The organism is Streptomyces virginiae (assembly GCF_040638905.1).
GTDB classification, from domain to species: Bacteria; Actinomycetota; Actinomycetes; order Streptomycetales; family Streptomycetaceae; genus Streptomyces; species Streptomyces virginiae_B.
The window spans coordinates 81,517-136,420 of record NZ_JBEZYV010000011.1 but is presented as its reverse complement, the minus strand read 5'-3'; the positions used below and the strand labels follow the sequence as shown (position 1 = coordinate 136,420).

Annotated in this window: 56 protein-coding genes, 3 tRNA genes and 3 pseudogenes (2 of these 62 running past the window's edge); 32 read left to right on the top strand and 30 right to left on the bottom strand. The window is 71.1% G+C overall.

Annotation, left to right across the window (positions count from 1 at the left end):
• A protein-coding gene (locus AB0F82_RS18135; protein WP_362628601.1) for a PP2C family protein-serine/threonine phosphatase crosses the window boundary here: on the bottom strand, positions 1-957 show its 5' portion. The gene continues 597 nt to the left of window position 1, outside the view; only the first 957 of its 1,554 coding nucleotides appear in the window; the start codon lies at positions 955-957; the stop codon falls past the left edge of the window.
• 410 nt (positions 958-1,367) lie between these two features.
• On the opposite strand from AB0F82_RS18135, the gene AB0F82_RS18130 reads away from it, so the two are divergent.
• The gene (locus tag AB0F82_RS18130) at positions 1,368-2,126 is read left to right on the top strand and encodes a bifunctional DNA primase/polymerase (RefSeq protein WP_362628598.1); all 759 of its coding nucleotides are present in this window, start codon (positions 1,368-1,370) and stop codon (positions 2,124-2,126) included.
• 109 nt (positions 2,127-2,235) lie between these two features.
• Entirely contained in the window at positions 2,236-2,808 is a 573-nt protein-coding gene (locus AB0F82_RS18125; RefSeq protein WP_362628595.1) for a hypothetical protein, read from the top strand.
• Between the two features lie 183 nt (positions 2,809-2,991).
• On the opposite strand, the gene AB0F82_RS18120 is transcribed toward AB0F82_RS18125, so the two are convergent.
• The 3 genes and pseudogenes from AB0F82_RS18120 to AB0F82_RS18110 form a co-directional block, all read right to left on the bottom strand.
• Positions 2,992-3,966: a DUF5926 family protein gene (locus tag AB0F82_RS18120; protein WP_356811087.1), complete on the bottom strand. Its 975-nt coding sequence runs from the start codon at positions 3,964-3,966 to the stop codon at positions 2,992-2,994.
• Between the two features lie 218 nt (positions 3,967-4,184).
• Positions 4,185-4,786, bottom strand: a pseudogene (locus AB0F82_RS18115) (ATP-binding protein).
• Positions 4,787-4,871: 85 nt separating this feature from the next.
• Positions 4,872-5,660, bottom strand: coding sequence for a glycerophosphodiester phosphodiesterase (locus AB0F82_RS18110; protein WP_356811105.1), 789 nt, complete (start codon positions 5,658-5,660; stop codon positions 4,872-4,874).
• A 236-nt stretch (positions 5,661-5,896) separates the two neighbouring features.
• Here AB0F82_RS18110 and AB0F82_RS18105 point away from each other — a divergent pair, with 236 nt between their 5' ends.
• From AB0F82_RS18105 to AB0F82_RS18080, 6 genes are all read left to right on the top strand, one after another.
• The gene (locus AB0F82_RS18105) at positions 5,897-7,492 is read left to right on the top strand and encodes a trypsin-like peptidase domain-containing protein (RefSeq protein WP_362628591.1); all 1,596 of its coding nucleotides are present in this window, start codon (positions 5,897-5,899) and stop codon (positions 7,490-7,492) included.
• A gap of 89 nt (positions 7,493-7,581) precedes the next feature.
• Complete coding sequence (locus tag AB0F82_RS18100; RefSeq protein WP_030647232.1) at positions 7,582-8,487, top strand: LysR family transcriptional regulator; 906 nt, start codon at positions 7,582-7,584, stop codon at positions 8,485-8,487.
• 79 nt (positions 8,488-8,566) lie between these two features.
• Positions 8,567-9,115, top strand: a complete 549-nt coding sequence (locus AB0F82_RS18095; protein ID WP_030816928.1) for a cysteine dioxygenase family protein — start codon at positions 8,567-8,569, stop codon at positions 9,113-9,115.
• Entirely contained in the window at positions 9,115-10,161 is a 1,047-nt protein-coding gene (locus tag AB0F82_RS18090) for a YeiH family protein (RefSeq protein ID WP_362628587.1), read from the top strand. Before AB0F82_RS18095 ends, AB0F82_RS18090 begins: the two co-directional genes overlap by 1 nt.
• A 208-nt stretch (positions 10,162-10,369) precedes the next feature.
• Positions 10,370-11,326 (top strand): trypsin-like serine peptidase, encoded by a 957-nt coding sequence (locus AB0F82_RS18085; RefSeq protein WP_356811084.1) that lies wholly within the window; start codon positions 10,370-10,372, stop codon positions 11,324-11,326.
• Positions 11,327-11,375: 49 nt separating this feature from the next.
• Positions 11,376-11,465 (top strand) — tRNA-Ser (locus tag AB0F82_RS18080).
• Positions 11,466-11,597: 132 nt separating this feature from the next.
• Here the strand turns inward: AB0F82_RS18080 and AB0F82_RS18075 are convergent.
• The 19 genes from AB0F82_RS18075 to AB0F82_RS17985 all read right to left on the bottom strand — a co-directional run bounded on the left by AB0F82_RS18075 (position 11,598) and on the right by AB0F82_RS17985 (position 25,985).
• Positions 11,598-13,001: a tyrosine-type recombinase/integrase gene (locus AB0F82_RS18075; RefSeq protein ID WP_362628584.1), complete on the bottom strand. Its 1,404-nt coding sequence runs from the start codon at positions 12,999-13,001 to the stop codon at positions 11,598-11,600.
• A 68-nt stretch (positions 13,002-13,069) separates the two neighbouring features.
• Complete coding sequence (locus AB0F82_RS18070; protein ID WP_362628581.1) at positions 13,070-13,258, bottom strand: helix-turn-helix transcriptional regulator; 189 nt, start codon at positions 13,256-13,258, stop codon at positions 13,070-13,072.
• A gap of 309 nt (positions 13,259-13,567) precedes the next feature.
• Positions 13,568-15,109, bottom strand: a complete 1,542-nt coding sequence (locus AB0F82_RS18065) for a YfjI family protein (RefSeq protein WP_362628579.1) — start codon at positions 15,107-15,109, stop codon at positions 13,568-13,570.
• A gap of 304 nt (positions 15,110-15,413) precedes the next feature.
• On the bottom strand, positions 15,414-16,355 hold the full coding sequence (locus AB0F82_RS18060; RefSeq protein WP_362628576.1) for a bifunctional DNA primase/polymerase: 942 nt from the start codon (positions 16,353-16,355) through the stop codon (positions 15,414-15,416).
• Between the two features lie 87 nt (positions 16,356-16,442).
• Positions 16,443-17,102: a hypothetical protein gene (locus AB0F82_RS18055; RefSeq protein ID WP_362628573.1), complete on the bottom strand. Its 660-nt coding sequence runs from the start codon at positions 17,100-17,102 to the stop codon at positions 16,443-16,445.
• Positions 17,103-17,130: 28 nt separating this feature from the next.
• Positions 17,131-17,271, bottom strand: coding sequence for a hypothetical protein (locus AB0F82_RS18050; RefSeq protein ID WP_362628570.1), 141 nt, complete (start codon positions 17,269-17,271; stop codon positions 17,131-17,133).
• A gap of 10 nt (positions 17,272-17,281) precedes the next feature.
• Positions 17,282-17,452: a hypothetical protein gene (locus tag AB0F82_RS18045; RefSeq protein ID WP_362628567.1), complete on the bottom strand. Its 171-nt coding sequence runs from the start codon at positions 17,450-17,452 to the stop codon at positions 17,282-17,284.
• Positions 17,453-17,553: 101 nt separating this feature from the next.
• On the bottom strand, positions 17,554-17,709 hold the full coding sequence (locus AB0F82_RS18040; protein WP_362628564.1) for a hypothetical protein: 156 nt from the start codon (positions 17,707-17,709) through the stop codon (positions 17,554-17,556).
• Between the two features lie 14 nt (positions 17,710-17,723).
• A complete protein-coding gene (locus AB0F82_RS18035) occupies positions 17,724-18,170 on the bottom strand; it encodes a DUF6197 family protein (RefSeq protein WP_362628561.1) in 447 nt (148 codons plus the stop codon).
• Positions 18,167-20,335, bottom strand: a complete 2,169-nt coding sequence (locus AB0F82_RS18030) for a type IV secretory system conjugative DNA transfer family protein (RefSeq protein ID WP_362628558.1) — start codon at positions 20,333-20,335, stop codon at positions 18,167-18,169. Before AB0F82_RS18030 ends, AB0F82_RS18035 begins: the two co-directional genes overlap by 4 nt.
• 15 nt (positions 20,336-20,350) lie before the next feature.
• Positions 20,351-20,743 (bottom strand): hypothetical protein, encoded by a 393-nt coding sequence (locus tag AB0F82_RS18025; RefSeq protein ID WP_362628555.1) that lies wholly within the window; start codon positions 20,741-20,743, stop codon positions 20,351-20,353.
• Between the two features lie 16 nt (positions 20,744-20,759).
• Positions 20,760-21,230, bottom strand: coding sequence for a hypothetical protein (locus AB0F82_RS18020; RefSeq protein ID WP_362628552.1), 471 nt, complete (start codon positions 21,228-21,230; stop codon positions 20,760-20,762).
• A gap of 673 nt (positions 21,231-21,903) precedes the next feature.
• Entirely contained in the window at positions 21,904-22,125 is a 222-nt protein-coding gene (locus tag AB0F82_RS18015) for a hypothetical protein (RefSeq protein WP_319727020.1), read from the bottom strand.
• The gene (locus AB0F82_RS18010; protein WP_362628549.1) at positions 22,122-22,733 is read right to left on the bottom strand and encodes a hypothetical protein; all 612 of its coding nucleotides are present in this window, start codon (positions 22,731-22,733) and stop codon (positions 22,122-22,124) included. Before AB0F82_RS18010 ends, AB0F82_RS18015 begins: the two co-directional genes overlap by 4 nt.
• Positions 22,734-22,777: 44 nt before the next feature.
• Positions 22,778-23,116, bottom strand: coding sequence for an RRQRL motif-containing zinc-binding protein (locus AB0F82_RS18005; RefSeq protein ID WP_362628546.1), 339 nt, complete (start codon positions 23,114-23,116; stop codon positions 22,778-22,780).
• Positions 23,113-24,129 carry a hypothetical protein gene (locus AB0F82_RS18000; RefSeq protein ID WP_362628544.1) on the bottom strand — a complete coding sequence of 339 codons (1,017 nt, stop codon included), beginning with the start codon at positions 24,127-24,129 and terminating at the stop codon, positions 23,113-23,115. Before AB0F82_RS18000 ends, AB0F82_RS18005 begins: the two co-directional genes overlap by 4 nt.
• Positions 24,130-24,185: 56 nt before the next feature.
• On the bottom strand, positions 24,186-24,455 hold the full coding sequence (locus tag AB0F82_RS17995; RefSeq protein WP_362628541.1) for a hypothetical protein: 270 nt from the start codon (positions 24,453-24,455) through the stop codon (positions 24,186-24,188).
• Entirely contained in the window at positions 24,452-24,721 is a 270-nt protein-coding gene (locus AB0F82_RS17990) for a DUF6284 family protein (protein WP_362628539.1), read from the bottom strand. Before AB0F82_RS17990 ends, AB0F82_RS17995 begins: the two co-directional genes overlap by 4 nt.
• Before the next feature lie 466 nt (positions 24,722-25,187).
• Complete coding sequence (locus tag AB0F82_RS17985) at positions 25,188-25,985, bottom strand: GntR family transcriptional regulator (protein WP_362628536.1); 798 nt, start codon at positions 25,983-25,985, stop codon at positions 25,188-25,190.
• Positions 25,986-26,014: 29 nt separating this feature from the next.
• On the opposite strand from AB0F82_RS17985, the gene AB0F82_RS17980 reads away from it, so the two are divergent.
• Positions 26,015-26,458, top strand: a complete 444-nt coding sequence (locus AB0F82_RS17980; protein ID WP_362628533.1) for an NUDIX domain-containing protein — start codon at positions 26,015-26,017, stop codon at positions 26,456-26,458.
• 297 nt (positions 26,459-26,755) lie between these two features.
• Here AB0F82_RS17980 and AB0F82_RS17975 read toward each other — a convergent pair whose 3' ends face one another.
• Positions 26,756-27,178 carry an SCO4225 family membrane protein gene (locus tag AB0F82_RS17975; RefSeq protein WP_356811083.1) on the bottom strand — a complete coding sequence of 141 codons (423 nt, stop codon included), beginning with the start codon at positions 27,176-27,178 and terminating at the stop codon, positions 26,756-26,758.
• A gap of 820 nt (positions 27,179-27,998) precedes the next feature.
• On the opposite strand from AB0F82_RS17975, the gene AB0F82_RS17970 reads away from it, so the two are divergent.
• The 9 genes from AB0F82_RS17970 (at position 27,999) to AB0F82_RS17930 (ending at position 36,332) form a co-directional block, all read left to right on the top strand.
• The gene (locus AB0F82_RS17970) at positions 27,999-28,412 is read left to right on the top strand and encodes a DUF6344 domain-containing protein (RefSeq protein ID WP_362628530.1); all 414 of its coding nucleotides are present in this window, start codon (positions 27,999-28,001) and stop codon (positions 28,410-28,412) included.
• A 292-nt stretch (positions 28,413-28,704) separates the two neighbouring features.
• Positions 28,705-29,016 (top strand): hypothetical protein, encoded by a 312-nt coding sequence (locus AB0F82_RS17965; RefSeq protein WP_362628838.1) that lies wholly within the window; start codon positions 28,705-28,707, stop codon positions 29,014-29,016.
• Positions 29,017-29,193: 177 nt separating this feature from the next.
• Entirely contained in the window at positions 29,194-30,345 is a 1,152-nt protein-coding gene (locus tag AB0F82_RS17960) for an acyl-CoA dehydrogenase family protein (RefSeq protein ID WP_362628835.1), read from the top strand.
• Positions 30,342-31,289 (top strand): bifunctional MaoC family dehydratase N-terminal/OB-fold nucleic acid binding domain-containing protein, encoded by a 948-nt coding sequence (locus AB0F82_RS17955; RefSeq protein ID WP_356811081.1) that lies wholly within the window; start codon positions 30,342-30,344, stop codon positions 31,287-31,289. The genes AB0F82_RS17960 and AB0F82_RS17955 overlap by 4 nt, the downstream gene beginning before the upstream one ends.
• Complete coding sequence (locus AB0F82_RS17950; RefSeq protein ID WP_362628527.1) at positions 31,289-32,320, top strand: acyl-CoA dehydrogenase family protein; 1,032 nt, start codon at positions 31,289-31,291, stop codon at positions 32,318-32,320. Before AB0F82_RS17955 ends, AB0F82_RS17950 begins: the two co-directional genes overlap by 1 nt.
• Positions 32,317-32,700, top strand: coding sequence for a MaoC family dehydratase (locus AB0F82_RS17945; protein WP_356811079.1), 384 nt, complete (start codon positions 32,317-32,319; stop codon positions 32,698-32,700). Before AB0F82_RS17950 ends, AB0F82_RS17945 begins: the two co-directional genes overlap by 4 nt.
• On the top strand, positions 32,697-33,863 hold the full coding sequence (locus AB0F82_RS17940) for a lipid-transfer protein (RefSeq protein WP_362628525.1): 1,167 nt from the start codon (positions 32,697-32,699) through the stop codon (positions 33,861-33,863). The genes AB0F82_RS17945 and AB0F82_RS17940 overlap by 4 nt, the downstream gene beginning before the upstream one ends.
• Positions 33,864-33,997: 134 nt before the next feature.
• Positions 33,998-34,531, top strand: a complete 534-nt coding sequence (locus AB0F82_RS17935; RefSeq protein ID WP_356811077.1) for a SigE family RNA polymerase sigma factor — start codon at positions 33,998-34,000, stop codon at positions 34,529-34,531.
• 151 nt (positions 34,532-34,682) lie between these two features.
• A complete protein-coding gene (locus AB0F82_RS17930; protein WP_362628522.1) occupies positions 34,683-36,332 on the top strand; it encodes a long-chain fatty acid--CoA ligase in 1,650 nt (549 codons plus the stop codon).
• A 21-nt stretch (positions 36,333-36,353) separates the two neighbouring features.
• On the opposite strand, the gene AB0F82_RS17925 is transcribed toward AB0F82_RS17930, so the two are convergent.
• The 3 genes from AB0F82_RS17925 to AB0F82_RS17915 all read right to left on the bottom strand — a co-directional run bounded on the left by AB0F82_RS17925 (position 36,354) and on the right by AB0F82_RS17915 (position 40,842).
• On the bottom strand, positions 36,354-36,929 hold the full coding sequence (locus tag AB0F82_RS17925) for an antibiotic biosynthesis monooxygenase (protein WP_356811075.1): 576 nt from the start codon (positions 36,927-36,929) through the stop codon (positions 36,354-36,356).
• Between the two features lie 13 nt (positions 36,930-36,942).
• On the bottom strand, positions 36,943-40,296 hold the full coding sequence (locus tag AB0F82_RS17920; protein WP_362628519.1) for a response regulator: 3,354 nt from the start codon (positions 40,294-40,296) through the stop codon (positions 36,943-36,945).
• A gap of 120 nt (positions 40,297-40,416) precedes the next feature.
• On the bottom strand, positions 40,417-40,842 hold the full coding sequence (locus AB0F82_RS17915; RefSeq protein ID WP_362628516.1) for an SSI family serine proteinase inhibitor: 426 nt from the start codon (positions 40,840-40,842) through the stop codon (positions 40,417-40,419).
• 185 nt (positions 40,843-41,027) lie between these two features.
• On the opposite strand from AB0F82_RS17915, the gene AB0F82_RS17910 reads away from it, so the two are divergent.
• The 3 genes from AB0F82_RS17910 to AB0F82_RS17900 all read left to right on the top strand — a co-directional run bounded on the left by AB0F82_RS17910 (position 41,028) and on the right by AB0F82_RS17900 (position 42,019).
• Positions 41,028-41,118: transfer RNA gene (locus AB0F82_RS17910), tRNA-Ser, on the top strand.
• Positions 41,119-41,381: 263 nt separating this feature from the next.
• Positions 41,382-41,454: transfer RNA gene (locus AB0F82_RS17905), tRNA-Arg, on the top strand.
• 199 nt (positions 41,455-41,653) lie between these two features.
• Entirely contained in the window at positions 41,654-42,019 is a 366-nt protein-coding gene (locus AB0F82_RS17900) for a PH domain-containing protein (protein ID WP_030647142.1), read from the top strand.
• 18 nt (positions 42,020-42,037) lie between these two features.
• Here AB0F82_RS17900 and AB0F82_RS17895 read toward each other — a convergent pair whose 3' ends face one another.
• Positions 42,038-42,949 (bottom strand): SMP-30/gluconolactonase/LRE family protein, encoded by a 912-nt coding sequence (locus tag AB0F82_RS17895; protein WP_362628514.1) that lies wholly within the window; start codon positions 42,947-42,949, stop codon positions 42,038-42,040.
• A gap of 107 nt (positions 42,950-43,056) precedes the next feature.
• Between AB0F82_RS17895 and AB0F82_RS17890 the strand changes: the two genes are divergently transcribed.
• From AB0F82_RS17890 to AB0F82_RS38705, 10 genes and pseudogenes are all read left to right on the top strand, one after another.
• Positions 43,057-43,491 (top strand): Lrp/AsnC family transcriptional regulator, encoded by a 435-nt coding sequence (locus tag AB0F82_RS17890; protein WP_362628511.1) that lies wholly within the window; start codon positions 43,057-43,059, stop codon positions 43,489-43,491.
• Positions 43,488-44,384, top strand: coding sequence for a DUF2797 domain-containing protein (locus tag AB0F82_RS17885; protein WP_356811056.1), 897 nt, complete (start codon positions 43,488-43,490; stop codon positions 44,382-44,384). Before AB0F82_RS17890 ends, AB0F82_RS17885 begins: the two co-directional genes overlap by 4 nt.
• Before the next feature lie 148 nt (positions 44,385-44,532).
• Entirely contained in the window at positions 44,533-44,871 is a 339-nt protein-coding gene (locus AB0F82_RS17880) for an antibiotic biosynthesis monooxygenase family protein (protein ID WP_362628508.1), read from the top strand.
• On the top strand, positions 44,855-45,736 hold the full coding sequence (locus tag AB0F82_RS17875; RefSeq protein ID WP_362628505.1) for an amidohydrolase family protein: 882 nt from the start codon (positions 44,855-44,857) through the stop codon (positions 45,734-45,736). The genes AB0F82_RS17880 and AB0F82_RS17875 overlap by 17 nt, the downstream gene beginning before the upstream one ends.
• Positions 45,737-45,806: 70 nt before the next feature.
• Positions 45,807-46,574, top strand: a complete 768-nt coding sequence (locus AB0F82_RS17870; protein WP_356811053.1) for a response regulator transcription factor — start codon at positions 45,807-45,809, stop codon at positions 46,572-46,574.
• Positions 46,574-48,121: a sensor histidine kinase gene (locus AB0F82_RS17865; protein ID WP_362628501.1), complete on the top strand. Its 1,548-nt coding sequence runs from the start codon at positions 46,574-46,576 to the stop codon at positions 48,119-48,121. Before AB0F82_RS17870 ends, AB0F82_RS17865 begins: the two co-directional genes overlap by 1 nt.
• A gap of 30 nt (positions 48,122-48,151) precedes the next feature.
• Positions 48,152-49,404 (top strand): annotated as a pseudogene (locus AB0F82_RS17860) (glycosyltransferase); the annotation flags it as partial.
• A gap of 23 nt (positions 49,405-49,427) precedes the next feature.
• Complete coding sequence (locus tag AB0F82_RS17855) at positions 49,428-51,578, top strand: ArnT family glycosyltransferase (protein ID WP_362628498.1); 2,151 nt, start codon at positions 49,428-49,430, stop codon at positions 51,576-51,578.
• A 261-nt stretch (positions 51,579-51,839) separates the two neighbouring features.
• Positions 51,840-52,028, top strand: a pseudogene (locus AB0F82_RS38710) (TetR/AcrR family transcriptional regulator); the annotation flags it as partial.
• Positions 52,029-52,197: 169 nt separating this feature from the next.
• On the top strand, positions 52,198-52,458 hold the full coding sequence (locus tag AB0F82_RS38705; protein WP_436842104.1) for a hypothetical protein: 261 nt from the start codon (positions 52,198-52,200) through the stop codon (positions 52,456-52,458).
• A 72-nt stretch (positions 52,459-52,530) separates the two neighbouring features.
• Here AB0F82_RS38705 and AB0F82_RS17845 read toward each other — a convergent pair whose 3' ends face one another.
• Positions 52,531-54,153, bottom strand: coding sequence for an MDR family MFS transporter (locus AB0F82_RS17845; protein ID WP_362628495.1), 1,623 nt, complete (start codon positions 54,151-54,153; stop codon positions 52,531-52,533).
• 13 nt (positions 54,154-54,166) lie between these two features.
• The gene (locus tag AB0F82_RS17840; RefSeq protein WP_356811047.1) at positions 54,167-54,598 is read right to left on the bottom strand and encodes a MarR family winged helix-turn-helix transcriptional regulator; all 432 of its coding nucleotides are present in this window, start codon (positions 54,596-54,598) and stop codon (positions 54,167-54,169) included.
• A gap of 115 nt (positions 54,599-54,713) precedes the next feature.
• On the opposite strand from AB0F82_RS17840, the gene AB0F82_RS17835 reads away from it, so the two are divergent.
• Positions 54,714-54,904, top strand: partial view of a hypothetical protein gene (locus AB0F82_RS17835; protein ID WP_362628492.1) — the 5' portion only. Its footprint extends 49 nt past the window's final position; 191 of the gene's 240 nt are visible here — the first part of the coding sequence; the start codon lies at positions 54,714-54,716; the stop codon falls past the right edge of the window.

Below are 54,904 nucleotides of genomic sequence, written 5' to 3'. Positions count from 1 at the left end.
GGCGCCTTCGGGCAGCGGCAGCGCGTCGTACCAGTCGCCTCCGCCGCGCGGTCCCGTGTGGTGGCGGGCCGCGAGCTGCACCCCGGGGATCCGGGGGAGCCTGCTGGGCAGCAGTTCCTCCGCGACGGTGGCCAGGTGGGTGCGGGATCGTTCCACCTCCAGCATCCGGGCCAGGTGTTCGGCGGCGTGCCGCACGTACAGCCCGGCCAGGTCGCGCTGGCGGTCGTTCGGCTCGGCCTGCTCGTCGTAGAGCCATACTGCGGCGCCGAGCCGGCCGGTGGCCTCGGCGGTCAGCGGGAGCGCGTAGCTGGCGGCGTAGCCGAGGCGGGCGGCGACCTCGCGGTGGCGGGGGTCCACCGGGGCGGCGAACCCGCCGGTGCCGGGGGGCGCGTCCGGTTCGGGGAGGAACTCGGAGCCGCCCTGTGCGTCGGGCAGTCCGTCGAGGATCCGCCCGTAGGAGGTCGCGCTGCGCGGCACGGTCTCGATGTGGCCCAGTTCGGCGTGGCCGAGGCCGAGGCCGATCGTGGTGGTGGGGCCGAGCCCGTCGGAGGGCTCCAGGACGATCAGGCCGCGGCGGGCGCCGACGAGTGCGGCTCCGGCGCGCAGGAACTCGTGGAGGGAGGTGTCGAGGTCGCCTGCGCGGGCGAGGCGTTCGGTGAGCTCGTGCAGGGTGGTGAGGTCCGAGACCATGCCCGCCAGGCGATCCTGGATGAGGCTGCCCGCGGCCGGCGCGGGGGCCGGTGTGGGGGCGGTCCGGGCGGGCGCGGGTGCCGCAGTGTGCGGTGACGCGGTGACTGCTGGATCGATTCCAGCCACTTTCGGCAGATGCGGGGCGCTCATGGCGTCCGCCTTTCCACCTGGTGCGATTCGCCGAATAGCATCGCAAACCCCCAGATCGTGCTGCGCCGCCATCAAGGAATCCACATCTACACGCACACATGGATGCATGTCCAGCATTGCCCCGGTGGGAATCCTGGTGTCCGAGAGGCGGCAACTCACTGTCGGGCCAAGGCTAGAACTTGGCCGGAAAAAGCTGGAAGCGATCGGTTTTTGAGGTCGACTGGACGAGCTCCGCAGGGGGCTCGGGTACGTACTCGGTGTTGGCCGAGGTCAGTTGGCGTACCGGGAACCGCTCGGTCGCGGGTCGTCGTCCTAAGCGGCGGCAGTCGGTCTCGGCAGCTGGTCTCGGCAGTCGGCGCGGGTCGCGCTCCATCCCCGCCGGACGTTTGATGGACCCGTAAGAAAACTGCACGAACCGCGTGAACCTGCCTCTGGCGGACAGTGACGCGAAACCTGTACGTGTGGTGAGTTTCCGGTTACATGGTGTGATGTGGCCCTCGGCGTTCAACGGAAAGGAACGAGCGCTCATGCGCGAGATCCTCGGAAGGCGTCTCCAGCGGCTCCGCGATCGCTTTCAATCCCTACGCCCCGACCGGGTACAGAGCGGCAGCACTTCCTCTCTCCTCGAAGCGGCGCTCACCTGCGCGACCACGTTCCAGTGGCCCGTCCTGCCCGGGGTAGGCCGGTCCGGTACGGACGGTGCGCGCTGCGCCTGCCCCGACCCCGACTGCGCCGTCCCCGGCGCACATCCCTTCGATCCCGGTCTGCTCGCGGCCTCCACCGACCCCCGGATGGTGGCCTGGTGGTGGACCAACCGGCCCACCGCACCCGTCCTGATGGCGACCGGCGGATCCGCCCCGTGTGCGGTGAGCCTCCCGGCCGGTGCGGCCGCACGGGCCCTCGTACGACTCGACGCGCAGGGCATGCGCCTCGGGCCGGTCGTCGCCACGCCCACCCGCTGGGCGCTGCTCGTGGCGCCGTACTCGCTGGAGCGGCTCGGGGAGCTCCTGTACGCGAAGGACCACGTGCCCTCCTCGCTGCGGTTCCACGGCGAGGGCGGCTACCTGCTGCTGCCGCCGTCCGCCGCTTCCAGCGGCGGCCAAGTGCGCTGGCAGCGCGAACCGCGTCCGGTGCCCCCGCGTCCGGCGGATCCGAAGTCCCCTGGCGCACGGGCGTCGCAGGCCTCGGCGACCGAACTCTGGCTGCCCGACGTCGAGGCGGTCGTGGACGCGTTGGTCGAGGCGAGCAGCGGAGCGCCCGGCGGCGGCAGCCGGCTCGCGTACTGACCTGCGAGGTCCCGCAGGGTCACTCGTACGGGTGTCAGCGGGACGAGTTTCCAAGGGAATTGGGCGCGGGGATCTCCGCGCCCCTTTCCCCCGTCGCTATCTTCGGCGAATGAATCTCCGCCTGATCGGTATCGGCGCCGGTGTGCTGATCATCTTGTCGCTCCCGCTCGCCGGCGCGATCGCCGGGCCTGATTTCGCCGGTCAAGATGACGGAAAGGGCGGCGGCCTGTTCACGACCCTCGGTCTTTCGGAGCCCGCTCGAACCGCCCCCGCGCCGGCTGCCCGCCCGGCGGCGCCCGCCACGGCCGAGCAGTCCGGCGCGGCGGAGCAGCCGCGTACGGATTCCCATTGCGGCCCCGAGCTGTCCTCGCCCCACGGAGTGGAGGCGCAGACGTGCGTGCTGGTGGCCGAAGGCCGGACGTGGGGCAGGAGTTACTACCGGAACACGAGTGGCCGCGCGCTGGATGCCGTGCTGACGGTGATGGGGCCGGCCGGGCGCACGGTACGGATCGCCTGTGCGGTCGGTGCCGGTGACGAACCCGGTCTGTGCGAGACACCCAAGGAGGACTCGGCCGGAGAACCGGAGAGTTACTCCGCAGTTGCGGAGTTTGCAGTTCCGGATGATGAAGGGCAGCTGCTCTTGCGGTCCGGAAGCAACTCACCGGCACCGGGCGACGGTTGAGCACCGCCCTAAATGGAAGGGCCCGGTCGCTGGCGACGGGGGATGCACCAGCGACCGGGCTACAAGAACGGTAACAAGAGATCGCCTGTTCGCAAATTCGATCTCTGATATTCAGACACCGATTTGCAGACGATTAGCGGGAGTTGTGACTCCGGTCACCGGCTCCGCGCATGCGCGTGGGTGTCAGCTGAGGGTCACCTGGCGGTTGGTGAGACCGCCGCGCGCCCGGCGCTCCTCCGGGGTCAGCGGAGCGTCCGCGGCAAGCGCCTTGGCCAGCCGCTCAGCGAACTCCGCAGCCGGCTTCTCGACGTCGTCGGCCGTCACTCCGGTCGGCAGGTCCCAGACCGGGACCACCAGCCCGTGGGCGCGGAAGGACCCGACGAGCTTCGTGCCCTCGCCGAGCGAGGACGTGCCGGCCGCGTGCAGTCGTGCGAGGGCGTCGAGCAGCTTCTCCTCGGGGTGCGGCATGACCCAGCGCAGGTGGTTCTTGTCCGGGGTCTCGCACCAGTAGGCGGCGTCTACGCCGGTCAGCTTGACGGTGGGGATGGCGGCCGCGTTGGCGCGCTCCAGCGAGGCGGCGATCTCCGGGGACGCGTTCGGGCCGCCCTCGGATTCCGGAATCCAGAATTCGAAGCCGGTGTGAACAACCGGCTCGAAACCGCCGTCGGCGTCCAGGAGATCCTGAAGTCGGGGACCCTCGGCGGGGACCCGGCGGGCAGCGACCGGAGTTCCCGGCTCCGCCACGAGCGCCCGCTCCAGGGTGTCGGCCATGTCGCGGCTCAGGTCCCCGGTGGACGTCTCGTTCTGCAGACCGAGCAGGACGGACCCGTCCTCGCGACGCAGCGCCGGCCAGGCCATGGGCAGTACGGTCACCAGCGTGACGGAGGGGACGCCCTCGGGCAGACCGCCCTTCAGCGACAGCGGGATGGTGGCCGCGGGCACCAGCTCGCGCAGCGCGACCCAGTCGCACTCGCCCGGGAGGCCCTCGAAGGGGCGCTGGACGTGCTCGGTGACGGCGTGCGCGGCGGCTGCGCCGTGGCAGGCCTTGTAGCGGCGCCCGGATCCGCAGGGGCAGGGCTCGCGTGCGCCGACAACGGGGATCTCACCGTTGGTGAGCTGCGGCTTTGCAGACTTGGCTGCGGGGCGCTTCTTGGCCATCGTGCGTGTCTCCCGGTTGCGGCGGTACGGCGTCGTGTCTGGGCGCGAGCCTAGCCGTTCGTACCGCCGGAACCGGTGGGGTGCGGCCCGGGAGCACGGTCGGCGTGCGCTCCCGGACGGCCGCCTGTACGGATGACCGGTACTGCTGTGCTGATGTCGAGCTGTTGTGCGGTCAGGGATCCCGGCGCCCGGGTGTCCTGGGCTGCGGATCCACGGGTTCAGACATCGAGATCGTCGAATGCCGTACTGAAGTCGATCGCCGGGGGCGCAACGCGCGTAGCGAAATCGTCGTGCCGGGGCCCACAGGCGACGACCACCCAGACGGTGACCTCACCTGCCGCTCCGTCCCGGACACCCCAGTCCTGGGCAAGGGCGCTGATGATGTTCAGCCCCCGGCCGCCGCGTGCGGTGACCGAGGGCGTGGAAGGAACAGGCCGGGTCGGCCCACCCCCGTCCGTGACCTCGACCGTCAGCCGCCCCGCCCTGTCGATGCGCCATGCGGCGCGTATCTCCCCGTCCCCGACTTCCCGCGCCCCCAGCGGCCTGCCGTGTCGGCAAGCGTTGCTGAGCAGTTCGGAAAGGATCAGTACGGCATCGTCCACGACCGTTTCGGCCACCCCGCTGATACGCAATTGTTCGCGCATCCGGTGCCTGGCCTCACCCACGCCCGCAGGACCATGGCGTACGTCCATGCACGACGACGTGGGCACTTCTTGTGCCACCACCAACGCCACCCCCGGAACCTCCTTAGCCCCACGCATGGTCTGGATGCCCCCTTGGCCTGGACCGGAAACCGCCGAAGCGGGCCGCTCTGACGCATTCGCGCCGGTCGAATGCGGAGCGGATGCGCCGGAGCACACCCTGTGACCGGCGGGGCGGGGGTGACGACTGCGCAAATGGGGACGTCAGCGCCCCAGTTGGGACAGAACTTGGCGGGGTCTGTTCGTGATGATCGCTTCCACGCCCATATCAGCGCAGAGCTGAACATCTTCCGGCTCGTTCACTGTCCATACGTGCACGGGATGACCGGCGCCCTGGAGCTTGCGGATGAAGCCGGGATGGTTGCGGACGATCCGCATCCCGGGGCCGGCGATCGTCACCCCGGCCGGGAGCCGCCCGTCGCGCATCCGTGGCGAGACGAACTGCATCAGGTACACGGTCGGGACCGTCGGCGCGGCGGCCCGCACCCGGTGCAGGGAGCGCGCGGAGAAGCTCATGACCCGGACAGGGTGGGGTCCGCCGGGTGGCGGGGCGTCCAGGCCGAAGCGCTTGAGGAGGAACAGGAGGCGCTCCTCCACCTGTCCGGCCCAGCGGGTCGGGTGCTTCGTCTCGATCGCGAGCTGTACCGGCCGTCCGGTGTCCGCGACCAGCTCCAGAAGGCGTTCCAGGGTGAGGACGGAGGTGCGCTCGGGGTCCGCGTCCCAGTCGGGGGACTCCTCGCGGTCCTTCCAGGAGCCGAAGTCCAGGGCGGCGAGATCGGCCAGCTCCAGGGCGGAGACGGCGCCGCGGCCGTTCGAGGTGCGGTTCACCCGGCGATCGTGGACCAGGACCAGATGACCGTCGGCGGTGAGCCTGACATCGCATTCGAGGGCGTCGGCGCCGTCCTCGATGGCCTTGCGGTAGGCGGCCAGGGTGTGCTCGGGGGCGTCCTCCGAAGCGCCGCGGTGGGCGACGACCTGGATGGTGCGCGGCATTGCGTGGGTCACCGGGTCATGGTGCCACCGTCAGCCCCCCGGCGGTCCAGGTCCGGCCCCGCGAGTGCATCCGAAATGCCGGACATAAAGAATGAGGGGAGATGCACAGGTCCGGCTTACAGTGCTCTGACGGGGCATGGGAAAGGCTTTGCTCTGGAACTTGTACGGCACGTCGAACGTTCAGCCGGATCGATATCGCCAGATTCTGCAGCTGTGTGTGACGAGGAGAGAGAGCTGTGAGCACCGAGAACGAGGGCACCGCGGCCCCCACACCCCCCGCGGCCCCGTCCGTAACCCCTGCTCAGGGCTCCGAGACGGCGGCGGCCCCCGCGCCCGCTCCGCGGCCGGACCACGCCCCGCAGGACGCCGCCCCGACTGCCCCCACCGCCCCGGGTGCCGCCCCGCCAGCGGCACCCGCCGCCGCTCCGGCGCCCGCCGCCGGTGAGCAGGTGACCCAGCAGCTTCCGCCGACGCCCGCGCCGGGCACCGAGCCGACCCAGCAGATCCCGCCCGTGCCCGCGGCCCAGGCGCCCACCTACGGCCAGGACCCCGGGTACGGCCAGCCCTATGCCCAGGCCCCCGCCACGGCCGCGTACGGAGCGGAGGGCTGGCCGCCCCCGCCCCCCACCGTGCCGGCGTACGGCGCAGGCGGTTCGGGCGGCGGCCCCGTCTGGGGCGCCCACCCGACCGCCGACGGCGCCCCCGGGCCCAAGTCCAAGGGCAGGGGCGGCATGATCGCAGCCGTGCTCGTGGCGGCCCTCGTCGCAGGTGGCATCGGCGGAAGCGTCGGCTACTGGGCCGCCGAACGCAGCAGCGACGGCAGCGGCTCGACCACCATCAGCGCGACCAACACCCCGAAGGACCTCAAGCGCGAGGCCGGCTCCATCGCCGGACTCGCCGCAGGCGCCCTGCCCAGCGTGGTCACCATCGAGGCCTCGGCCGGCGACGGCGAGGGCGGCACCGGCACCGGGTTCGTCTACGACCAGCAGGGCCACATCCTCACCAACAACCACGTGGTGGCCTCCGCCGCGAACGGCGGCAAGCTCTTCGCGACCTTCTCCGACGGCAAGCGGTACGACGCCGAGGTGGTGGGCCGCGCCCAGGGCTACGACGTCGCCGTGCTCAAGCTGAAGAACCCGCCGGCCGGCCTCAAGCCGCTGGCGCTCGGCGACTCCGACAAGGTCGCGGTCGGCGACGCCACGATCGCGATCGGCGCACCGTTCGGCCTGTCCAACACGGTCACCACCGGCATCGTCAGCGCCAAGAACCGCCCGGTCGCCTCCGGTGACGGCACCGGCAGCAAGAACTCGTACATGAGCGCGCTGCAGACGGACGCTTCGATCAACCCGGGCAACTCCGGCGGTCCGCTGCTCGACGGCCGCGGCGCGGTCATCGGCATCAACTCCGCGATCCAGTCGGCCGGGAACGGCGGCTTCGGCGGCGGCCAGGCCGGCTCCATCGGCCTCGGCTTCGCCATCCCGATCAACCAGGCCAAGAACGTGGCCGAATCGCTGATCAAGACGGGCAAGCCGGTCTACCCGGTGATCTCGGTCTCCGTGGACCTCCAGGCCAAGGCCGAGGGCGCGAAGATTTCCGACCAGGGCGCGGCCGCCAACGAGCTCGTCGACCCCAACGGTCCGGCCGGCAAGGCGGGCCTCAAGCCGGGCGACATCATCACGGACTTCGGCGGCAAGCCGGTGGACAGCGGCCCGACCCTGATCAGCATGATCTGGACGTACAAGCCCGGCGACACGGTGAAGCTGACCTACCTGCGCGACGGCAAGCCGAACACCGTCGACATCACGCTCGGCTCACGGGTCGGCGACAAGTAGCACCACCGGCCACGCCAGTGGCCCGGCGACGAGGGGCCGTGGGCGGGATTCCGCCCACGGCCCCTCCAATGTCCGCTTATGCTTCGCTGGTGTTCGATTCTCGGCACATACGGACGTTCCACACGGTGGTCGCCTCCGGTTCGTACTCGGCGGCCGCCCGCGTGCTGGGCTACACCCAGCCCGCCATCACCCAGCAGATGAAGGCGCTCGAACGCGCCGTCGGCACCCCGTTGTTCACCCGCGTGGGACGCAAGATGCAGCTCACCGAGGCCGGTGAGTCCCTCTCCCGGCACGCCGAGACCATCCTCGGCAACCTCTCCGCCGCCGAGGCCCAGCTGCGGGCGTACGCGCGCCTGCGGACCGGCCGCGTCAGGCTGTGCGGCTTCCCCAGCGCCAACGTCACCCTCGTCCCGGAAGCCCTGAGCGGCCTGGCCAAGGACCATCCCGGCGTACAGGTGGAACTGCTGGAGGGAGAGCCTCCGGAGTCGCTGCGCCGGCTGGAGCGCGGTGAGTGCGACATCACCCTGGCCTTCACCTATCCCGGCCTGCACGAGGAGATACCGGAGGAGGTCGCCGAGGTCAGGCTGCTGGAGGACCAGCTGACGGTGCTGCTGCCGACCGGGCATCCGCTGGCCCGGCGCCGCGCCGTGCACCTGGCCGACCTCGCCGAGGAACGGTGGATCGCGGGCTGCCCGCGCTGCCGGGCGAACCTGCTGCACGAGTGCGCCGAGCTGGGCTTCGTGCCCGACATCCGCTTCGCCACCGACGACAACCTGGTGGTGCAGAGCCTGGTGGCCCAGGGTCTGGGCGTGGCGATGATGCCCGCGCTGGTCCTGCCCTCGCTCTCGCTGAACCGGGTCTGCGGAAGGGCGCTCCAGCCCGCCGCGCGCCGGCACATCGCCGCGTACGTCTACCGGGACCATCTGCGGATCCCAGCGACGGCCGTGGTGCTGAACGCGCTGAAGCAGGTGGCCGCGAACCGGGTCGGCTGCTGAGCAATCCATAAGCGCTGCTTGGGATTTCCGGTCACAACTGTCGTTGGACGCGATGGAACGACGCCCGCACGCTGCCCGTATGACCACCACCACACCGGCCCGTACCACCACGAGGATGGCCGCCCTCGTCAGTGAGATCCGCACGGTTGTGGAGCGGGGGCTGGCTCCCGACCTCACCGCCTACCTGGTGGGCGAACGGCTCGCCCCGCACCTCGGGGCACCCGACCTGCTGACGCCGACGCAGCAGGAGGGCGACCCGGAGCGCTACCGGCAGCACATCCTGCACGCGGAGTCCGACGGCAGCTTCTCCGTGGTGGCACTGGTGTGGCTCCCCGGGCAGGAGACCTGTATCCACGACCACGTGTCGTGGTGCGTGGCCGGGGTGCACCAGGGCGAGGAGAGCGAACGCCGCTTCCGGCTCGCACCCGGTGCCGGCCCCGCCCGCCTGGTGGCGACGGAGGACGTGGTCAACGCCCAGGGTGAGGTATGCGGTTTCGCGCCGCCCGGAGACATCCACAAGGTCCGTAACTCCTGTTCCACCAAGGCGATATCAGTGCACGTGTACGGCGCCGATGTGTCCCGGCTGGGCACCAGCATCCGTCGCGTCTACAAGCTCCCCGTCGACTGATGGCCCTCCTCCACCGCCCCCAGAGCACGGCGGTTCGGCATGTTTCACGTGAAACATCCACTCCCTGGCCCGGGTTGGCGCTGGCGGCGGGCGGAGCCCTGGTCGCCTGGTGCATCCACCGCCTCATGCCGGCCGTACCGATGCTGACCGCGTCGGTGGTGCTGGGCATCGCGGTGGCGCACGTCCCGGGGCCGCGGACCTTCGTACGAGGAGCCGCGCGCGCCGGTCTCTCCCTGGCCGGCCGGCGGCTGATGCGGATCGGCATCGTCCTGCTGGGCCTCGGCCTGGGGCTGGACCAGGTGCTCCGGCTCGGCTGGACCACGGTGGCCATGGTGGTCGGGGTGGTCGCGGCCACCTTCTTCGGCACCCTCTGGCTGGGCCGCCGGCTCGGGCTTCCGGGCGATCAGCCGCTGCTGATCGCCACCGGGTACTCGATCTGCGGGGCCTCGGCGATCGGCGCGGTGAGCGAGGTGTCGGGCAGCGACGAGGAGGACGTGGCAGCCTCCGTGGCACTGGTCACTCTGTGCGGGACCCTCGCCATCGCCGTACTCCCTCTCCTTCAGGGTCCGTTGGCGCTCTCCGACCCGGCCTTCGGGCGGTGGGTCGGCGCCGGTGTCCACGATGTCGGCCAGGTGGTGGCGACAGCGCAGACCGCGGGCCCGGACGCTCTCGGCGAGGCGGTGCTGGTCAAGCTGATGCGGGTGGCCCTGCTCGCTCCGCTGGTGGCGGCGGTCGCCCTCTCGGTACGGGCCCGGCGGCGCGGTGTTCGCACCCCCTCGGGTCGCCGGCCGGCCCCCGTGCCGCTGTTCGTGGCCGGATTCCTGGCCGCGGCCGCGCTGCGCGCCACCGGCGTGCTGCCGGACGTAGCGCTGGAGTGGGCGCACAGCGCGCAGGAGGCCCTGTTGGCGGCGGCCCTGTTCGGCCTGGGGAGCGCGGTCCACCTGCCGACGCTGGCGCGGACCGGAGGGCGGGCGGCGGCGCTGGGGCTCGGCGCGTGGGTGGTCGTCGCCGGTGTCTCGTACGTGGGCGTGATGCTCACCGTATGACGCCGCAACGGCCGGGAGTTGGCCATTTCCTGGCCGGATCCGACCGAACGTTCTGACTGGCCGCTGACTTTGACGCGGGGCCGTGCCACTCTGCCCCGGCAAGCCGCACCACGTACGACGCACCACGCACAGCCGATCCGCACCGACCGCTCTTCACCCCCACCCTGCCCGGCTCCGACCGGTCCGGGCACGGCAGAAGGAGTCATGCGTGAATCGTCATCGCACGGCCTTGTCCGTCCTGCTCTCGGCGGGCGCCCTGGTCGCGGGCGTCCTGACGGCGGCCACCCCCTCGATCGCGGCGGACGCCCCGGCATCCTTCCGGCAGCAGCACACCCAGGGCTTCTGGACCGCCGAGCGGATGCGGGAGGCCACCCCGCTCGACGTGACGGCGGTCCCCGGCGCTGCCCGCACCCCGGTGGCCACGTCCGCCGCACCCACCGCCATCGCCCCGACCGCCGCGGTGTCTGCCGCAGCACCCACGGCGTTTCCGCAAGCGGGCGGGGCCTGGACGGGCGGAGGCGCGGTCGTGAAGACGTCGGGCCGGGTCTTCTTCACGATGGGCGGCCGCACCGCCTCCTGTTCCGGCAACTCGATCACCAGTGCCAACGGCAGCACGGTGATGACGGCCGGCCACTGCGTGAAGTACCAGGGCGCCTGGCACACCAACTGGGTCTTCGTGCCCGCCTACAACAACGGGTCGGCGCCCTACGGCCAGTGGTCGGCCACCAAGACCTTCGCCACCGACCAGTGGGCGGCGAGCGAGGACATGAACATGGACGTCGGCCTTGCCGTCGTCGCCCCGCTGAACGGCCAGACCCTCAGCCAGGCCGTCGGCGCCCAGGGGGTCCTCTTCAACGGCGGCTACAACAAGAAGATGTACTCCTTCGGCTTCCCCGCTGCGGCCCCGTACGACGGCACGAAGCTGGTCTACTGCAGCGGCAACAGCGGCAAGGACTTCCTGCTCACCAAGGACCACGGCCTGGGCTGCAACATGACCGGCGGCTCCAGCGGCGGGCCCTGGTTCCAGGACTTCAACGAGGCCACGGGCCTGGGCACCCAGGTCTCGGTGAACAGCTTCGGCTACACCTTCCTGCCGAACCGGATGTACGGCCCGTACCTCGGCAACGAGGCGAAGGCCGCCTACGACAAGGCCCAGGCCTCCTGACCTCACAGTCGCCCGCCACCCCCGCCCGGCCGGTACTCTGTACCGGCCAGGTGGGTTGCCCGAGCGGCCTAAGGGAACGGTCTTGAAAACCGTCGTGGCAGCGATGTCACCGTGGGTTCAAATCCCACACCCACCGCCAGGTCAGAGAAGTAGCAGGTCAGAGGGCGTGATCCCATTTGGGGGTCACGCCCTCTCTGCTCGCCCTGTCTCACCCTGAATCGCCCCTGTCACGCTGTTGACCAGCGCGTGCGGCCAACTTGTGGCCAGGCTGTCATGCCCCTTCGGGTGTGCTTTCCTCCGCTAGAGCCTGATCGATGAGCTGGTTCGACACCTGCTGCTGGCCGCGCAGGATCTTCGCGTAGAACTTCCACAGGACGGCCACGCTGTGGCCAGCACGACGGGCCACTTCCACTGGGTCGACACCTGCTTTGATCCAGAGCGATACACCAGCGTGCCGAAGCGAGTAAGGGACCTCCGCGAGCGGCGTATCCACATCCGCGGCGGGCAGCGCCTTCTCCCGGGCTTCGTCCCATACGCGGGTGTACTCGTTTGAGCCGACACGGCCACCTTCCACCGCGCGGAACAGCCGACCATCGGCGGCCGCCCCTTCGCGCTCCAGGTGGCTGCGAAGGAGCTGTACGAGCGCCGGCGGCACGGGCACCGAACGACTGGCCTTGCGCGCCCGCCGCTTGAGCCCCCGTTCGTCGTAGGGTGTCCCGCTGTCCGTCCAGCCCGCCCCAACCTCAGGGCGGCTTCGGCGTAGGAGCAGCTCACCCCAGCCCGTCGATGGCAGCTTGCAGTCGGCTTTGGCGAGGGCGGCCACCTCAGACGGGCGCATCGCGGCGTAGTACATGCAGCCGAAGAACGCGTGGAGGTGCTGGCCGCGGCTGCCTTGTGCCTGGACGGCATCCAGGAGCCGACGGGCAAGCTCGGGACCGGGGACGTACTGGAAGTCCACTTCGTCGTCGGTCTGCGGAGGGTTCCAGTCGACCTTGGGCAGCGGATTGGTGGGCAAGGCGTCGCATTCGACGGCGTACCGGAGGGCGTTGCTCAGGACGGCGCGCTTGCGCCTAATCGTGTTGTCCGCCGCGCGCTTGCCGTTGAGACGCCGGGAGATGGCGGCAAGAGCACGGCGCAGGTTCTCCGCCTCTGCCACTTCGGACACGCGGAGGGAATGGCTGGCCATCCACTCCAGCGCCTGGACTGCGGGCGCCGGCGGTGGCTCGGCCTTCATGCGGGGGACAGTGTTCCCCTCAGGGTCCAACGTCATCTGGAAGGCCCATGACCGCAAGGCCAGTCGCAGCACCTTCGGATCAGGGGCCGACTTCCCACCCGAGACGAGAGCCATAGTCACGTTCGTCATCGCCTCCGCAATGCCGACTCGGTGTTTGGCCGCAGCGTCCGGCCACTTCATACAGGCGTATGCCCTGGCGTGTTCGAACCAGGTGGGTGACTTGAGCTGGCGAAGTTCCGACACCGGCAGCCCGGATGTCACATCGAACTGTTCACCCTTACGCACCGCTTCCATGAGCTGAGCGCGTCGACCATCGGCGAGGGTCTTGGTCAGAAAAGGGGCCTGATGCTCTTCTCCCCCCACGATCCACCGGAGCTGGTAAGGGGCGCTCTTGCTCTGGCGGCTCCTGATGCCCCAGATCCGTACGTCGTAGCTGTACAAGTCGACTCCGTTCAAGGAAACAAAACGGGCTCCAGCCGGACTGGCTGGAGCCCGAGATGACGGACGGGTTATGCGGCCGCTGTCTCGCAGGCAGCCAGCCAGTCATCGAGGTCCGCTCGGCGGACGCGGAGCTGCCCGTTGGGGAGCTTGTAGAGGCGCGGTCCCTGGCCGCGGGCGCGCATCCGGTAGAAGGCTGCTCGGCTCATGCCGAGTTCGGTGAGGACGTCGGCGAGCTTGAGCATCTGCGGGCGGGCCATCGGGCTCCTTCAGCTCGGTCCGGGGTGCGAAAACCCCGGAAAGTACTGACAGAACTGACAGAACCTCGCCATCTGGCCTCTGACCTGCGGATTTGGCGGGTTCGGTCCGCGTGACACAACCTCAAAAAACTCTGACAGAACCTCGAAAACCTAGGTTCTGTCAGACCGGACGGCTCGCCCCGCGGCGAGGTTTTTGGAGTTCTGTGTGAGTTTTCGGAGGTTTTGTCACACCTCCGAAAGTGCTCGTTTTTGCAGGTCAGGGGCCTCGTCGGGAGGTTCTGTCAGTTCTGTCAGAGGTTTCGGGGGTTTTCAGGCTGCGGGGGTGAGGCGGGGGTGGGTCTCGTAGCGGGGCGAGGGCGGCCGGCCGCCGCGTGTGGTGCGCGGCCGTGGGGGCTGCTGGCGGATCCAACCGTGCTCCTCCAGGAGGTCCAGGGCGGGGTCGAGGTCACCCATAGCGGAGAACTCGCTGCGGGGCATCGCGCGGAAGAGGTCGCGCTTGGTGAAGGTCGCTGTGCGGGTCTCGGTCAGGTGGGTCAGGACGGTGTGGGCGGCTTCTTGGGCGGGGTCGGCCTTCATGGCGTTGAAGACGTCGAGGGCGTGGGCGGTGAAGTAGTCCCCGAGGCGGGTGGCGGCGGCCATGGTTGCGGCGGCGATCGGCCGCGTCCAGGCGTCCTCGGGGTGGGCGGCGAGGTGGAGGAGGCCTGCGATGCGGGCGACGGCGCCGTCGCGCTTGCTGGCCCAGTTCACGATCGGCGCGAGGCTCCCGTCCTTGCGGAGCCGGGATTCCGTGACGCGCTGGTAAGCCAGCAGGACAGCGTCAGCCTCCGATGTGAGGGTGAGTTCGGCAGATTTGGTCCAGCCCGCGAGAGTCAGGGCCAGACACCCGAGCTTCCGGGCGTAGGTGCCGGCGGTGTCGGGGCTGAGGAGTTCGGGGGTGAGGTTGCGGTAGCCGACGAGGGATTCGGGCTTGGAGTAGAGGAACCGGGCGAGCAGGCCGCGGCCGTCGGCGCCCTTGATCTGGCCGATGGAGTCCAAGACATCCGGCTGCACGGCGAGGCCCATGGTGATGGCGGGGTTCTCGATGTACTGGGCGTCTCGGGCCTGGCGGTTGACGCGGGCCATGTCGCCGGCGTGGCCCTTGAGGAAAATCCCCATGTTCGGGAGGCCGGAGTAGCGTCCGGCGATGATCTCGAAGATCTCTCCCTCCGGGGACAGGATCGCGATCCGTCCGTCCTGCTGGGCGAGGAGGCTGGTCAGGCTCTCGGCCGTGACGTCGTCCGCGATCAGCTGCGGCTCCGCCGGGACGACAGCCCGCTCCGCAGCCTCGGACAGAGAAGCGGCCTGAGCAGTCAGATCGGCCAGCTTCTCGGCATCGGCGTTGGCCGCGAGCTTCTCGGCCTTCTCGGCCGCAGCCTTCGCAATCCGGGCGGAGGCGGCAGCCTCGGCGCGCTGGGGCGCCGTGAGTTCGATGAGGGCCTTCTCGGCGGCGAGGAGAGGCTTGGTCATGAGCCCGAACACTGCGCTCTTTCGGTTGCCGGGTGGCAGCGCGACGGCGGTGTAGAGGTTGACCGGCTCGCTCCACTGCCCCCGCACGGTCACGGTGAGGCGCCCGCCGGCGGCCGTGCCGATGACGGCGAGTGCGAGGCACCCGGCGAGGTCGACGGGCGTCTGCGTCTCCTCCGCAACACCGGCGGTCATGGCGGCGAGCCAGTCAGGCAGAGCGTCCACGGGGAAGGTGGGGAGCTGCCCGCGCGGGTTGAGCGGTACGGGCTCTTCCCATCCGGGCCCGGCAACGTCCTCCGGGGTCATCTCGTCGAATCCGGCCCACAGCTCGGGGTCGTGCGTGGTCATGCGGCTTCCCTTCGCGAGGTGAGGCGGGAGCAAGCTGTGCGGTGCTCTGCGTGGTCGGCGATGAGCGCGAGGGCGCGGGCTCGGCCCGCGGCGAAGACGTCCCGGCCGCAGGAACACCAGGACCGGACGCTCGGGCTCGCGCCGTACGAGGGCGAGGCGACGATGTGGAGCCAGGCCATCGGCCGGCGCCCGTCGTCGGCGAGCGGGTCAGGGCGAACTGATGAAGGGACGCCTTCGGCGACGACTTTCGGCGCGCCACCGGCGTCCGGGGTGGGGGCCGGTTCGGCGGGGCTGGGGCGGGCGGTCATGGCGCCTTCACCAGCACGGCGCCGAACCCGTTGGTAACAGCCCGCTCGGCGTACGCCTCAGGGACGTCCACGGACACGGCCGCGTCGATGATGTGCCGGGCGAGGATCTCCAGGCCGCAGGGGCCGGGGCAGGCGGTGTGCTGGTTGGCGAGGAAGCGGGCGACGCCGTAGGCCTTGGATCCGGCGCCCTCGTCGCGGCAGGCGGTGATCCTGGCGAGCCCACGTTCCAGGCCGGTGCGGACGAAGGTCTCGTTGTGGCGGCAGCCGGTAGCGACCGATCGGTCCCAGGTGGCCCGGGCCGGTGAGGAAGAGTCCACCTCCCCTCCCCGGGAGCGGGTGGAGGTGGACTCTTCCCTGCCGACCAGGGCGAGCACGGTATCGGGCAGAGTGGTCATGGTGCCGGTCCCGGTGTTGATCCAGCGGGCGTAGGACATCAGGGACTTGATGTCCACGCCGGGCCGGACCCCGTTGGCGGACTGCATGGCGCCCCGGTAGACCCAGTGCTCCCCCCGGGTGGTCACCACGGTCTTCGTCGCGGGAAGGGTCTGGTGGGCCCAGGCGACCGCGTCGGCGTTGTCGAGGTCCACGACCGTGAGGTGGGCCCCGCCGGGGTGGTAGGCGACCCCTCCGGCCTGCCGCCACGAGCGGGCCCACGCCGGAGAGGTGAGGACGGCCGGGTCGGTGGTGGCAGCGGCCCAGGCGTGGCACGGGGCCGGGCACTGGCAGGGCCCGGCGAACTTCATGTTCGGCCGGTCCCCGCACCGGCAGGGCCCTGCCCCCTTGCTGCTGGTGCAGGCGGCACAGTTCCCGACGGGGAGCTTGCTCGCGCGCAGGGGCAGGACGGGCAGTCCGATCCCGGCGAGCCAGAGCCCGGTACGCAGGTGAGTGGGTAAGGCCGGTTGGCGGGGGTCTCGCGGGAAGTCGGTGGGGTCAGCCATGCTGGAGTCCTCCACAGGTCTGTTGATGGGTTGTGGACGAGGGCGGCCCCGCTTCATTGGCGTGAGAGGGGGCCGCCCTCGGCGTAGCTAGCGCCGGTGCGGGTGGCGGTGGTCGAGGAGCGCGAAGGTCAGCGCGGACTCGGCGATCCGGCCGAATCCGAAGGCGGCGTCGGGGAAGGCTTCGAGGTTCTCGGTGGAGGCGAGCAGGTCGAAGGTGTCGGGGATGTCGGGCTCGTCGAGACCGTGGACGTAGGCCCACAGGTCTCCCAGCCGCTCCAGCTCGCCCCGGGCCCGCTCGAACCCTGCGTGCCCGCTCCAGCCGTCGAGCCCCTTGAAGGCGGGCGGGTAGGGGAACACCTCGTCGGGGATGACGGTGCGGCCGTCGGACGTGCGGCCCAGGACAACGAGCGGAGGCTCGTGGCCGTCGAGCACGCGCTGGATCGCCCAGGCGGTGCCGTACGCGTAGGCGGCGGCCGCGTCCTCGTACAGGTCGGCCATCCGTCGCTCGTGCTCGCCGTGGGAGCGGCCGATCGTGAACAGCGCGCGGTCGTGCGGCCGGTCCGGCACCCCGGAGGACCGGCCGGGCACGCTGATCGCGCCGTCCAGGAGTCGAAGCCGGTCGAGGTTGTACTGCGCGCCCGCAGCTTCTGCGGCGCGGTGGGCGGTGCGGGCTTCACGGGCGGCAGCGCCCAGAGCGGACACACTGTCGGTCAGGGTCTCGAACCACGGCATCGTGGTGCTGGTCATGGGGTTCTCTCCTCAGTGGCGGGTGTGGTCAGCAGTCGTCGCAGTCGCAGTCCTCGGGGTCCTGCTGGCAGTGCGGGCAGCGGGGGCAGTCGCATCCGCAGGCGTGGCCGGCGCCGGTGCAGTAGCAGAGGCAGTGCCCTTCGCCGCAGGCGAAGTCGTCGTCGGACATGTCGTGCTCCTCAGTGGCGGGTGTGGTCGGTGGCCAGGGCGGTCAACCGCTTGGCCTCGTCGGGGGCGACGTGGCGGTAGCGGACGGAGACCCGGCATCCGGGGTGCAGGCAGCGGACGGTGTGCGTGCCGGTGAGGAGCGCGAGCGCGTCGCCGACGCGCTCGGACAGGGGCTGGTTCACGCGGTGGCCTTTCGGCGGTTGACGAGTGGTGGCGCGGCCGGACATGCGTGAGGGCGGCCCGGACTCTGGCGAGAGGGGCCGCCCTCCTTGTCTGGGGGCGTTCAGTTGTTGATCTGCCTGCGGAGGGCGGCGACGAGGCGGAGGATTTCGTGTGCCATGTCGGCGATCGCCTGCAGTTGCTCCTCCACGTCGGCCGGTTCGGTGAAAGAGAAGGACGGTTCGTTGTTCGGCTTGGGGTCGGTGAAGGAGAACGACACGGGCGGCTCCGGACTCAGATGTTCAGGTGGTGTGCGCGCTGGATGGCGGCCTCCCACACGCCGCGGACCTGGGGGCCGGTGTGGGAGTCGTTCCAGGTGGGGATCGCGTCCCACTGCTTGCCGTGCTGGCGGCGGGCTTCGTCCAGGAGGAGGTTGCCTGCGTCGCGGTAGGCGGTGTTGCGGGTGCCGGCGGCGGCTCGCAGGGCGCCGATGGAGCAGCGGGCGCCCTCGGGGTGGATGAGATGGCGCTTGGCCCAGCCGTGGGTGTCGAGGAACACGAGGGCGTCGGTGAGGGTCTTCTCGACCGGCCCGGGCCGGTGTACGGGCAGGGTCGCGGCGAGGACGGCGGGCGCGGCCGGCGCCGCGGGGACGTCGGGTTCCGGGGCGGGGTCGAGGAGCTGGAACGCTTTCGCGTACAGGTCCGGGTCGATGGGGGTGAAGCGGGTTGTGGTGCGGTTCATGCTGCCCTCCACAGTCCGTTTTCGTTGGTGATCTCGTCGCGCTTCTTCAGTTCGGACAGGCGCGGCTTGATGTTCTTGGCGGTGGTGCCGAGCTTTCGGGCGATGGTCTCGGCGGTCATGGGGATGGCTTCCTCCCTCAGGAGTTCGAGGATTCGCGGCTTGATCAGCTCCTGTCCGTCCGAAGCAGGTGCGGGGCCGGCGGGGCCGGTCTGGGCCCGCTGCTGCGGCAGCGCGGACGCTCCCTGCTGGGCTTTGGTGAGGAGGTCGGCGAGGCTGCCGATCAGGTTCTTGCCGCGCTGGTCGACCATCGGGGTCTGCGCGATCGCCTCCGCGTGCTGCCACGCCTCGCAGTCCTCCACGGCGACGGGCGGCTGGTTTCCGGCGAGGGATGCGGGCGGGACGTCCAGGTAGAGGGAACGGAACTGGACGGCCTGCGATCCGGGGGTCAGGAGGTAGCCCAGGCCGAAGGTGGCGTCCTCGGGCTTGGCGACGGCTGTGGTGTCCAGGCCGGACATGTCGCGGTCGGCTACTTTCTGAGCCTGACCGGGCCACGAGTCGGGGATCAGCGACAGGTCGATCCCCTCCGCCCCCTGGACTGCATTCGCACCGACCAGGGAGCCCTGGCCCTTGGCGCAGCGCAGGAAGACCGCGCCGCCGCCGATCAGGAGCTGGGAGCGGATGATCGAGGAGTTGCCGAGGTCTTCGGCCAGCGGGGTCTGCGTGGCCAGGACCACGCCGATACCCCTCTTCAAGGACCGGCGGGTCATCTGCTCCACGATCGCTTTCGCCTCCGCGTGATAGGGCGAGGAGGTCGCCAGCAGCATGTGTGCCTCGTCGATGACGGCCAGGATCAGCGGGTCGGTGAAGGGGAAGGACGGGGAGCGGTAGCGGCTCTCGCGGTCGAGCATCAGCGCGTAGGCCAGGCGCAGGGCGCCCATCGCCTCGTCCAGGCCGTCCCCGCAGAAGGCAGTCAGCGGGGCTCCGGCGATGGTTCCGGCCTGCGGGGAGGACAGGATCACCGCGATCCGGGAGCGGTGGGCGGAGAGCAGGATCTGTTCCAGCACTCCGGACTTTCCGGAGCGGGATCCGCCGACGAGGTAGAGGTGGCGGGCGCCGGATCCGGGCTGGGCGAGGGGCACGAGGGCGGGCTGGGCGTCGATGTATGTGCCCAGGCGGACGTATCCGCGGGAGTCCATCGCCAGCTCGTTCGCGACGGTGGAGAGCATCGTGCCGTGCATGAGCGTGTGCTCCTTCATCACACGCACGCCCATCTGCGTGGGCTTGTCGGTGGCGGCCAGGGCGACCTGGATGTTCGACAGGTCGAGGTTCCCGGCCAGGTCCTGGATGTTGACCGTTCCGATGGCCTTCCGCTCCCGGGTGGCGATGCCCTCCCAGTCCAGGGGGCCGTCGTAGCGGGTCAGGGTCAGGCGGGTGCCGGGCATCGCGCCGTCGGGGATAGCGACGTGCGCGGCCCACAGCTCCTCGGGCGTCGTCGGGACGCCGGCCGCAATCTCCGGCGCCGCCGTCGCCTTCTTGAGGTGCACGGTGACGGGCAGCGCGTTCGGCGCGTAGTGCTTGGGATCGCCCAGCTCCACCCGGGAGACGGGAATCCCGTAGACGGAGGCGATGTCCGCGGCCTTCACCCTCACCTGCTGGCCCTGGGGGAGCGTGATGACCCCGGTGAAAGACACGTGCTCGTCCCCGACGTCCAGGGCGAGGTGCGCGAGCACGGCCCCGGGCTGGATCAGCTTGCGCCCCTCGGTCTGCGTCGGGCCGGAGATGAACTCCGCCCACCACGCCGTGATCACCTGCACCTGCGAGGACTGCCCCGCCGGAGCCGCGGCCGTCGCGGCGGGCAGGGCTGCGAGTTCGCCGCCGGTGTTGCGGTAGTGGGCCAGGGCTGCGGCTCCGGCTGGGACGGCGAGACCGAGGGCGAACAGCGGGTCCATGCCGCTGGCCAGGATCTGGTGAGCGGCGATGCCGCAACCGCTGGTCGTGATCCCACAGGCGATCAGCGAGCGCAGGACGGGGGCGGAGGCACCGATGGCCCACGCCCCCGCCCCGGCCGCCGCAGCGGCAAGAGCGGACCACGGGCCGACCGTGAGCGCCCCCACGGCGAGGGCGGCGGGCGCGTACTGGATGAACTGTGTGCGGGTCGGCCCCATGGCCCCTGCTCCTTCCTACTGCTGGGTGTAGAAGGCGGCTTCGGCCATTTCGACCGGGGAGGTGTCCACCGCGTCGGCGATGCCACCGTGCTCGGACTCGGTCGTGGTCTTGGCGTCGTCGGCGGCCGCGGCCGCACTGTCCGCCGCCGCGGTGTAGGCGCCGGCCGCTTCCTTGGCGCCCGTCATGGTCAGGGCCGCGTCGGCGAACTCGGCCGTGGTGGCGGCGTCCACGGCCAGCGCCTTCATCGTCTCGGAGGCGTCCTGCATCTGCTCCGCCGTCTCGTCGACGTCGGCGGCAAGCTTGGTGACCGTCTCGGCGTGCGCGTGGACCTGGTGAGTGAGCCAGGCCAGCTTCGTGCGCAGGGCCGCGTACGTGGCGGCGTCCTTCAGGGTTTCGGTGACAGACATCCGGGCTGCTCCTCGTCTATCGGGCGTTGTAGAAGTCGCGTTCGGCGGGCTTGGTCAGCGGGGAGTCGGCGACGGCCCGGAAGATCTGGCCGTGGCGGACCTCGGCGTTTGCGGACGCGGTACGACAGGCCTCCTCGCCGCCCTGGATCTGGTCGTGGAGCTTCTTCGCGGCGGCGGCCTGCAGGTCGAGCTGCTCTTTCAGGTGCTCGCACTTGCCGATCAGGTTCGAGCCGACGCCCTTCTCCGTGATCTCGGCGATGAGGACGTCGCAGTCCGCGGCCAGCTGCGACGACTCGTCCACCAGCTCCATGGCTGTCTCGGAGCTGGACTGGCACAGTGTGGCGGCGCCCTCGGCGAGGTCGATGACCTGCGTCAGGGTGATGACCTCGCCGCCGCTGTAGGTGCGGGACTTCCCCTGGGCGGTGGTGACGTGGATGCCGTTGGCGTCGACGGTCGCGGTGTGCGGGATAGGCGGGTTGGGCTGCATCGCGGGGTCCTTCCTGATCTGCTCGGGGATCGTGACGGCGGGCGGCGCAGGGACCGTGCCGGTTGGCGGGATCGTCGGCCCTGCAGCAGGTGTGGGAGCAGCGGCCGCGGACGGCGGCGGGGTCGGCGGCGTTGGGGGCTTCGGCGGCGGGGCCGTCGGGGGTGTGGCGGGCGCCGGCGGTGTAGTGGGCTTCGGCGGCACCGTGGCCCCGGAGGCAGGCGCAGAGGGCTCCGGAGGAGCCGTGGCGGAAGGCGAACCGGAAGGCGCCTTCCCCGGCTTTTTCAGGTAGGCGGAGCGCCATCCGTCACGCAGTCCCCCGGCCCAGTGGGCACCCGCCAGCAGCCCGTAATGCGCTTTCGCGGCAGCGTTGTAGGGGGCGTTTCGGAAGGTGTCCGGCGCCCGGGTCGGCTGCCATTTCCCTTTCGGCTTGGGTGGGGGTTTCTTGATGCCCGCTTGCTCGTATTTGCCGTGGGTGTTGTCGACGCCGACGAGGTAGGTGATGGCGAGCAGGATGAGGAGTTCCACGAGCCTCCTTCCATGACACTGTGTAGTTGTCGGGGGTTACCGGTTACCGGTTACAGGCCCTGCGTGCCCGGTTCGGGCCGCCCAGAGCGGTCCCGGGGCGGTGCCTGGGGGCTGTAACCGGTAACCAGTAACCGGACGTCGAGCCGACTCAGCGTGACGTGCCGATGTCGCTGACGGTGTCGTTCGCGGTGTTGAAGACGGATTCGAGGGTGCTGCGGATCTCGTCACTGAACGGCGTGTACGGGAGGAAGATTCCGGAGACGATCAGCAGCAGGCAGATCATCTGCTGCTTTCCCTTGGTCTTCTTGAAGGTGAAGAACACCGCCCAGCAGAACAGGGCCAGGGCGAAGAACTGGAGCGTCATTCTCATGCACCCTTCTCGAAGGTGAATCCCTTGTTGTTCGCAGGGGTGACCGCACCGGAACCGGAGGGTGCGGAGAGCTTCTTGTAGGCGACGAGCCCGCCACCGCCCACCAGCGCCACCCACAGCCACGGGCTGGAGGTGATGCCACCGCCGGAACCGTCGGCGGCCTCCTTGGCCTTAGGGGTCGTGCTGCCGAGAGTGGGGGCGGCGCAGGCGGGGATTTTCGCGACCTCGTAGGAGGCGGCCTTGGCCACGGCCGCCGCCCGGACCTTCATGCACTCCAGGTAGACGGCCATCTCCCGCTCGTACAGGGCCTTGGCCGCGGCTTCCTCGGTCTGCGCGCGCTGTTTGTCGGCCTCGACCTCGACCAGGGTGTTCGCGGCCTGTTCCTTGGCCCGCGCGCGGTCCTGGGCGGCCTGCTCGCCCTGCATGCTGGTGACGGCCACGACGGTGCCGCACACGGCGAGGACGGCGATGGTGCCGCACACGGCGAGAGCGGCGGTGTTGCGGCGTACCCCGCTGAACTTGGCGGAGAACTTGGACGACGTGCTGGGCTTTTCCGGGGCTGCGGGGTTCATGCGGGTGAACTCCTTGTCCCAGTCGATGCCGGACATGGCGGCCCCCTCCTTCCGGTGCTCAGGGGTGAAGAGTCGTGTGTTCAGGCGGCGCGCTGTTCAGGGAAGTCGTGGCAGGCCACGCACATGCCGAGCGAGGTCGGGATCACGTACGGGAGGTGATCCCGACAGACCGGGCATCGGCGGCGGGCCGCATCCGCTTTGGCGAGAGCCGCCCACCGGTTGGGGGTCATCGGCCGGACCGGCTTCGCGAGGTCGACCCGGTACAGGTAGGCGACCAGCGGGCCCCGCCGTCGGCGCGGGCGCTCCAGCTGGGCGACGACATCCTGCCCGCCGGGCCGAAGCCCGACGGCGCGGAGCTGACGACGAGTGGCCAGACCCTCAGGTGCGAGGCGCCACCGGTAGACGGGGAGGGTGCTCACCGGGGGCTCTCCTCCTGAGCCATAAGCGTGGTCCACGCGCCCCGGATGCGTGCCTCGCCCCCGGTGAATCCGGAGTCGCGAAAGGCGGCGGCGGTCTGCCGGTAGGACAGGGGCGGGTCGGCGGAGTAGCGCAGGAACCGGAGGACGACCACGATCTGTTCGTCGGTCAGCGGTTCGGCGATCAGTGGGGTGGGCACCCCGGCGATGGCAGCGACCTCGTCGAGCGTCACGGGCGGGAGGGCAGGCGTGACGGAGGGCGTGACGCCCCCCTCTTCCAGGCCGGTCGACGGGTCGCTGACCTGCGTGCCTTCCGCGTCACGCCCACCCGTGACGGGACCCTCGTCGGAGGCCGTTTCGGGGACCGGAGGGAGGGCGGGAGTCACGGCCGCCGTGACGGCGTCACGGCCAGCCGTGACGGGCTCGGCAGGGGGTGTGACGGTGATCGCGAACATGTCGCCCAGGGCCACGTCCGCACCGGTGGTGATCCGCTCCCGCTGGACATCCAGCAGCCGGGCCCCGAGCGTGGTGTCCGACCTGCCGACTTTCCGGGCCAGACGCCACGACGCCCGATCCGACCGCTCCCGGATCTTCTCGTCGGGGTGGTTGGCGGCGCGGGCGCGGTGGTAGGCCAGGGCCTGCACCACCGACGCGGCCTTTGCTTCGGCCTCGGCGTCCCGGCCGTCGACATGGACCACGATCCGCCGGGCGAGGAACGCCATGCCCTCGGCAGAGACCGACATGCCCAGCGGGGTGATCGCGTAGATGACGGTGCGGGGCCCGTCCGGGGCGGCGACCGCGGACATGGCCGACGCGGCGGCCGGCAGCGCCCACAGCCCGGCACGGACCACGGCCGGGGAGGACTGACCCAGCATGGTCAGCCCCAGCAGCACCAGCGCCAGGACGGCGGTGGCGCCTTCACCGGCCGCGACCGCGCCGAGCGCGGTGCCGGAGTTGTACGCGCCCTTGATGTTGGAGTACGTCCCGTACCCGCCAGCCGCCCCAGTGGCCAGCATCGGGACGAACGCGAGACCGAGGACAGCCTTCTGGGCTCCCGTTAGCGGGCGGCCGTTCACCGGTCCACCCCGTCCTTCATGGGCTCGAACGGGGTGTAGGTGACGGGCTCCTCGGCGGTGCGGGTGCGGATCGCGTCCGCGGCCAACCGGGGGTCCCGGGTGACGGCGCGGTTCGATTCGATGATGATCCGCACGGCGAGCGCCCGGCGTTCCAGCAGCCGGTAGTAGAGCCGCTCGTCCGCCTTCTCGATCGACGGCAGCGGCAGGTTCAGGGCTTCCACGATCGCTCCCAGCAGATCGACGTGAGCTTCGGTGCGGTCGTTCATGCCGCGTCCCCCGAGACCTGCGTGCTGGCGGCGCGGTTGGCCGCGTCCCGGCGGGCGGTCAGTACCCGGTTGTGGGCCCGGCGGATCCGGCGGGCGTCGAACTCCGACGCAGGCCGGTCCAGCAGGGCGATCAGTGCATCCCACAGCTCGACCTCGGCGGAGATGACCGGCATCTCCGCCTCGATCGCGTCCAGCTCAGCGTCCGTCGGCTCCAGATCGGCCGGCAGCTGGGTAACACCCGTGTGACGTGCAACGATTGACTTCATTGGGTCTTGCTCCTCTCAGACAGGAACGGGCCCGAACAGCAGCCCCGGTGTTCGCGCACCGGGGCTGCACGTCGTTGTGAAGCAGGAAGAACTCCAGCTCCCCCACCCCGCCCGTACACCGCGGAAGGCGGCGGACAGGCGGAGGAGGCAACCGGCCGCGGCCCGGAGGTCGCGGCGGTAGATCGTTCGTTGTCTCTTTCGGGGACGGACTGCCGTGTCAGGAACAGCCCGCAAGCCCCGTGGTAGGCAGAGACCTGCCGTCCGGACTGACAAGGGATCGGCCGCCTCTCGGCGGACGACTGTCCGGCATCCCTCCCCCCGTCCGACGCGGGGCTCCTGGTCGCATCTCCTGCACTCAACTACTCATGTGCAGGAGTTAAGAGTAAGAGAGTGCTGCACTCCTGTACAGGAGTCAACCCGCATGGCCGCCACTCGCCTAACCGGCTGGCTCAAATGTGGCGGGTCGTCAGTCTGCAGCAGGGATGCGGTACTCCAGAACAAACTGGTCAGCGCTCATGAGGGTGTCGCATACCTCTACCACTCGACCTGACTCAATCTGAGCGTCCCGAGTGAGGTGAATGACGGGTGCGCCTGGACTCAAGCTCAGAGCGGACTGCTCTTCCTTGGTGGCGAGGCGGACGCGCACCGTCTCCCGGAACTCCACCAAGAGATCCCCCTGCTCTTCGAGGCGGGCGTAGATCCCTCCCGGCCCCGGGTTCTCCTCCCTGAGCTGCGGGATGCTCTCGGCGAGGTCCCAGGGCAGGTACGACGTTGCCTCCTCAGTGGGGATGCCGTCGCTGTAGTAGAGCCGACGGCGTGCGAGGACCTTGGCGCCCGCCGGCAACCCAAGACGGGTGGCCACCTCGTCAGGGGCGTCGGTCTGCCCGACGAAGAGCACCCGGACGCTTGGCTTTGCTCCAGTCTGCTCAGCCTCCGCCAGGTAGGCCGCCTTCCCTGCCTTCCTGTGCGACCGACGGAAGCGGTCACTGGACTTCCGCTGCACAGGCGGGGCCTTCCGGACGAACGAGCCGCGGCCGTGGTGCGTGTCGACCAGGCCGCGAACCCGCAGCTCAGTCATGGCCTTGCGGACGGTTCCCTGCGCGACCGAATAGCGATCCATGAGTTCGGACTCGCTCGGCACCTTCGCTCCGGGGCGGAGCGTGGCCTGAGGATCCCCGAGGGCTTCCTGAATCTGCTGGCTGAGGTCGTCCGCGATCTGTAGGTAGCGGGGGCGACCTGCGTCACGTGCTGTCGAGAGAGGCATGTGCTGCTGATTCTCCTAGACTCATGTATATGACTAACGCTACCGCCGAGAGGCCGTTGCACTCCGTCTCGGTCGCCGGAATCGTCATCCGGGATGACGGACGCGTGCTCGTGATCCGGCGTGCCGACAACGGGGCTTGGGAGCCGCCGGGCGGCATCCTCGAACGGGATGAGCGGCCTGAGGAAGGCGTGCTGCGCGAGGTCGCCGAAGAGACCGGGATTGCCATCGAGGTGGAGCGGCTCACCGGGGTCTACAAGAACCTCGCCCTTGGCGTGATCGCCCTGGTCTTCCGCTGCCGACCTATCGGTGGGCAGGAGCAGCTGTCCGACGAATCGACGGCGGTCCGCTGGCTCACCCCTGACGAGGTGGAGCAGTCGATGAAGGAAGTCTTCGCCGTACGCGTGGCAGACGCCTTGGATGGCACGGTGCCGCACGTCCGGTCACACGACGGAGTTCGACTGCTCGCGGCTTGATGGGCGGAGGGTATGCCGAATGATCTCGGCTGTGGCCAACCTCTGGCCAGCATGACGGACGAGGGGCCAACGCCGGAGCTAAAGGCCCAGGTGAAGGGGGATGCGGGTTTCCCCACGCGACCGGTCTTGAAAACCGTCGTGGCAGCGATGTCACCGTGGGTTCAAATCCCACACCCACCGCCAGGTCAGAGAAGTAGCAGGTCAGAGGGCGGGTACCCGAACCGGGTGCCCGCCCTCCCTGCTCACCCGGCCTCACTTGACCAGCGAGTATGGGCTGTCTGTGGGCCCGGATCATGGTTAGGCCTGCGCACTCCTGGCGTCGCGCCGCCGTGCCACATAGCGGAGCAGGGCCCAGATCGCCGCGGCGTTGACCAGAGCGCCGACCAGGACCGGAACGTAGAAGCCGAGTCCGTCCCACATCGAGGGCTCAGCGGCCACGGATGTGTCCGGTACCCAGTCTGCGGGGAGCGGGTCCGACTCCGAGGGGTAGTCCGTGGGCAGCTTCGTGGGCGGCTCAGAGCCGTACTGGGGATGGGGATCCATGGGCGGGGCCGAGTCCAGGGCGTCCACCGCGGGTCCGAAGGCGCCCAGCAGCAAGAGGCTGACCGGCGCCGTGGCCAGGATCGGCCAGACTCCGAAGAACCCGATGTCCCCGATCCGGCTGCCGACCGCGACGTAGACCAGCATCGCGACCACCAGTGCCAGGTACGCGCCAGGCACCCACATTTCAGCCTTCGACCAGCGCCGCACCATGGCGTTCCCCGTTCCGATTCCACGTTCCGCTTCGTTCGACCTGCACCCAGTCTCGAAGCTGCCGAGGACCGCCACCTGGGTACGCCTACTCATCCTGCTCGGCCCTGCGTACCTGGTCGGAGCCGTGCACGGCAGGCACGCCGGGGACACCGCGCCACGTATCCCCCATGTCCGGCACACGGTGCCGGAGGCTTGGGGGTCGGACCGGTGGACGTGGCCCATCGGGCCGGGCACACCTGACGGTCCTGTTCCGGTTCTGGGTTCGCAGTACACCGGGGGACCGGCCGGCGGCGTCCACTCCGAACTGCTCAGGGCGCGCTGGTCGAAGGACTGCCCGTCATCAGTCCACCCGGCGCCGACCTCGGGGTGACTACCGCCGAGAACGAGTTCGCCCCCGTCCCGTCTCCGGCAGTCGGCCTTGCGCAGCGCGGCGATCTCGCAAGCCGCCTCGCCGCGTAATACAGGCAGCCGAAGAACCCCGCCATCTGCCCCTCCTTGGCCGGCGTGGCAGTCGTCCCGTCTGCCGTAAGGCGTGCGGGGGGAATCTCGGATTGCGGGCCGGCTGCCGGTGTGCCGGGGCAACGGCGCAGGCCAGGCCTGGTGCGAGACGGCCCCGAAGGTCTGGCCGCAAGGGGTTGGGGGAGCGGGCGAAAAGCCGCATTGGTTCTTCCGAGTGGTGTTTGTCGGAAGATCGGCGCGTGTGATGAACGCAGTGCGGTTGCCCCCACATCATGACGAATGTATTCAGATCCGCCCGTTGGAACATCGTGAATCGAGGCCCTCCGTCATGACTGACCGCACCATCCTCACGTCGATCTGGACCTCCGTCCTCGCCGCCCTCGTGGCCGTCCTCTCCGCCCTCGGCTTCGGCGGCAAGACGGCTCCGGCCGCCGCATTCACCGTCGGTGGCGCCGCCGCGGCAACCGTCACCGCCCCCGTGCGCCGGCCGGTCGTCACGGCCCCGCGGAGCTGGCGGGAGATGATGCGGGGCGGTTCGCTCCCGCCGACGCTGAAGCAGCGCATCCGGGCCGAGGCCCACGGCAAGACCCCCGGTGTCCGCCGCTCGACCACCGCCGCAGCCATGGGTGCCGCCCCGGGAACCGCCGCCCGCATCCTGGCCCCTGTCGGAGAACCCGCCGCCCGCGTCCTGACTCCCACCGCGGAACCCGCCGCCCGCGAGGCGCTGGCGCTCGCCGCGTAGTCCCGTACGAGCAAGTCCGCACGAAGCAGGACCGAAGGCAGGACCGAAGGCAGGACGGCAGGCAGGATCACAGCTACGTCAGCAGCACAGGCATGTCGGCAGCACAGGTACGTCAGCAGGACCAGGACCACAGACAGACGGAAGCACAGCACGCAGAAGCAGGAGCGCAGGCAGGCGCTGGAGCCCGGTCGGTCGTGACCGCGGATCGCGCCGCGCGGTGTCCCCGTAGCGGGGCACGGATGGATCACCCCGGCGTGCGCCGGGGAGCGTGCCGGGGGCGTGAAGCTTGGCATTGCAGGGCCGCAGGCCCGGGAGACGGTGGGGTTCCCGGACGGCGCGGCCCTTTTCGGCATGTCCGGGTGCGGCGGTTTGGTGGAACGCTCCCTCGTCAGCACAGTGGAAACGCGAAAGAGCCGTTGTCGGCCGCATCATCGGCAGCGGCGTGGGTGGCGAGAACAACGGCAACTCGTTCACCTCGTGGCAGGTGGCCACCGGCTCCGGTGCCTCCGACCAGAACAACACCGCGGAGGTCAACGGCTCGGCCTTCACGGCGCTCCACCAGTCCAACTCGAACGTCGCGGTCAACTTCCGCCGTTGCTGGTAACAGAGGCATCAGTCGCTCCGAATCTTGAAGGCGCCCGTGCGACCGGACCGGCTGGGTCAGGTAGCGCGGGCGCCCTCGCGCAGGCCCGGCTCCCCCGCCCCGCTCGGCCTTGACACCACAGGTGAATCTGACGGACAGTCAGTTACCTCGATGATGCGATGCCGGGAGGCCTGCGCCGTGCACCTCGCCCCGTCCGAAGGCCAGTCGCGGCTCCGTGCCGAACTGCGCGCGTACTTCAAGGAACTGCTGCCCGACGGGGTCCCCGAGGATCCGGCCCGCCAGCGCGCACTTCTGCGCCGCATCGGCGCCGACGGACGGCTGGGCCTCGGCTGGCCCGTCGAGTACGGCGGGCAGGGCCGCGGCGCAGACGAGCAGTTCGTCTTCTTCGACGAGGCCTACCGGGCCGGCGCCCCCGTGTCCATGGTCACGCTCAACACGGTCGGCCCCACCCTGATGAAGTACGGGACGCGGGAGCAGAAGGACTACTTCCTCCCCCGGATCCTCGCGGGCGAGATCGTCTTCGCCATCGGCTACTCGGAGCCCGAAGCCGGCACCGACCTCGCCTCACTGCGCACCCGGGCGGTCCGCGACGGAGCCGACTGGCTGGTCGACGGACAGAAGATCTTCACCTCCAACGCCCAGAACGCGGACTGGATCTGGCTGGCCTGCCGGACCGACCCCGGGGCCCCGAAGCACAAGGGCATCTCGATCATCCTCGTCCCCACCGACGACCCCGGTTTCTCGTGGACCCCGATCGACACCGTCGGCGGGCTCACGACCACGGCGACGTACTACGACTCCGTCCGGGTGCCGGCCGGAAACCTCGTCGGCCCCGAGCACGGCGGCTGGGGACTGATCACCAACCAGCTGAACCACGAGCGCGTGGCCCTCGCCGCCATCGGCATGCAGGCCGAGGACTTCTACGAGCACGCGCTCCGGCACGCCCGCACCCCGGACTTGGTCACCGGAGAGCGCCCCGCCGACCTGCCCTGGGTACGGTCCCGCCTCGCCGAGGCCCATGCCCGGCTGGCCGCCGTACGCCTCCTCAACTGGCGCCTCGTCCAGGACGTGGGCAGCGGCAGCCTGGCCCCCGGCGACGCCAGCGGCGTGAAGTTCCTCGGCACCGAGTCCGCCGTCGAGGTGTACCGCATGTGCCAGGAGGTGGTGGGTGAGGAGGCGCTCGTACGGGGGCCCGCGGCCTTCGCGGGCGGCGAGCTCGAGCGGATGAACCGGGCCGCGCAGATCAACACCTTCGGCGGCGGGGTGAGCGAGGTCCAGCGGGAGATCGTCGCCATGATGCGGCTCGGCATGAAGGGGAGGAAGCGATGACGGCGGACGCACCCGGCACAGCCGAGGAGGCGGCCCGGTTCCACGCGCTGCTCGCGGCCTTCGAGGGGCAGCCGGCCGCCACCGCCGGCCGGGGCAAGGACGCGGTCAACGAACCGATGATCCGCCACTGGTGCGAGGCGATGGGCGACACCAACCCCGCCTACTCCGGGCCGGACGCGATCGCTCCCCCCACCATGCTCCAGGCCTGGACCATGGGCGGGCTCTCCGGTCACTCCGACCGCTCCTCCGCCTACGACGAGCTCTTCGGGCTCCTCGACGGTGCCGGCTTCACCTCCGTCGTCGCCACCGACTGCGAGCAGGAGTACCTCCGTCCGCTGCGTCCCGGCGACACGATCACCTTCGACGCCGTCATCGAGTCCGTGTCGCCGCGCAAGACGACCAAGCTGGGCACCGGCCACTTCGTGACGACCCGGATGGACGTCCGAGCGGGCGGGCAGCCCGCCGGCACCCACCGCTTCCGGATCCTCAAGTACGCACCTGCCGGAAGGCCGGCCAAGGAGCCCGAGCCCCGCCCGAAGACCGCCGCGCGACGCCCGCGCCCCGTGGTCAACCGCGACAACCAGGGGTTCTGGGACGGGGTCCGGGACCACAGACTGCTGATCCAGCGCTGTACCTCCTGCGCCACCCTCCGCTTCCCCTGGCTCCCCGGCTGCAACGCCTGCGCCAGCCCTGGATGGGACACGGTCGAGGCCTCCGGCACCGGCACCGTGTTCAGCTACGTCGTCATGCACCACCCGCCGTTCCCGGCCTTCGATCCGCCCTACGCGGTCGCGCTCGTCGAGCTCGCCGAAGGGGTCCGCATGATCAGCAACATCACCGGTGTCCCGTACGACAAAGTGCGCATCGGCCTGCCCGTGCAACTGGAGTTCCTGCGCGTGGACGACGACCTCGAACTCCCCGTCTTCCGCGGGAGCGAGGGCTGATGGACTTCCACCCCACCGAGGAACAGGCCGCCGCGGCCGGCCTCGCCGCCCGGATCTTCTCCGACCTCGCCACCCACGAACGCCTCGCCGCCGCCGGCACCGGCAGTGACGTTGAACTTTGGAAGGCCCTCACCGCCGCCGGACTGACCGCGGCCGTCGAGGAGATCGGCCTGCTCGGACTGGTCCTGCTGCTGGAGGAACAGGGCCGCACCACCGCACAGGTTCCCTACGCCGCCACGTGCGCGTACGGGATCCTCCCCGTGGCCGCCCACGGCAGTGCGGAGCAACGCGCCCGCCTGCTGCCCGCACTCGGCAGCGGGGACGCGGTGGCCACCGGAGCCTTCCCGGCCCGCGGCCGGATCACCGCCGAGGGCGGCCGGCTCACCGGCACCGCCCCCACCGTCCCCTGGCTGCGCGACGCCACGCACGTACTGGTCCCGGATGCCGAGCGGGCGCTGTGGCTCGTACGGACCGACGCGCCCGGCGTACGGACGTCCCCCGTCGAGACCACCGCCCCCTGGTCGGCCGGCCGGCTGGTCCTGAGCGGGGCCGAGGCCGAACCCATCGGGTCCGACGAGGCTTACGAGCACACCCTCGCCGCCGCGCGCACCGCCTTCGCCGGGCTCCAGGCGGGCGTCTGCGCGGGCTCGCTCGCCCGCGCCGTGGAGTACACCGCCACCCGCCAGCAGTTCGGCCGGCCGCTCTCCACCAACCAGGGGGTCATGCTGCGCGCGGCAGACGCCCACATGGACACCGAGGCGATCCGGGTCACCACGTACGAGGCCGCCTGGCGCATCGACCAGGGGCTCGCGGCGCACGAGCACGCGCTGACGGCCGCCTGGTGGGCCTCGGAGGCGGGCAAGCGGGTCGTGCACGCGGGCCAGCACCTGCACGGCGGCATGGGCGCCGACCTGGACCACCCGGTGCACCGGCACTTCCTGTGGGGACGACAGCTGGACGCCTACCTGGGCTGCGGCAGCGAGCTGCTGGCCGAGCTGGGAGCTTCGATAGCCGAGGGAGAACAGGCATGAACGTCGGCGACACCCTGCCGCCGCTGGAGATCGCGGTCACCCGCACCCTGATCGTCGCGGGCGCGATCGCCTCCCGCGACTACCAGGACGTGCACCACGACACGGCGCTCGCGCGGGAGAAGGGCTCCCCGGACATCTTCATGAACATCCTGACCACCAACGGACTGGTCGGCCGTTACATCACCGACCACCTCGGTTCGCGGGCCGTGTTGCGCAAGGTGGCCATCCGCCTCGGCGTCCCCAATTACCCGGGGGACACCATGACCCTCACGGGCACCGTCACCGCCGTGTTCGGCAACACCGTCGAGATCCGCGTCGTCGGAACCAACGGCATCGGCCAGCACGTGTCGGGAACGGCCACCGCGGAGGTGGCGGAATGAGCGTCCGCACCCGGGACCAGCTCGGCGGCCGGGCCGCGATCGCCGGCATCGGCGCTACCGAGTTCTCCAAGGACTCCGGCCGCAGCGAGCTCAAGCTCGCCGTCGAAGCCGTGCACGCGGCCCTCGACGACGCCGGGCTCACCCCGGCCGATGTCGACGGCATGGTCACCTTCACCATGGACACCAGCCCCGAGATCACCGTCGCGCAGGCGGCGGGCATCGGGGAGCTGTCCTTCTTCTCCCGCATCCACTACGGCGGGGGCGCGGCCTGCGCCACCGTCCAGCAGGCCGCCCTCGCCGTCGCCACCGGGGTCGCGGAGGTCGTGGTCTGCTACCGCGCGTTCAACGAGCGCTCCGGACGACGCTTCGGCTCCGGCGTCCAGCAGCGCGAGCCCTCGGCAGAGGGCGCGGCACTGGGCTGGTCGCTGCCCTGGGGGCTGCTGACCCCTGCCTCCTGGGTGGCCATGGCCGCCCAGCGCTACCTGCACACCTACCACCTCACTCCCGAAGCCTTCGGGCACGTCGCGGTCACCGACCGGCGGCACGCCGCGAACAACCCGGCCGCTTACTTCCACGGCAAGCCGGTCACCCTCGCCGACCACGCCGCCTCACGCTGGATCGTCGAACCGCTGCGGCTGCTGGATTGCTGCCAGGAGACCGACGGTGGCCAGGCCCTCGTCGTCACCACGACCGAACGGGCCCGCGCCCTGCGGCACGCCCCCGCCGTGATCACCGCGGCAGCGCAAGGCGCCGGACGCCGCCAGGAGGGCATGACCTCCTTCTACCGCGACGACCTGACCGGCCTCCCGGAGATGGACGTGGTCGCGCGCCAGCTGTGGCGCACCAGCGGGCTGCGACCCTCCGACATCGACGTCGGCATCCTCTACGACCACTTCACCCCCTTCGTGCTGATGCAGCTGGAGGAGTTCGGCTTCTGCAAGCCGGGCGAGGCCGCCGACTTCGTGGCCGCGGACGCGCTTGCGCTCAACACCCACGGCGGCCAGCTCGGCGAGGCGTACCTGCACGGCATGAACGGCATCGCCGAGGCCGTCCGCCAGCTGCGCGGCACCTCTGTCAACCAGGTGGCGGGAGCCTCGCACGCACTCGTCACGGCCGGCACGGGAGTGCCGACGTCCGGGCTGATCCTCGGCGCCGACGGCTGAGACCCCGGTCCGTGCCGGCCCCGCCCCTCCACCTTCAGGGGGTGGGGATGGCCCTACTCCTACAACCTGAGATGGATCCCCCATCGGCACCTACGGGCGATTCCAGGGGTGGCGGGCGCTCCTAGCGTGGAGACATGACCCCGCCTGTTTGCACGCTCGCCTCGACCCCGACGCCGTACCCGTCGTTCTCGGCGTACGTCCGGACCCGCGGCACCGTCCTACTGCGCACCGCGCGCTCCCTCACCGCCAACCCGTGTGATGCGGAGGACCTGCTCCAGACCGCCCTCGCGAAGACGTACGTGGCTTGGGACCGTATCGAGGACCACCGCGCACTGGACGGCTACGTCCGGCGGACCCTGGTCAACACCCGTACCTCCCAGTGGCGCAAGCGCAAGGTCGACGAGTTCGTGTGCGACGAGCTCCCGGAGACCGAGCCGGCTCCCTCCTCCGACCCCGCCGAGGCGCAGGCGCTGCGCGACGCGATGTGGCGTGCGGTGACCCGGCTGCCCGACCGGCAGCGTGCCATGGTCGTCCTGCGCTACTACGAGGACTTGAGCGAGGTGCAGACCGCCGAGCTGTTGGGGGTCTCGGTCGGCACGGTCAAGAGCGCCGTCTCCCGCGCGCTGGGCAAGCTCCGTGAGGACCCGGAGCTCGCCCCGGTCCGTTGAGACAGGCGATGTTTCACGTGAAACAAGGGGATGTTTCACGTGAAACACGAGCGGGTTCTACCCCCGGGTAGTGACAGACCGACCGGTACGTGCGCAGAATCGGCAGCATCCGTAGCCGCCGCAGCGCCGCAGCGCTCACCGGGAGGACGCTTTGCTCAGCACCATGCAGGACGTACCGCTCCTCGTCACCCGCATACTTCGTCACGGGATGACGATCCACGGGAAGTCCCAGGTCACGACCTGGACCGGGGAGGCAGAGCCGCACCGCCGGAGTTTCGCCGAGATCGGCGTCCGGGCCACCCGCCTCGCCGGCGCCCTGCGCGACGAGCTCGGAGTGCAGCAGGACGACCGGGTCGCGACCCTCATGTGGAACAACGCCGAGCATGTCGAGGCGTACTTCGCGATCCCCTCCATGGGCGCCGTCCTGCACACGCTGAACCTGCGGCTCCCCCCGGAGCAGCTGGTCTTCATCGTCAACCACGCCGCCGACCGGGTCGTCCTGGTCAACGGCACGTTGCTGCCGCTGCTCGCACCCCTGCTGCCGCACCTGCCCACCATCGAGCACGTCGTCGTGACCGGTATGGGCGACCGCTCCGTGCTCGACGGCCTGAACGTGCGCGTGCACGAGTACGAGGAGCTCCTCGAAGGCCGCTCCGACAGCTACGACTGGCCCGAGCTGGACGAGCGCCAGGCGGCCGCGATGTGCTACACCTCCGGCACGACCGGGGACCCGAAGGGCGTCGTCTACTCCCACCGCTCGCTCTACCTGCACTCCATGCAGGTCAATATGGCCGAGTCGATGGGGCTGACCGACAAGGACACCACTCTCGTGGTCGTTCCGCAGTTCCACGTGAACGCCTGGGGCCTGCCGCACGCCACCTTCATGACCGGCATCAACATGCTGATGCCGGACCGCTTCCTCCAGCCCGCCCCGCTCGCCGAGATGATCGAGCGGGAGAAGCCCTCGCACGCCGCGGCCGTCCCCACCATCTGGCAGGGGCTGCTGGCCGAGGTCACCGCCAACCCGCGTGACCTGACATCGATGAAGCAGGTCACCATCGGCGGCGCGGCCTGTCCGCCCTCCCTGATGGAGGCCTACGACAAGCTCGGGGTCCGCGTCTGCCACGCCTGGGGCATGACGGAGACCTCCCCGCTGGGCACGATGGCGCACCCGCCGGCCGGTCTGAGCGCCGAGGAGGAGTGGCCCTACCGGATCACGCAGGGCCGCTTCCCCGCGGGCGTCGAAGCCCGTCTCGTCGGTCCCGGCGGCGACCTTCTGCCCTGGGACGGGGCGTCGGCCGGTGAGCTCGAGGTACGCGGCAACTGGATCGCGAGCGCCTACTACGGCGGTGCGGCCGGCGAACCCTTCAAGCCCGAGGACAAGTTCAGCGCCGACGGCTGGCTCAAGACCGGGGACGTCGGCGTCATCAGCCCCGACGGCTACCTCACCCTCACCGACCGCGCCAAGGACGTCATCAAGTCCGGCGGCGAGTGGATCTCCAGCGTCGAGCTGGAGAATGCGCTGATGGCGCACCCCGAGGTCGCCGAGGCCGCGGTGGTCGCCGTACCCGACGAGAAGTGGGGCGAGCGGCCGCTGGCGACGGTCGTCCTCAAGGAGGGCGCGACCGTGGACTACACGGCGCTGCGCGAGTTCCTCTCGCAGTCGATCGCCAAGTGGCAGCTGCCGGAGCGCTGGACGATCATCGAGGCCGTGCCGAAGACCAGCGTCGGCAAGTTCGACAAGAAGGTGATCCGCCAGCAGTACGCGGACGGCGCACTGGACGTCACCAAGCTCGCCTGACGCCCCGGGCCCCGAAGGGGCCTAACCCCGCGTGAGCCATGGCCGCAGCAGCCTGCTGACGGCGGGCATGGCCACGTAGGTCATCAGCGTGCTGAACACGACGGCGAAGGCGGCCGTCCGCAGTACGAAGTGCAGGTCCACCAGGTACGGCCCGAGCACCGCGTTGCCGACGAGCGAGATCGGGAAGATGGCCAGCCCCGAGCTGATCGCCATCTTCCACCGCGGCGGCGCGGGACGGGTCGTACCCGGCTGGGCGAACCAGGTCTCCATGCCGTGCAGTTCCCGCCGGGCTATCTCCGTGTGGTGGTGGCCCAGGCAGTTGGAGAACCACTGCGCCCGCTCCGGGGAGTCCTGCCAGCGCTGGAAGGCGGCCTGGTTGCGGAAGCGGTGGACCAGGAACCACGGACCGCCCTCCGTCGCCGGCCGGAAGAGCCCGTAGCCCAGGTGGTCCGGAAATCCGGCGGCCGTCTCCAGGATCCCGTGGGCCCAGGCCTCGAACGCCTCCTCGTGCCCCGGCTCCACCTGTCGCGCGATGAGCAGGTTCACCTCCCCGTTGTCGGCGGGGACGGTGTGCTCGGTCGTGTGGGTGATGGCCATCGGTCCAGGATCGCTAGTTGGTGCCGATCTTGGCCAGCAGGTCCACGATGCGGCCCTGGACGTCCGTCGTGGTGGCCCGCTCCGCGAGGAAGAGCACGCTCTCGCCCGAGGCCAGGCGCGGCAGTTCGGCCGGATCGATGCCGGTCGCCGTGTAGACGACCAGCGGGGTCCGGTTCAGCTGCCCGTTCGCCCGCAGCCAGTCCACAATCCCGGCCCGCCGGCGGCGCACCTGCATCAGGTCCATGACCACCAGGTTCGGCCGCATCCGCGTCGCCAGCTCCACCGCGTCGGTGTCCGCACCGGCCCGGGCGACCTGCATGCCGCGCCGCTCCAGGGCCGCGGTCAGCGCGGTCGCGATCTCGTCGTGCTCCTCGATCAGCAGGACACGGGAGGGGTGCTGCTCGCTGTCGCGCGGAGCCAGCGCCTTGAGCAGCACGGCCGGATCGGCTCCGTACGCCGCTTCGCGCGTGGCGTGCCCCAGCCCGGCCGTGACCAGTACGGGTACCTCTGCGGCCACGGCGGCCTGTCGCAGCGACTGCAGGGCGGTCCGGGTGATCGGCCCGGTCAGCGGGTCGACGAACAGCGCGGCGGGGAACGCGGCGATCTGCGCGTCCACTTCCTCGCGGGAGTGCACGACCACCGGGCGGTAGCCGCGGTCGCTGAGCGCCTGCTGCGTCTGCACGTCGGGCGCCGGCCACACCAGGAGCCGGCGCGGGTTGTCCAGGGGCTCCGGCGGGAGTTCGTCGTCCACGGGCTGCGGCACGGGCCGGTTGACCACCTCGACCGCACCGCCCGGGCCGTCCAGCGGCTCGGGACCCTCGTCGGCGCCCGCCTCGGGGGCGCCTATGGCGAAGGCTCGGCCCTGCGGGCTGGGCTCGGCGAGTCGGCGGCGTCGGCCGGACCCGGAAGCCGCAGCGGGGGCCGCGGCGGAGGGGTCGACGGCGATGCCCTGGCCGAGGGTGCCCAGAGCGCGCACACTGATCGGCTGTGCGGCCTGCCCCTGCGCGGGCACGTCCTGCGACTGGCGTGCTCCGGGGACCGCGACGTGGCCGGTGGCCCCGTCGCCCTCGGAAGAGGTACGGGCAGCCGGAACCGGCCACGCGGGGGCGCCGGCCAGCGCGCGCCGCCGCCCGGTGGGGTTCTCGGCGGGAGCGTCGGACGGTGCGGCCGGCGCCTCGGGCTCCGCTCCGGGGGCGCCCAGCGCCCGGCGGCCACGCCGCCCGGCCGGTGCCTCGGCGTCGGGTCCGGCCTCGCCCGCGGGGGCGACTGCACCGGGGCCCGCGGGGACGGCTGCGGCGGGGCCCGCGGGGGCCGACGGAGCGGAAGGAGCGGGGGCCGGACCGGCCGGCAGCGCGAAGCCGCCCTCCGGGGCGATGGGCCGCGCCGGAGCGGGCGTCGGACCGAGCCCCGTCGCCGGTACGGGACCGCCGGGCTGCGGCGGACCGGCCGGACCCAGCGCCCGCCGTCGGCCGGCCGGGTGCTCGGCCACCGGCACCGGGGGCACCGTGGGCACGGGCGGGAGCGCGGGCATCGCGGTGCCCTGCGGCTGCGCGGGGCGACCGGCGCCGCCCTGGCCCTCGGCACCGCCGCCGTTGTCGTCACCGGCCCGGCCGCGCCTGCGGCCGGTTCCGAGGCCCGCCGGGTTCACCGGGGACTGGGCGAGCTCGGGCCCCGCGGGCGGGCCGGCCTCGCCCGCCCGCCGCCGGCCCGACGGCAGCGCCAGTGCGCCCCCGCCTTGGCCGGCCTGCGCGGCCTCGGGCCCTGCGATCTCATCCTCCAGGAAGGCGTCCACTCCGCGCCGGCCCCGCCGGCCGCCGGAGACCTTGCCGGGAGCGGCGCCCGATTCCGTCCCGGCGCCGTCCGGGCCGGTGCCGGCCGGGGGCGCCTCCGCCGACTCGGGCAGGGTCACCGTCCCGGCACCCGAGCCGAGCGGCAGTTCCAGCACGTACGCGCCGCCGGGCGCGCCCGGAACCTCCACCGTCTGCAGCACGCCGCCGTGCGCGGCGACGATGCCCCGGACGATCGGCTCGTGGACCGGGCTGCCGCCCTCGTAGGGGCCGCGCACCTCGATCCGTACGACATCGCCTCGCTGCGCGGCGGCCACCACGATCGTCGAGTCGCTGTACCCGCTGCCCTGACGGGTCTTGCCGGTGGCGTCCACGCCGGCGACGTCCGCGACCAGGTGTGCGAGGGCGGTCGAGATCCGCTCGGCGTCCACCTCGGCCTCGATGGTCGGCGCGTGGACGGCGAACTGCGCGCGACCGGGCCCGATCAGCTCGACCGCGCCGTCGACGCCGGCCGTGACCACGCCGTTGATCAGGACCTTTTTCTTGGCGAGCTTCTCGCGGCCGGCGTCCAGGCGCTGGAAGCCGAGCACGTTGTCCACCAGGGTGGTCATCCGCGCGTAGCCGGCGGCCAGGTGGTGCAGCAGCTGGTTGGCCTCGGGCCACAGCTGTCCGGCGTCGTCGGCGGCCAGGGTCGCCAGCTCGCCGCGCAGCTCGTCCAGCGGGCCGCGAAGCGAGTCCCCGAGGACGGCGAGCAGCTGCGCGTGCCGCGCTGCGAGGGCGTCGTAGGGCCGGCGGTCCGTGAAGGTCATGACGGCGCCCACGAGCTGCTCCCCGTCCCGTACGGGAGAGGTGGTCAGGTCGACGGCGACCGGCTGCCCGGCCTTGTTCCACAGCACCTGCCCGCGTACGCGGTGCTTGCGCCCGCTGCGCAGGGTGTCGGCGAGCGGGGACTCCTCGAAGGGGAAGGGCGAGCCGTCGGCGCGGGAGTGCTGGACCAGGCCGTGGAGTTCGCGGTTGCCGAGGTCGGTGGCGCGGTAGCCGAGGATCTGGGCGGCCGCCGGGTTGACGAGCACCACCCGTCCGTCGGTGTCGGTGCCCACGACGCCCTCGGCGGCGGCGCGCAGGATCATCTCGGTCTGCCGCTGGGAGCGGGCCAGCTCGGCCTCGGTGTCGACGGTCTGCGAGAGGTCACGGACCACGAGCATCAGCAGCTCGTCACCGGTGTATGAGGGTTGCGGCTCGCGGTAGGCGTCGCGGCCGTCGAGGTGGGCGCTGGTGACCTCGACGGGGAACTCCGACCCGTCGGTGCGGCGGGCGACCATCCGCTTGGGCTTGGTCCGGCCGCCTTCGTCCTCGCCTGGCCGGCGCATGGAGCCGGGGATCAGCTTGGAGTCGAACTCGGGCAGGAGGTCGAGCACGCCCCGGCCGACGAGCCCGGTGCCGGGGCTCTCCATGACCTCGAGGGCGATCGAATTGGCGTTGACGACCGTGCCGTTGGCGTTGACGAGCAACAGCGCGTCCGGAAGGGCGTCGAGTATTGCTGCGAGGCGAGCAGCGCCTCGGGATGGCCTGCTGCTCACGACGAGCTTCCTCCCTGACCAACGACTACCGGCAAGTCACGGGAGGAGTCTAAGGCCACAGGCTCGCGGCGGGGTGGCCGATGTGGGGCCGGCGACTCCCCTTCCGGGCATCGTCCCAGGTCAGGAACGCCCACTCGGAAGCAGAGGTTCCAACTCGTCCCAGCGCTTGATTTCGCATCCGTCCGTCCTGCGGAAGGTGGCGTTCACCCTGTGTCCGTTCCATGTTCCGGTGACGCGCGCGGTAGCGGGCCCCCCGTACTGCTTGGTGCAGATCTGGTCCGGGGGTACGGGGGCGAAGGGGTTGCGCCCCTCCTCGGCGAAGCGGTCCAGCCGCGCGCAGGCGCCCTCCGCCTCGGGGTGGTCACCGCCGACGGGGCCGCATTCGAGCTTGTACTCCCGGTCCAGCTGGCGGTTGCCGGTGTCGGTCATGGTCATGGTCAGCCGGTCGGGCGGGGCCAGCAGCTGTCCCAGGGGCAGAGGGGGCAGCGGCCCGGCGGCCGCGGTGGCCAGGGCCGAGGTGACGGCGAAGGCGGCGAGACGCAGCATGGGGCACTCCAGGTCGTCCGTACGTCATACGCCTGACCAACGACGCGAGCGCGCCGATGTTGCGTGCGGCGGTCCTTTAAGGCTTTGCCCTCGGCCCGTTCCGCCTAGTACCGTGGGAGCGGATTGGTGAGGGGCCCTGCGCCTGTGTCATCATCTGCACGCACCCTCGTACGCGGGGGTGTGCTGGAGGCGTCGCCTAGTCCGGTCTATGGCGCCGCACTGCTAATGCGGTTTGGGTCTTACCACCCATCGAGGGTTCAAATCCCTCCGCCTCCGCAGTTCATCGAAGCCCCGGTCCATCAGGACCGGGGCTTCGATGCGTTCCGGGCGTTCCAGGACGTGCGCGCCGGCCCGGGCTTGCGTGGCGGACAGGGCGTTCCGGCTCGGCCCAACCATTGCGCGAACCCTTGCGGACGATCTTCATCCGGAGTGTTTCCGCAGGTCAGGGTGGGTGTGGGTAATGGATTTCGCGTCCCGGCGAGCTCCATGTATTGTTGTTCTCGCAAGGCCAACGGGGCGAAAAACCCCGGGAAGCCCAAGCACTCGTAGCTTAACGGATAGAGCATCTGACTACGGATCAGAAGGTTGCAGGTTCGAATCCTGCCGAGTGCACAGCGAGCCAGAGGCCCCGGACGAAAGTCCGGGGCCTCTGGCGTATGTCCCGGATGTTCCGGGCGGGATCTCCTCCTTGTTGGGGAGAGGTCCCCCGGAAGATGTCAGGGACGGGATGGCTCTGGCGGGGGACGCCGGCCACCCGGCGGCGTCGGTACGGTTCTTGAAGATCGTCCGACGCTGGAAAACGGGGGCCCTCATGGGACTGTTCGGGAATGCGCACACCGTCGACCCCGTGTCGGCGCAGCGGGACTACGCACGGCTGCTGGGGCAGGGGGAGCAGGTGCACGCCGCCTTCCTGCTGATCCGGGACACGATCCTGTTCACCGACCGGCGGCTGGTGCTCGTCGACAAGCAGGGGATCACGGGCAAGAAGGTGGAGTACCACTCCGTCCCGTACCGGAGCATCACGCACTTCTCCGTGGAGACCGCGGGCCACTTCGATCTCGACGCCGAGCTGAAGATCTGGATATCCGGCAGCTCGACGCCGATCGAGAAGACCTTCACCAAGGGCGTCGACATCTACGAGGTGCAGGCGATCCTGACGCAGTTCGTCGCCCGGTAGCCGGACGTCCGGCCGGTCTCAGAGGACGCGGGGGAGGCCGGTCACCGACATCACCAGGGAGTAGAGGGAGGTGGTGGCGGTGATGAAGAGGCGGTTGTTCTTGGGGCCGCCGAAGGCGATGTTCGAGACGGGTTCGGGGACGCGCAGGCGGCCGATGAGAGTGCCGTCCGCGGCGTAGCACTGGACGCCGTTCTCCATCGCGGCCGCCCAGAGCCGGCCCTCGTCGTCGAAGCGGATGTTGTCGACGCCGGGGCAGGTCGTGAAGACCCGGTCGCCGGCGAGGGTGCCGCCGTCGGCGACCTTGAAGGCGCGGATGTGGCCCGCCCGGGTGTCCGCCGCGTACAGCTCGCTCTCGTCGGGGGAGAAGACGAGGCCGTTGGGGCCGAGGAAGCCGTCGGCGGCCAGGCGCACGTCTCCGGTCGAGGGGTCGGCCCGGTAGAGGTTGCAGGCTCCGATCTCGCTGGGCGCGCGGTGCCCCTCGTAGTCGTTGGTGATGCCGAAGTCCGGGTCGGAGAACCAGATGGAGCCGTCCGAGCGGACCACCGCGTCGTTCGGGCTGTTGAGCCGCTTGCCGTCGAAACGGTCGGCGATCACGGTGATGCTGCCGTCGGGTTCGGTCCTGGTCACGCGGCGGTTGCCCTGTTCACAGGAGATCAGACGGCCTTGGCGGTCGAGGGTGTTGCCGTTGGAGTGGCCGGCGGGTGAGCGGAAGACGGAGACCGCCCCGGTCGCCTCGTCCCAGCGCAGCATCCGGTCGTTGGGGATGTCGCTCCACACCAGTTGCCGCCAGGCCGGCAGGTACAGCGGGCCTTCCGCCCAGCGGCAGTCGTCGTAGAGCCGCTCCAACCGGGCGTCGCCGTTGGCGCAGCGGCCGGTCTTGAAGCGCTCATCCAGGATCTCGTACAAGGTGAGGTCGGCTATGGCAGACATGATTCCCCCTGAGCGAAGATTACCGAATTTTGTTCGGTCCGATGGTGAGATTGCAGGATCAGGTACCGTCTTCGCAAGGGTTCTCAGGCCCATGAGAGGAAGATTGCGTGGACGACATCGACCGGGCGCTCGTCCTGCGCCTGCAGCAGGATGCCGGGCAGTCCTACGCGGCTCTCGGTACGGCCGTCGGGCTTTCGGCCGGGGCCACCCACGAGCGCGTACGCAAGCTGCGCGAGCGCGGGGTGATCCGGCGGACCACCGTCGACGTCGACCCGGCCGCTGTCGGCAGCGGGGTCCTCGCCTACGTGATGGTCGACTCCAACGCGTGGATGGGCGAGTCCGCAGACGACTTCGCCGCCATCCCGGAGATCCAGGAGGCGCACATCATCGCGGGCAGCGCGTCGGTGCTGGTGAAGGTGCGCACGGCCTCGACCGAGCAGCTGCAGGACGTCCTGCGTCGTCTCTACGCCATCAACGGCGTCAGCGGTACCCATGCAACCGTCGTCCTGGACACCTTCTTCGAGCGGCCGCTGCCGCTGTGACCTGGTGGTGCACCGGGATCCGGTGGAAGGGCTCCGTCCCCGTCATCGGGTGGTACGGCCAAGGGCGCGGCGAGCGGTGCAGCGCACTGGCGTACGGGCAGCGGCTGGCCTTCGTCGCACGCGGGGAGCGGCACTGCCTCGGCGTCCGGAGGGCCGGGAAGCGGACGGCCTGCCCCGCCTCCGCCACCGTGCCCGGCCGCGGAGGGAGTGCGCAGTGCCCCGAGTGCGCCCGCCTCGACCGGTCGTTCTCCGTGGCGGCCGACACCAACGCCGCCGATCCGCGGACCTACCGGGTCTATCTGGCCTGGTTCGGGCCCGGCATGGTCAAGGTCGGGATCACCGCCGAGGAGCGCGGCTCCGCCCGGCTGCTGGAGCAGGGGGCGATGTCGTGGACCTGGCTGGGGCGTGGGCCGCTGATGGCGACCCGGCGCACCGAGGAGCTGTTGCGGGCGGCGCTCGGGGTGCCCGACCGGATCGCGTACGCCCGTAAGCGCGCCGTACGGGCGCACCTGCCGGATGCGGCGGAGCGGGCGCGGGAGGTGGCCGAGGTGCATGGCCGGGCGGCGGCGCTGGCCGGGTGGCCGGAGTCCCTGGAGCGGCTGGGGTGTGAAGTCACCGACCACGCGGCGGTGTTCGGGATGGACGGTTGGGCGGGGCTGCCGGCTCCGGACCGGGTGGTCGCGGAGATGGCGCCCGACAGGGCCGTCGCGGGGCGGCTGGTCGGCGCCGCCGGGCCCGACCTGCACTTCGAGGACGGGCTCGTGGTCGACACCCGGCTGCTGGCCGGCTGGGAGCTGGCCGCTCCGGGCGAGGGGGCGGCGGTGACCTCGGTGCCGGTGGCGCAGATCCCGTCCGCGGCCGTCCCTTCCGCCGAACAGGACGGGCTGTTCTGACGTTGCGGACGGCGGCGACCGCGAGGGATCATGACGGTCCACGGAAATCAGGGGTGCCCTGTGTGCCAGGTCAAACTTTGGATCCCTTTGGCCGTCCGGGGCCGATTCGGGTGGACATCCCGGGGGCCCTCCACCGAGGGTGGAGGGCATGACCACTCAGCCGGTGGCGGCCCTTGAACCGCCCTACGTCATGGCCGTTTTCACCAGCATCCGCACTGCGGACGACACCGGGTTCGACGAGCGCAACGACCGGATGGAGGAGATCGTCCAGGCGATCCCCGGGTACCTCGGCTACGAGTCCGCGCGCAATCCCGGCGGCCTGGGCATCACCGTCGCCTACTTCCGGGACCACGAAGCCCTCACGGCGTGGCGTGAGGACATGGAGCACCAGGCGGCCATGAAGAAGGGCCGCGCCGACTGGTACGAGAGCTACACCCTGCACGTCGGCACCGTCGAGCGGAGCCACGGCTTTGTCCGCAACGACTGATGCGGTGCGCGCCTTCCGGGAGCGGCTCGGGCTGCCCGGACTGGTCGACGTCCATACGCACTTCATGCCCGAGCGCGTTCTGGAGAAGGTGTGGGACTACTTCGACGCGGTCGGTCCGCTGACCGGCGTCGAGTGGCCCATCACCTACCGCCACGAGGAGGAGCAGCGCGTCGCGCTCCTGCGGGAGTTCGGGGTCCGGGCCTTCACCTCCATGCTCTACCCGCACAAAGCGGAGATGGCCGCCTGGCTCAATACCTGGTCCGCCGATTTCGCGGCCCGCACCCCCGACTGCCTGCACACCGCGACCTTCTACCCGGAGGAGGGCGTGGCCGCGTACGTCCGCCAGGCCGTCACCTCCGGGGCCCGGATCTTCAAGGCACACCTCCAGGTCGGCGGCTACGACCCGAACGACGACCTGCTCGACCCCGTCTGGGGGCTGCTGGCCGAGGCCGGCGTCCCCACCGTGATCCACTGCGGTTCCGGGCCGGCCCCCGGCAAGTACACCGGTCCCGCCCCGATCGCCCGGCTGCTGGCCCGCCATCCGCGGCTGCCGTTGATCATCGCCCACATGGGCATGCCCGAGTACACGGACTTCCTCGACCTCGCCGACCGCCACACCGCGGTGCGTCTCGACACGACCATGGCCTTCACCGACTTCTCCGAACGGCTGAGCGGATACCCGTCCGGTGACCTCGGACGGCTCGCGGACCTCGGCGACCGGATCCTGCTGGGGACCGATTTCCCGAACATCCCCTACCCCTACGAGCACCAACTGGTCGCCCTGGAACGGCTGGGCCTGGGAGACGACTGGCTGAGGGCGGTCTGCCACGACAACGGCGCCCGGCTGTTCGGCCTCGACGGCTGACCGACCCTTTCTCAGGAAATTCACAGGTTGGGGCAAGAACGCTCTCAGAGGCACCGGGGAGCGTATCCGTATGACTGCGGCGACCACCTCCCATGCGTCCACGTCCACCAGCAACCACACGGCCCTGGTACGGCCTGACGGCGGGCCCTGCCGGGTGCTCGTCGTCGACGACGAGGCCTCGCTCTCCGAGCTGCTGTCCATGGCCCTGCGCTACGAAGGCTGCGAGGTCCGCAGCGCCGGCGACGGGGCCGGGGCGTTGCGGGCCGCGCGCCGCTTCCGCCCGGACGTGGTGGTCCTCGACGTCATGCTCCCCGACATGGACGGCCTGGCCGTTCTCGGGCAGCTGCGCCGGGAGATCCCCCAGGTCCCCGTCCTGTTCCTGACCGCCAAGGACTCCGTGGAGGACCGGATCGCCGGCCTCACCGCGGGCGGCGACGACTACGTCACCAAGCCCTTCAGCCTGGAGGAGGTCGTGGCCCGGCTGCGCGGCCTGGTACGGCGTTCGGGCGCGGCACAGGCGGCGCGCGGGGGCTCGGTCCTCACGGTCGGGGACCTGCGCCTCGACGAGGACAGCCACGAGGTGGTGCGGGACGGCCGGGAGGTCCACCTCACCGCCACCGAGTTCGAACTGCTGCGCTACCTGATGCGCAACCCGCGGCGCGTGCTGAGCAAGGCGCAGATCCTGGACCGGGTCTGGTCCTACGACTTCGGCGGCCAGGCCAATGTGGTCGAGCTCTACATCTCCTACCTGCGCCGCAAACTGGAGAGCGGCCTCGGCCTGCCGTCGATGATCCACACACGGCGCGGCGCCGGCTACCTGATCAAGCCGGCCGAGTAGTGACACCGCGCGGGCGCCGGCGACCGGGCGGGCGCCGGCCCTGGTCGCTGCGGACCCGGCTCGTCGTCTCGGCGGTGGCCCTGATCGCCGTGGTGGGTACGGCCATCGGAACCGTCACCACCCTCGCGCTGCGCTCGTACCTGGTCACCCAGCTCGACGAGCGGCTGGGCACGTCCATGAAGATGGCCGCCCGGGTACCCGGCGGGAAAGCGGCCCGGGAGAGCGGCACGGGCTTCCCCATGCCCCCCGGCAGCCCGCTGGACGCCGCGGGGATCCGCCTGGACCCCGGCGGAGCGGTCCTCGGGAGCGCCCGCAACACCCGCGGCGAGGGATGGTCGCCCGACCAGGTGCCGCCGGCCCTCACCGGATCCCAGACCACGGCCCTCACCCGGGCCGCCCTGGAGGCCGCACAGGCCTCGCCCGGGCGGGCGGTGGGCGCGGACCTGCCGGGCCTCGGAAGCTACCGGGTACGCGTATCCCCCGACCGGGGCCTCGTCCTCGCCTTCCCGCTCCACGAGGTCGACTCCACGGTGCGCACCCTGGTCGGGGTCGAGGTGTGCGTGACCCTCGCCGGGCTGATCGCTGCCTCGCTCGCCGGGCAGGCGCTGGTCGGGGTCGCCCTGCGCCCGCTGCGCCGGGTCGCCGCCACCGCCACGCGGGTCTCCGAACTCCCCCTGCACAAGGGCGAGCCCGCCCTCCACGAACGGGTCCCGGACGCCGAGGCCGACCCCCGCACCGAGGTGGGCCAGGTCGGCGCCGCCATCAACCGGATGCTCGGCCATGTCTCCTCCGCCCTCACAGCACGCCAGCAGAGTGAGATGCGCGTACGGCAGTTCGTCGCCGACGCCAGTCATGAGCTGCGCACGCCGCTCGCCTCCATCCGCGGCTACGCCGAACTCACCCGCCGGGGCCGTGAGGAACCAGGCCCCGACACCCGGCACGCCCTGGGGCGGATCGAATCCGAGGCCACCAGGATGACCGGCCTGGTCGAGGACCTGCTCCTGCTGGCCCGGCTCGACGCCGGCCGTCCGCTGTCAGCAGCCGACACCGACACCGACCTCGCCCCGCTCGTGGTCGACGCCGTCAGTGACGCCCGCGCCGCCGGGCCCGAGCACCACTGGCGTCTGAGCCTGCCCGAGGAGCCCGCCCCCGTACGTGCCGACGCGGCCCGCATCCAGCAGGTGCTGGTCAACCTGCTCGGCAACGCCCGTACGCACACGCCGCCCGGCACCACCATCACCGCCCATGTTTCACGTGAAACATCCACCGTCCGGCTGCGCGTCGAGGACGACGGCCCCGGTATCGCGCCCGAACTGCTCCCCCACGTCTTCGAGCGCTTCGCCCGCGGTGACGCCTCCCGTTCCCGTGCCGCCGGTTCCACGGGGCTCGGCCTGGCCATCGTCCAGGCCGTGGTCACCGCCCACGGCGGGAGCGTCGGCGTGCAGAGCGAGCCGGGGCGAACTCGCTTCGAGGTCGTTCTGCCGCTCGCCGGGGCCCCGGAACGGCAGATCCGGACTCACAGACGGGCCACAGGCGCAGCACACTGAGGTGACAGGCGGCTCCACGAGGGTCGGAGGATGCCAACCGACACCCCTCCCGGGGCCCTTCCGGTACGGGCGCCCCTCGCGCCCGTACCCGGCGAGCCCGTCCTCGACGTGGTGATCCCGGTCTTCAACGAGGAGAAGGACCTCGGGCCGTGCGTGCGCCGGCTGCACGAACACCTGACACGGTCCTTCCCCTATTCCTTCCGGATCACGGTCGCCGACAACGCGAGCACCGACCGCACCCCCGAGGTCGCGGCCGGGCTCGCCGCGGCGCTGGACTGCGTACGCAGCGCCCGCCTGGAGGAGAAGGGCCGGGGCAGGGCCCTGCGTACGGTCTGGTCCGGTTCCGACGCCCCCGTCCTCGCCTACATGGACGTGGACCTCTCCACCGACCTGAATGCGCTGCTGCCGCTGGTCGCCCCCCTGATCTCCGGCCACTCCGACCTCGCCATCGGCACCCGCCTGGCCCGGTCCTCGCGGGTCGTGCGGGGAGCAAAGCGGGAGGTCGTCTCCCGCGCCTACAACCTCCTGCTGCGGTCCTCCCTCGCCGCCCGGTTCAGCGATGCCCAGTGCGGCTTCAAGGCCGTCCGGCGCGAGGTCGCCGAGCGGCTGCTGCCGCTGGTGGAGGACACAGGCTGGTTCTTCGACACCGAACTGCTGGTGCTCGCCGAGCGGGCCGGGCTGCGGATCCACGAAGTGCCCGTGGACTGGGTCGACGACCCCGACTCCACCGTGCACATCGTCAAGACCGCCAACGAGGATCTCAAGGGCGTCTGGCGCGTGGGCCGGGCGCTGGCCGTCGGAGCACTCCCGCTCGACCGGCTCGCCCGCCCCTTCGGCGACGACCCGCGCGACCGCACCGCAGTGCCCGGGGTGGACGGCGGACTGGCCCGCCAGCTCATCGGCTTCTGCACTGTCGGAGCCCTCTCCACGCTGCTCTACCTGGTGCTGTACTCCGCCTTCCGGGGCGGCGCCGGACCGCAGCTCGCCAACGGCGTCGCCCTGCTGCTCTCCGCCGTGGCCAACACGGCGGCCAACCGCCGGCTCACCTTCGGCGTCCGCGGCAGGGAACGGGCCGTACGCCACCAGGCCCAGGGACTGGTGGTGTTCGGCATCGGCCTGGCCCTCACCAGCGGCTCCCTCGCCGCCCTCACAGCGGCCACGCCCCCCCCGCACACGGCACCGAGCTGGCCGTCCTGATCACCGCGAATCTCGCAGCCACCGTGCTGCGCTTCCTGCTCCTGCGCGCCTGGGTCTTCCCCGAGCGGCGCGGCACCGATCCCCGCACATCCACTTCCAAGGAGGGCCGATGACCACGGCAGCGCTCCCGATCTTCCCGGCCGCCGTGGCCGGCGCCCGTACCGCCCGGCCCCGCTGGGAACGGCCCGCACTCGCCGGGCTGCTGATCGCCACCGCAGCCCTCCTCCTGTGGGACCTGGGGGCCTCCGGCTACGCCAACTCCTTCTACTCGGCCGCCGTTCAGGCCGGCAGCGAGAGCTGGAAGGCCTTCTTCTTCGGCTCCTCCGACGCGGGCAACTCCATCACCGTCGACAAGCCCCCGGCCGCCCTGTGGCCGATGATGCTGTCGGTCCGGCTCTTCGGGCTGGGCTCCTGGCAGATCCTCGTCCCGCAGGCACTGATGGGGGTGGCGACGACCGGTGTGCTGTACGCCTCCGTACGCCGCCAGTTCGGTCCGGGAGCCGCGCTGCTGAGCGGCGCCGCCTTCGCGCTGACGCCCGTCGCCGCCCTGATGTTCCGCTTCAACAACCCCGACGCGTTGCTGACCCTGCTGCTGACCGTCACCGTGTACTGCCTGCTGCGGGCCCTTGAAGGGGCGCAGGCCCACTGGCTGCTCTGGGCCGGCGTCGCGGTCGGCTTCGCCTTCCTGACCAAGACGCTGCAGGCCTTCGTGATCCTGCCGCCGCTCGCCGTGCTGTACGCCGTCTGCGCGCCCACCGGGCTGCGCCGCCGGTTCGGGCAGCTGCTGCTCGCAGGGAGCGCGATGGTGGTGGCGGGCGGCTGGTGGGTCGCGGTCGTCGAACTGTGGCCCGCCTCCTCCCGCCCGTATATCGGCGGCTCGCAGAACAACTCCTTCCTGGAGCTGACCCTCGGGTACAACGGCCTCGGCCGGATCAACGGCAACGAGACCGGCAGCGTCGGCGGCGGCGCTGCGGGTGGCCCCGGCGGCGGAGGCGGCGGCGGACGCTGGGGGGAGAGCGGGATCGACCGGCTGTTCTCCGGCAACATCGGCGGACAGATCTCCTGGCTGCTGCCCGCGGCCCTGGTACTGCTCGCGGCAGGGCTGGTGATCACCTGGCGGGCCCGCCGGGCCACCGACTCCGTGGACGGCATGGCGCGGGCGGCCTTCCTGGCCTGGGGCGGCTCGCTACTGATCACTGCGGTGGTCTTCAGCTACATGCAGGGCATCTTCCACGAGTACTACACCGTGGCGCTGGCACCCTTCGTGGCCGCGCTGATCGGCATGGGCGTCGCCGTGCTGTGGGAGGAGCGGGGCAGCGCGGCGGCCGCTGTCACCCTGTCCGGCACGCTCGCCCTGACGGCGGTCTGGTCGTACGTCCTGCTCGGCCGCGCCACCGGCTACCTGCCGTGGCTGCGCTGGGCAGTGCTGGTGGGCGGGCTGCTCGCCGCGGTCGCGCTGCCGTTCGCGGGGCGGGCCGGGCGGCGGGTGCTGCGGGTCACGGCGGGGCTCGGGGTGGCGGCGGCCCTGGCAGGGCCGCTCGCGTACTGCATGACCACCGTGAGCACCGGGCACACCGGGTCCATCGTGACCGCCGGGCCGGCGATGGCGGGAGGCCGGGGCGGGCCCGGCGCGATGATGGGCGGCCCGGGCGGCCCGGGCGGCTTCGGTGAACTGCGCCAGGGTGGTCCGGGTGGTGGACCGGGCGGCGCGCTGCCGCAGGGCGCCGTACCGCCGGGCCAGGGCCAGGGCGGCATGCCCGGTGCGGACGGCCGCGGAGCCGAGCGCGCGGGCGGCTTCCCCGGCGGCACCACGGCCATCGGCGCCGGCGGCGGCCCCGGCGGCGGCGCCGGCGGTCTGCTCAACGGCGCCCGGGTCAGTGCCGAGGCGAAGGCGGCCCTCACCGCCCACGCCGACGCCTACACCTGGGCGGCGGCGGCCATCGGCTCGCAGAACGCGGCCAGTTACCAGCTGGCCTCCGGCGTACCCGTCATGCCCATCGGCGGCTTCAACGGCAGCGACCCCTCCCCGTCCCTGGAACAGTTCAAGGAGTACGTCCGGGACGGAAAGATCCACTGGTTCATCGGCCAGGGCGCCACCGGCACCGGCACCGGCGAGGACGGCGGACGCCGCGGCGGCGGCGGTCCCGGAGGCCCGGGCGGCAGTACCAGCTCGCAGATAGAGAACTGGGTCAAGGCCGCGTTCAAGGAGTCCACGGTCGGCGGAGCCACCTTCTACGACCTGACGGTCCCGACGTCCTGATCCCCCGTCATCCGGCCCGATCGGCGGGACACCCCTGAGGGCGTGTCCCGCCGACCCGGCCGGGCTCGCGGTGTGCGGCGTCGCGCCTCGCCGCGTTGTCCTCGGTCGGCGACGCTCCGCGTCGGCTCCTTCGTCCGCCTTGCGATGCACGGCACCGCACACCGCTCCCCGATCCGGCCCGACCGGCGGGACACCCCCTAGCATCGAAAGGGCGGACCGGGCATTTCGGGCTGGTCCATCTGTCGCGAGGAGGGTGCCGGCATGGTGACCGCGGCCGATCCGGGCGAGACACGGAGCAGCGTGTGGCTGGTGACCAGGTCCACCACATCCGGCAGACGTCGCACCGAGGCACCCTCAGGGCTCGACCGGGAGCGCATCACTGCCGCCACCGTGCGGCTGCTCGACACCGACGGGCTCGCCCGCTTCTCGATGCGGCGGCTGGCCGCCGGGCTCGGGGTCACCGCGATGTCCCTGTACTGGTACGTGGACACCAAGCACGATCTGCTCGAACGCCCTGGACAGGGCCCTGGGCGAACTGGCCCTGCCGGCCGGGTCCGGCGGGCCGGCGGAAACCGGCTGGCAGGACGGGCTGGAGGGCCTGGCCCGGGCCTACCGGCGGGTGCTGGCGGACCATCCCTGGGTGGCTCCGCTGAGCTCCGCCTACCCGAACATCGGCCCGCACGCCCGAGCCTTCGACGCCGCCCTCCAGCGGCTGATGGACGCCCCCGGCCTGGTGGGCGCCACCCGGACCGGCGCCCACCTGGCCGTCCGGCAATTCCTGCACGGCTGCGGGGGCGCGGGGCGGCGGACGCCCGAGAGCGACTTCTGCCTGGCGCTCGACGTCCTGATCGCGGGCATCGAGGCCAAGGCCACCCCCTGAGCGCAGCAGAGCGCCGCCGGAGCCGTCCGGCCGGCGCTCGGTCGCGATCAGCTGCGGGGATCGGCTACGGGATCAGACCTTGACGGCGGCGTCAGTGACCTCGGCGGCCGTGGCCTCCTGCGAAGCCGCCGCCGGGCTGTGCACCGCTGGCTTCGACTTCAGGGCGACCTCCTTGATGAACACCACCAGCACCAGTCCGAGGAGCGCGAACGGGGCGGCGTACAGGAAGACGTCGCCGACGCCGTGACCGTACGCCGACTCGATGACCTCGCGGATGGGCGCGGGCAGCTTGTCGAGGTCGGGGATCCCGCCACCGGCGGCACCGCCCCGGCCCATGGCTGCGGCCTTCGGGCCGAGGGCGGTGAGCCCGTCCTGGACGTAGTGCGTGACCCGGTGGGCCATGACCGCACCCAGCGCCGAGACGCCCATGGCACCGCCGAGGGAGCGGAAGAAGGTGACGACCGAGCTGGCGGCGCCCAAATCTTCGGGGGCCACCTGGTTCTGGGTGGCGAGGACCAGGTTTTGCATCATCATGCCCAGACCGAGGCCGGTCACGGCCATGTAGACCGCGATGTGCCAGTACGGCGTGTCGTGGCGCAGGGTGCCGAGCAGACTCATTCCGGCCGTCAGCAGCACACCGCCGGAGACGAGCCAGGCCTTCCACTTGCCGGTCTTGGTGATCACCTGACCGGAAACGGTGGAGGAGACGAAGAGCCCGCCGATCATCGGAATCGTCAGGATTCCGGACATCGTGGGGGACTCGCCACGGGCCAACTGGAAGAACTGGCTGAAAAAGACGGTCCCCGAGAACATCGCGATGCCCACGAAGAGCGAGGCCGTCGAGGCGAGGGTGATGGTCTTGTTGCGGAAGAGCCGCAGCGGGATGATCGGGTCGCTCGCCCGGGACTCGACGAGGACGAAGAGCAGGCCCAGGACCACCGACCCGCCCGTCATCGCCCAGGTCTGCCAGGAGATCCACTCGTAGGAGTCGCCCGCCTGGGTGACCCAGATCAGCAGCAGTGAGACGGCGGCGCTGATCAGGAACGCGCCCAGCCAGTCGACCTTCACGTCGCGCCGGACCACCGGCAGCCGCAGCGTCTTCTGCAGGACGATCAGCGCGATGATCGCGAAGGGTACGCCGACGTAGAAGCACCAGCGCCAGCCCAGCCACTCGGTGTCGGTGATGACGCCGCCCAGCAGCGGGCCGCCGACGGTGGCGACGGCGAAGACCGCGCCGAGGTAGCCGCTGTACCGGCCGCGCTCGCGGGGCGAGATCATCGCGGCCATGACGATCTGGGCGAGGGCCGAGAGGCCGCCCACGCCGATGCCCTGGACCACGCGGCAGGCGATGAGGGTGCCGGTGTTCTGGGACATGCCCGCGACCACGGAGCCGAGGACGTAGATCACCAGGGATATCTGGACCAGCAGCTTCTTGCTGAAGAGATCGGACAGCTTGCCCCACAGCGGGGTGGCCGCCGTCATGGACAGCAGGGCGGCGGTGACCACCCAGGTGTACGAGGACTGCGTGCCGCCGAGGTCGCTGATGATCTGGGGCAAGGCGTTGGAAACGATCGTGGAGGACAGGATCGCCACGAACATGCCGAGCATGAGCCCGGACAGCGCCTTCATGATCTGGGGATGGGTCATGTCCACGGACGTGGACGTGGGAGCGGTCGTCGTCTCCGACTCGGCCATGTCGTTCCTTCCGCTAGAAGCTCGATCGGAGTCGGGCCAGCAGGGTGTTGAGTACGTCGATGTCCTGGGCGGACCAGTCGTGGAGGGCTCTCTCCAGGGCGGCCGTGTACCGGGCGCCGATCTCGGCGAGCAGCGCCCGTCCGGCCGGGGTGAGCCGCAGGATGCGGCAGCGTCCGTCACCCGGGTCCGGCTCGCGCTCGATCCAGCCGCGGTCGGCGATGTGGCTGACGTGCCGACTGGTGACCGAGATGTCGACGCCCATGAGGTCGGCCAGCCGGCTCAGCCGCATCTCACCGTGCCGGTCGAGCACGGTGAGCACGGCGGCGGCGCCGGGCGGGCAGTCGGCGGGCAGGTTGCGGGTCAGCTCGCGCTTGACCGCGCCGATGCCGGTCAGCCGGTCGGCCAGTTCCTCGTGCGGAGTGGTCCGCGTCGTCTGTGCCGGCACTGGGCGACCCCATCTCGTTGCTTGAGGCAACCATAGAAGCCGGTGGTTGCTACAGGCAAATGAATCCCGGGGGTGGGCGGTAAAAGAATCGGAAAACCGGCTAGGGTCCTGCTCCATGGCTGAGAACCACAACTCACAGGTCCCCGAGGGCAACTACGACCCGGCGGGCAGCACCCAGATGTTCCGGGCCTTCGTCGAGGAGGCCGCACCGGCTCGGCAGGCGGGCCCGGGGTCGCGCCAGCAGCGCCGTGCCGAGCAGGAGGCGTCCAAGTCGTCCGGCCCGGCCGCGAAGGTGGGGCTCGTCCT

Excerpts from the sequence above, each read along its gene's own strand:
- AB0F82_RS17935 (WP_356811077.1), top strand. The coding sequence starts at position 33,998 with ATGACCCCGCCTGTTTGCACGCTCGCCTCGACCCCGACGCCGTACCCG.
- AB0F82_RS17945 (WP_356811079.1), top strand. The coding sequence starts at position 32,317 with ATGAACGTCGGCGACACCCTGCCGCCGCTGGAGATCGCGGTCACCCGC.
- AB0F82_RS18130 (WP_362628598.1), top strand. The coding sequence starts at position 1,368 with ATGCGCGAGATCCTCGGAAGGCGTCTCCAGCGGCTCCGCGATCGCTTT.
- AB0F82_RS18035 (WP_362628561.1), bottom strand. The coding sequence starts at position 18,170 with ATGAACCGCACCACAACCCGCTTCACCCCCATCGACCCGGACCTGTAC.
- AB0F82_RS18125 (WP_362628595.1), top strand. The coding sequence starts at position 2,236 with ATGAATCTCCGCCTGATCGGTATCGGCGCCGGTGTGCTGATCATCTTG.
- AB0F82_RS18050 (WP_362628570.1), bottom strand. The coding sequence starts at position 17,271 with ATGTCCGACGACGACTTCGCCTGCGGCGAAGGGCACTGCCTCTGCTAC.
- AB0F82_RS18110 (WP_356811105.1), bottom strand. The coding sequence starts at position 5,660 with ATGCCGCGCACCATCCAGGTCGTCGCCCACCGCGGCGCTTCGGAGGAC.
- AB0F82_RS18025 (WP_362628555.1), bottom strand. The coding sequence starts at position 20,743 with ATGTCTGTCACCGAAACCCTGAAGGACGCCGCCACGTACGCGGCCCTG.
- AB0F82_RS17950 (WP_362628527.1), top strand. The coding sequence starts at position 31,289 with ATGGACTTCCACCCCACCGAGGAACAGGCCGCCGCGGCCGGCCTCGCC.
- AB0F82_RS17980 (WP_362628533.1), top strand. The coding sequence starts at position 26,015 with ATGACTAACGCTACCGCCGAGAGGCCGTTGCACTCCGTCTCGGTCGCC.
- AB0F82_RS18090 (WP_362628587.1), top strand. The coding sequence starts at position 9,115 with ATGGCCCTCCTCCACCGCCCCCAGAGCACGGCGGTTCGGCATGTTTCA.
- AB0F82_RS17915 (WP_362628516.1), bottom strand. The coding sequence starts at position 40,842 with ATGCTGCGTCTCGCCGCCTTCGCCGTCACCTCGGCCCTGGCCACCGCG.
- AB0F82_RS17995 (WP_362628541.1), bottom strand. The coding sequence starts at position 24,455 with ATGAACGACCGCACCGAAGCTCACGTCGATCTGCTGGGAGCGATCGTG.
- AB0F82_RS18070 (WP_362628581.1), bottom strand. The coding sequence starts at position 13,258 with ATGGCCCGCCCGCAGATGCTCAAGCTCGCCGACGTCCTCACCGAACTC.
- AB0F82_RS17970 (WP_362628530.1), top strand. The coding sequence starts at position 27,999 with ATGACTGACCGCACCATCCTCACGTCGATCTGGACCTCCGTCCTCGCC.
- AB0F82_RS17985 (WP_362628536.1), bottom strand. The coding sequence starts at position 25,985 with ATGCCTCTCTCGACAGCACGTGACGCAGGTCGCCCCCGCTACCTACAG.
- AB0F82_RS17855 (WP_362628498.1), top strand. The coding sequence starts at position 49,428 with ATGACCACGGCAGCGCTCCCGATCTTCCCGGCCGCCGTGGCCGGCGCC.
- AB0F82_RS17845 (WP_362628495.1), bottom strand. The coding sequence starts at position 54,153 with ATGGCCGAGTCGGAGACGACGACCGCTCCCACGTCCACGTCCGTGGAC.
- AB0F82_RS18120 (WP_356811087.1), bottom strand. The coding sequence starts at position 3,966 with ATGGCCAAGAAGCGCCCCGCAGCCAAGTCTGCAAAGCCGCAGCTCACC.
- AB0F82_RS18015 (WP_319727020.1), bottom strand. The coding sequence starts at position 22,125 with ATGAGAATGACGCTCCAGTTCTTCGCCCTGGCCCTGTTCTGCTGGGCG.
- AB0F82_RS17955 (WP_356811081.1), top strand. The coding sequence starts at position 30,342 with ATGACGGCGGACGCACCCGGCACAGCCGAGGAGGCGGCCCGGTTCCAC.
- AB0F82_RS17940 (WP_362628525.1), top strand. The coding sequence starts at position 32,697 with ATGAGCGTCCGCACCCGGGACCAGCTCGGCGGCCGGGCCGCGATCGCC.
- AB0F82_RS18010 (WP_362628549.1), bottom strand. The coding sequence starts at position 22,733 with ATGTCCGGCATCGACTGGGACAAGGAGTTCACCCGCATGAACCCCGCA.
- AB0F82_RS17880 (WP_362628508.1), top strand. The coding sequence starts at position 44,533 with ATGACCACTCAGCCGGTGGCGGCCCTTGAACCGCCCTACGTCATGGCC.
- AB0F82_RS18065 (WP_362628579.1), bottom strand. The coding sequence starts at position 15,109 with ATGACCACGCACGACCCCGAGCTGTGGGCCGGATTCGACGAGATGACC.
- AB0F82_RS17895 (WP_362628514.1), bottom strand. The coding sequence starts at position 42,949 with ATGTCTGCCATAGCCGACCTCACCTTGTACGAGATCCTGGATGAGCGC.
- AB0F82_RS18095 (WP_030816928.1), top strand. The coding sequence starts at position 8,567 with ATGACCACCACCACACCGGCCCGTACCACCACGAGGATGGCCGCCCTC.
- AB0F82_RS18030 (WP_362628558.1), bottom strand. The coding sequence starts at position 20,335 with ATGGGGCCGACCCGCACACAGTTCATCCAGTACGCGCCCGCCGCCCTC.
- AB0F82_RS17870 (WP_356811053.1), top strand. The coding sequence starts at position 45,807 with ATGACTGCGGCGACCACCTCCCATGCGTCCACGTCCACCAGCAACCAC.
- AB0F82_RS17990 (WP_362628539.1), bottom strand. The coding sequence starts at position 24,721 with ATGAAGTCAATCGTTGCACGTCACACGGGTGTTACCCAGCTGCCGGCC.
- AB0F82_RS17925 (WP_356811075.1), bottom strand. The coding sequence starts at position 36,929 with ATGGCCATCACCCACACGACCGAGCACACCGTCCCCGCCGACAACGGG.
- AB0F82_RS17900 (WP_030647142.1), top strand. The coding sequence starts at position 41,654 with ATGGGACTGTTCGGGAATGCGCACACCGTCGACCCCGTGTCGGCGCAG.
- AB0F82_RS18000 (WP_362628544.1), bottom strand. The coding sequence starts at position 24,129 with ATGCTGGCCACTGGGGCGGCTGGCGGGTACGGGACGTACTCCAACATC.
- AB0F82_RS18060 (WP_362628576.1), bottom strand. The coding sequence starts at position 16,355 with ATGGCTGACCCCACCGACTTCCCGCGAGACCCCCGCCAACCGGCCTTA.
- AB0F82_RS18020 (WP_362628552.1), bottom strand. The coding sequence starts at position 21,230 with ATGCAGCCCAACCCGCCTATCCCGCACACCGCGACCGTCGACGCCAAC.
- AB0F82_RS18055 (WP_362628573.1), bottom strand. The coding sequence starts at position 17,102 with ATGACCAGCACCACGATGCCGTGGTTCGAGACCCTGACCGACAGTGTG.